59 protein-coding genes (2 of these 59 only partly in view) are annotated in these 55,931 nt (G+C 58.5%); 28 read left to right on the plus strand and 31 right to left on the minus strand.

The genetic code is table 11. From position 1 onward, the window contains the following. From AVI_RS04070 to AVI_RS04085, 4 genes are all read right to left on the minus strand, one after another. Window positions 1–325 carry the 5' portion of a histidine phosphatase family protein gene (locus AVI_RS04070; RefSeq protein WP_015915146.1) on the minus strand. The gene continues 266 nt to the left of window position 1, outside the view, so only the first 325 of its 591 coding nucleotides appear in the window; the start codon lies at window positions 323–325; the stop codon falls past the left edge of the window. Window positions 326–371: 46 nt separating this feature from the next. Next, entirely contained in the window at window positions 372–1,190 is an 819-nt protein-coding gene (fabI, locus tag AVI_RS04075) for an enoyl-ACP reductase FabI (protein ID WP_041696286.1), read from the minus strand. Window positions 1,191–1,380: 190 nt separating this feature from the next. Then, window positions 1,381–2,670, minus strand: coding sequence for a DnaJ C-terminal domain-containing protein (locus AVI_RS04080; protein WP_015915148.1), 1,290 nt, complete (start codon window positions 2,668–2,670; stop codon window positions 1,381–1,383). A gap of 388 nt (window positions 2,671–3,058) precedes the next feature. Then, window positions 3,059–3,511, minus strand: a complete 453-nt coding sequence (locus AVI_RS04085) for an RT0821/Lpp0805 family surface protein (RefSeq protein WP_015915149.1) — start codon at window positions 3,509–3,511, stop codon at window positions 3,059–3,061. Window positions 3,512–3,573: 62 nt separating this feature from the next. On the opposite strand from AVI_RS04085, the gene pdxH reads away from it, so the two are divergent. After that, entirely contained in the window at window positions 3,574–4,194 is a 621-nt protein-coding gene (gene pdxH, locus AVI_RS04090; RefSeq protein WP_015915150.1) for a pyridoxamine 5'-phosphate oxidase, read from the plus strand. A gap of 28 nt (window positions 4,195–4,222) precedes the next feature. On the opposite strand, the gene AVI_RS04095 is transcribed toward pdxH, so the two are convergent. After that, complete coding sequence (locus AVI_RS04095; RefSeq protein ID WP_015915151.1) at window positions 4,223–5,272, minus strand: polysaccharide deacetylase family protein; 1,050 nt, start codon at window positions 5,270–5,272, stop codon at window positions 4,223–4,225. 245 nt (window positions 5,273–5,517) lie between these two features. After that, the gene (locus AVI_RS04100) at window positions 5,518–6,972 is read right to left on the minus strand and encodes an MFS transporter (RefSeq protein ID WP_015915152.1); all 1,455 of its coding nucleotides are present in this window, start codon (window positions 6,970–6,972) and stop codon (window positions 5,518–5,520) included. A gap of 84 nt (window positions 6,973–7,056) precedes the next feature. Here AVI_RS04100 and soxR point away from each other — a divergent pair, with 84 nt between their 5' ends. From soxR to AVI_RS04115, 3 genes are all read left to right on the plus strand, one after another. After that, window positions 7,057–7,542 (plus strand): redox-sensitive transcriptional activator SoxR, encoded by a 486-nt coding sequence (gene soxR, locus AVI_RS04105; protein ID WP_015915153.1) that lies wholly within the window; start codon window positions 7,057–7,059, stop codon window positions 7,540–7,542. A gap of 180 nt (window positions 7,543–7,722) precedes the next feature. Next, window positions 7,723–9,051 (plus strand): D-alanyl-D-alanine carboxypeptidase, encoded by a 1,329-nt coding sequence (locus AVI_RS04110; RefSeq protein WP_015915154.1) that lies wholly within the window; start codon window positions 7,723–7,725, stop codon window positions 9,049–9,051. Between the two features lie 274 nt (window positions 9,052–9,325). Further along, window positions 9,326–9,643, plus strand: coding sequence for a MazG nucleotide pyrophosphohydrolase domain-containing protein (locus AVI_RS04115; RefSeq protein ID WP_041697591.1), 318 nt, complete (start codon window positions 9,326–9,328; stop codon window positions 9,641–9,643). Window positions 9,644–9,719: 76 nt separating this feature from the next. Here AVI_RS04115 and AVI_RS04120 read toward each other — a convergent pair whose 3' ends face one another. The 5 genes from AVI_RS04120 to AVI_RS04140 all read right to left on the minus strand — a co-directional run bounded on the left by AVI_RS04120 (window position 9,720) and on the right by AVI_RS04140 (window position 13,788). Further along, entirely contained in the window at window positions 9,720–10,484 is a 765-nt protein-coding gene (locus AVI_RS04120; protein ID WP_015915156.1) for an HAD family hydrolase, read from the minus strand. Window positions 10,485–10,648: 164 nt separating this feature from the next. Further along, on the minus strand, window positions 10,649–11,302 hold the full coding sequence (locus AVI_RS04125) for an HAD family hydrolase (protein ID WP_015915157.1): 654 nt from the start codon (window positions 11,300–11,302) through the stop codon (window positions 10,649–10,651). Window positions 11,303–11,308: 6 nt separating this feature from the next. After that, window positions 11,309–11,740, minus strand: a complete 432-nt coding sequence (locus AVI_RS04130) for a bleomycin resistance protein (RefSeq protein WP_015915158.1) — start codon at window positions 11,738–11,740, stop codon at window positions 11,309–11,311. Continuing rightward, window positions 11,740–13,155 carry a metalloprotease TldD gene (gene tldD, locus AVI_RS04135; RefSeq protein WP_015915159.1) on the minus strand — a complete coding sequence of 472 codons (1,416 nt, stop codon included), beginning with the start codon at window positions 13,153–13,155 and terminating at the stop codon, window positions 11,740–11,742. Before tldD ends, AVI_RS04130 begins: the two co-directional genes overlap by 1 nt. A 93-nt stretch (window positions 13,156–13,248) precedes the next feature. Further along, the gene (locus AVI_RS04140; RefSeq protein ID WP_087727436.1) at window positions 13,249–13,788 is read right to left on the minus strand and encodes an invasion associated locus B family protein; all 540 of its coding nucleotides are present in this window, start codon (window positions 13,786–13,788) and stop codon (window positions 13,249–13,251) included. Between the two features lie 626 nt (window positions 13,789–14,414). On the opposite strand from AVI_RS04140, the gene coxB reads away from it, so the two are divergent. The 10 genes from coxB to ispH all read left to right on the plus strand — a co-directional run bounded on the left by coxB (window position 14,415) and on the right by ispH (window position 22,917). Then, window positions 14,415–15,308 carry a cytochrome c oxidase subunit II gene (coxB, locus tag AVI_RS04145; RefSeq protein WP_041697594.1) on the plus strand — a complete coding sequence of 298 codons (894 nt, stop codon included), beginning with the start codon at window positions 14,415–14,417 and terminating at the stop codon, window positions 15,306–15,308. Between the two features lie 14 nt (window positions 15,309–15,322). Continuing rightward, window positions 15,323–17,002, plus strand: coding sequence for a cytochrome c oxidase subunit I (ctaD, locus tag AVI_RS04150; protein WP_015915162.1), 1,680 nt, complete (start codon window positions 15,323–15,325; stop codon window positions 17,000–17,002). A 73-nt stretch (window positions 17,003–17,075) separates the two neighbouring features. Continuing rightward, complete coding sequence (locus tag AVI_RS04155) at window positions 17,076–18,032, plus strand: heme o synthase (RefSeq protein WP_041696290.1); 957 nt, start codon at window positions 17,076–17,078, stop codon at window positions 18,030–18,032. Further along, window positions 18,032–18,169 carry a hypothetical protein gene (locus AVI_RS30275; RefSeq protein ID WP_015915164.1) on the plus strand — a complete coding sequence of 46 codons (138 nt, stop codon included), beginning with the start codon at window positions 18,032–18,034 and terminating at the stop codon, window positions 18,167–18,169. Before AVI_RS04155 ends, AVI_RS30275 begins: the two co-directional genes overlap by 1 nt. Window positions 18,170–18,313: 144 nt before the next feature. Beyond that, entirely contained in the window at window positions 18,314–18,931 is a 618-nt protein-coding gene (locus AVI_RS04165) for a cytochrome c oxidase assembly protein (protein ID WP_015915165.1), read from the plus strand. Window positions 18,932–19,121: 190 nt separating this feature from the next. Continuing rightward, window positions 19,122–20,000 (plus strand): cytochrome c oxidase subunit 3, encoded by an 879-nt coding sequence (locus AVI_RS04170; protein ID WP_015915166.1) that lies wholly within the window; start codon window positions 19,122–19,124, stop codon window positions 19,998–20,000. A 238-nt stretch (window positions 20,001–20,238) separates the two neighbouring features. Further along, window positions 20,239–20,619, plus strand: coding sequence for a DUF983 domain-containing protein (locus tag AVI_RS04175; protein WP_015915167.1), 381 nt, complete (start codon window positions 20,239–20,241; stop codon window positions 20,617–20,619). 1 nt (window position 20,620) lies between these two features. Then, window positions 20,621–21,346 (plus strand): SURF1 family protein, encoded by a 726-nt coding sequence (locus AVI_RS04180; protein ID WP_015915168.1) that lies wholly within the window; start codon window positions 20,621–20,623, stop codon window positions 21,344–21,346. A gap of 162 nt (window positions 21,347–21,508) precedes the next feature. Further along, window positions 21,509–21,880: a DUF1304 domain-containing protein gene (locus AVI_RS04185; RefSeq protein ID WP_015915169.1), complete on the plus strand. Its 372-nt coding sequence runs from the start codon at window positions 21,509–21,511 to the stop codon at window positions 21,878–21,880. Between the two features lie 14 nt (window positions 21,881–21,894). Beyond that, a complete protein-coding gene (ispH, locus tag AVI_RS04190; RefSeq protein ID WP_049777272.1) occupies window positions 21,895–22,917 on the plus strand; it encodes a 4-hydroxy-3-methylbut-2-enyl diphosphate reductase in 1,023 nt (340 codons plus the stop codon). Window positions 22,918–22,944: 27 nt separating this feature from the next. On the opposite strand, the gene blaOXA is transcribed toward ispH, so the two are convergent. From blaOXA to AVI_RS04215, 5 genes are all read right to left on the minus strand, one after another. Next, window positions 22,945–23,751 carry a class D beta-lactamase gene (blaOXA, locus tag AVI_RS04195; protein WP_049777135.1) on the minus strand — a complete coding sequence of 269 codons (807 nt, stop codon included), beginning with the start codon at window positions 23,749–23,751 and terminating at the stop codon, window positions 22,945–22,947. Between the two features lie 136 nt (window positions 23,752–23,887). Beyond that, window positions 23,888–25,651: an NAD(P)/FAD-dependent oxidoreductase gene (locus AVI_RS04200; protein ID WP_015915172.1), complete on the minus strand. Its 1,764-nt coding sequence runs from the start codon at window positions 25,649–25,651 to the stop codon at window positions 23,888–23,890. Between the two features lie 31 nt (window positions 25,652–25,682). Next, the gene (locus tag AVI_RS04205) at window positions 25,683–26,285 is read right to left on the minus strand and encodes a LysE family translocator (RefSeq protein ID WP_015915173.1); all 603 of its coding nucleotides are present in this window, start codon (window positions 26,283–26,285) and stop codon (window positions 25,683–25,685) included. A 66-nt stretch (window positions 26,286–26,351) separates the two neighbouring features. Then, window positions 26,352–27,554, minus strand: coding sequence for a pyridoxal phosphate-dependent aminotransferase (locus AVI_RS04210; RefSeq protein WP_015915174.1), 1,203 nt, complete (start codon window positions 27,552–27,554; stop codon window positions 26,352–26,354). A gap of 125 nt (window positions 27,555–27,679) precedes the next feature. Further along, complete coding sequence (locus tag AVI_RS04215) at window positions 27,680–28,150, minus strand: gamma-glutamylcyclotransferase family protein (RefSeq protein ID WP_015915175.1); 471 nt, start codon at window positions 28,148–28,150, stop codon at window positions 27,680–27,682. Window positions 28,151–28,461: 311 nt separating this feature from the next. On the opposite strand from AVI_RS04215, the gene AVI_RS04220 reads away from it, so the two are divergent. The 3 genes from AVI_RS04220 to AVI_RS04230 are packed head-to-tail and all read left to right on the plus strand — an operon-like array spanning window position 28,462 to window position 30,223. After that, entirely contained in the window at window positions 28,462–29,427 is a 966-nt protein-coding gene (locus tag AVI_RS04220) for a homoserine kinase (protein ID WP_015915176.1), read from the plus strand. Next, window positions 29,424–29,888, plus strand: a complete 465-nt coding sequence (rnhA, locus tag AVI_RS04225; protein ID WP_015915177.1) for a ribonuclease HI — start codon at window positions 29,424–29,426, stop codon at window positions 29,886–29,888. The genes AVI_RS04220 and rnhA overlap by 4 nt, the downstream gene beginning before the upstream one ends. A 26-nt stretch (window positions 29,889–29,914) precedes the next feature. Continuing rightward, window positions 29,915–30,223, plus strand: a complete 309-nt coding sequence (locus AVI_RS04230) for a Dabb family protein (RefSeq protein WP_015915178.1) — start codon at window positions 29,915–29,917, stop codon at window positions 30,221–30,223. A gap of 64 nt (window positions 30,224–30,287) precedes the next feature. Here AVI_RS04230 and AVI_RS04235 read toward each other — a convergent pair whose 3' ends face one another. The 6 genes from AVI_RS04235 to AVI_RS04255 form a co-directional block, all read right to left on the minus strand. After that, window positions 30,288–31,184: a metal ABC transporter substrate-binding protein gene (locus AVI_RS04235; protein ID WP_015915179.1), complete on the minus strand. Its 897-nt coding sequence runs from the start codon at window positions 31,182–31,184 to the stop codon at window positions 30,288–30,290. 15 nt (window positions 31,185–31,199) lie between these two features. Further along, window positions 31,200–32,072, minus strand: a complete 873-nt coding sequence (locus AVI_RS04240) for a metal ABC transporter permease (RefSeq protein WP_015915180.1) — start codon at window positions 32,070–32,072, stop codon at window positions 31,200–31,202. After that, entirely contained in the window at window positions 32,069–32,848 is a 780-nt protein-coding gene (locus tag AVI_RS04245; protein ID WP_041696295.1) for a metal ABC transporter ATP-binding protein, read from the minus strand. Before AVI_RS04245 ends, AVI_RS04240 begins: the two co-directional genes overlap by 4 nt. After that, complete coding sequence (locus AVI_RS31700) at window positions 32,845–32,970, minus strand: hypothetical protein (protein ID WP_267889551.1); 126 nt, start codon at window positions 32,968–32,970, stop codon at window positions 32,845–32,847. Before AVI_RS31700 ends, AVI_RS04245 begins: the two co-directional genes overlap by 4 nt. A 215-nt stretch (window positions 32,971–33,185) precedes the next feature. Beyond that, window positions 33,186–33,671: a peroxiredoxin gene (locus tag AVI_RS04250; RefSeq protein WP_015915182.1), complete on the minus strand. Its 486-nt coding sequence runs from the start codon at window positions 33,669–33,671 to the stop codon at window positions 33,186–33,188. Between the two features lie 70 nt (window positions 33,672–33,741). Further along, window positions 33,742–34,623, minus strand: coding sequence for a protein-disulfide reductase DsbD domain-containing protein (locus tag AVI_RS04255; protein ID WP_015915183.1), 882 nt, complete (start codon window positions 34,621–34,623; stop codon window positions 33,742–33,744). 241 nt (window positions 34,624–34,864) lie between these two features. Here AVI_RS04255 and AVI_RS04260 point away from each other — a divergent pair, with 241 nt between their 5' ends. Continuing rightward, window positions 34,865–35,470, plus strand: a complete 606-nt coding sequence (locus AVI_RS04260; protein ID WP_015915184.1) for a YqgE/AlgH family protein — start codon at window positions 34,865–34,867, stop codon at window positions 35,468–35,470. Here the strand turns inward: AVI_RS04260 and AVI_RS04265 are convergent, their stop codons facing one another. After that, window positions 35,471–36,403: a DMT family transporter gene (locus tag AVI_RS04265; RefSeq protein WP_015915185.1), complete on the minus strand. Its 933-nt coding sequence runs from the start codon at window positions 36,401–36,403 to the stop codon at window positions 35,471–35,473. Between the two features lie 149 nt (window positions 36,404–36,552). Here AVI_RS04265 and AVI_RS04270 point away from each other — a divergent pair, with 149 nt between their 5' ends. Further along, the gene (locus tag AVI_RS04270) at window positions 36,553–37,236 is read left to right on the plus strand and encodes an ArsR/SmtB family transcription factor (RefSeq protein WP_015915186.1); all 684 of its coding nucleotides are present in this window, start codon (window positions 36,553–36,555) and stop codon (window positions 37,234–37,236) included. A 40-nt stretch (window positions 37,237–37,276) separates the two neighbouring features. Here the strand turns inward: AVI_RS04270 and AVI_RS04275 are convergent, their stop codons facing one another. The 4 genes from AVI_RS04275 to thrC form a co-directional block, all read right to left on the minus strand. Then, on the minus strand, window positions 37,277–40,234 hold the full coding sequence (locus AVI_RS04275; RefSeq protein ID WP_015915187.1) for an EAL domain-containing protein: 2,958 nt from the start codon (window positions 40,232–40,234) through the stop codon (window positions 37,277–37,279). After that, window positions 40,231–40,845 (minus strand): GNAT family N-acetyltransferase, encoded by a 615-nt coding sequence (locus AVI_RS04280; RefSeq protein ID WP_015915188.1) that lies wholly within the window; start codon window positions 40,843–40,845, stop codon window positions 40,231–40,233. Before AVI_RS04280 ends, AVI_RS04275 begins: the two co-directional genes overlap by 4 nt. Before the next feature lie 126 nt (window positions 40,846–40,971). Further along, window positions 40,972–42,276, minus strand: coding sequence for a M16 family metallopeptidase (locus AVI_RS04285; RefSeq protein WP_015915189.1), 1,305 nt, complete (start codon window positions 42,274–42,276; stop codon window positions 40,972–40,974). Between the two features lie 20 nt (window positions 42,277–42,296). Continuing rightward, a complete protein-coding gene (gene thrC / locus AVI_RS04290; protein ID WP_041696297.1) occupies window positions 42,297–43,694 on the minus strand; it encodes a threonine synthase in 1,398 nt (465 codons plus the stop codon). Window positions 43,695–43,993: 299 nt separating this feature from the next. Here thrC and AVI_RS04295 point away from each other — a divergent pair, with 299 nt between their 5' ends. Together AVI_RS04295 and AVI_RS04300 are read left to right on the plus strand one after the other, a co-directional pair. Continuing rightward, window positions 43,994–44,629, plus strand: a complete 636-nt coding sequence (locus AVI_RS04295; RefSeq protein WP_234626816.1) for a hypothetical protein — start codon at window positions 43,994–43,996, stop codon at window positions 44,627–44,629. Between the two features lie 47 nt (window positions 44,630–44,676). After that, a complete protein-coding gene (locus tag AVI_RS04300; RefSeq protein ID WP_015915192.1) occupies window positions 44,677–45,603 on the plus strand; it encodes a diacylglycerol/lipid kinase family protein in 927 nt (308 codons plus the stop codon). A 37-nt stretch (window positions 45,604–45,640) separates the two neighbouring features. On the opposite strand, the gene AVI_RS04305 is transcribed toward AVI_RS04300, so the two are convergent. Continuing rightward, complete coding sequence (locus AVI_RS04305) at window positions 45,641–46,330, minus strand: HAD family hydrolase (RefSeq protein WP_015915193.1); 690 nt, start codon at window positions 46,328–46,330, stop codon at window positions 45,641–45,643. Between the two features lie 154 nt (window positions 46,331–46,484). Here AVI_RS04305 and AVI_RS04310 point away from each other — a divergent pair, with 154 nt between their 5' ends. The 6 genes from AVI_RS04310 (at window position 46,485) to AVI_RS04335 (ending at window position 53,615) form a co-directional block, all read left to right on the plus strand. After that, complete coding sequence (locus AVI_RS04310; protein ID WP_015915194.1) at window positions 46,485–47,153, plus strand: GntR family transcriptional regulator; 669 nt, start codon at window positions 46,485–46,487, stop codon at window positions 47,151–47,153. Between the two features lie 105 nt (window positions 47,154–47,258). Then, window positions 47,259–47,690: a DUF1284 domain-containing protein gene (locus tag AVI_RS04315; RefSeq protein WP_015915195.1), complete on the plus strand. Its 432-nt coding sequence runs from the start codon at window positions 47,259–47,261 to the stop codon at window positions 47,688–47,690. Window positions 47,691–47,874: 184 nt separating this feature from the next. Further along, on the plus strand, window positions 47,875–49,008 hold the full coding sequence (locus AVI_RS04320; RefSeq protein ID WP_015915196.1) for a site-specific DNA-methyltransferase: 1,134 nt from the start codon (window positions 47,875–47,877) through the stop codon (window positions 49,006–49,008). A 336-nt stretch (window positions 49,009–49,344) separates the two neighbouring features. Then, window positions 49,345–51,201, plus strand: a complete 1,857-nt coding sequence (locus AVI_RS04325) for an O-linked N-acetylglucosamine transferase, SPINDLY family protein (protein ID WP_049777136.1) — start codon at window positions 49,345–49,347, stop codon at window positions 51,199–51,201. 79 nt (window positions 51,202–51,280) lie between these two features. After that, window positions 51,281–51,889, plus strand: a complete 609-nt coding sequence (locus AVI_RS04330) for a pyridoxamine 5'-phosphate oxidase family protein (protein ID WP_015915198.1) — start codon at window positions 51,281–51,283, stop codon at window positions 51,887–51,889. 25 nt (window positions 51,890–51,914) lie between these two features. Beyond that, on the plus strand, window positions 51,915–53,615 hold the full coding sequence (locus AVI_RS04335; RefSeq protein ID WP_015915199.1) for an O-linked N-acetylglucosamine transferase, SPINDLY family protein: 1,701 nt from the start codon (window positions 51,915–51,917) through the stop codon (window positions 53,613–53,615). A gap of 36 nt (window positions 53,616–53,651) precedes the next feature. Here the strand turns inward: AVI_RS04335 and AVI_RS04340 are convergent, their stop codons facing one another. The 3 genes from AVI_RS04340 to mutY are packed head-to-tail and all read right to left on the minus strand — an operon-like array spanning window position 53,652 to window position 55,705. Next, a complete protein-coding gene (locus AVI_RS04340; protein WP_015915200.1) occupies window positions 53,652–53,927 on the minus strand; it encodes a putative quinol monooxygenase in 276 nt (91 codons plus the stop codon). Beyond that, window positions 53,927–54,535 carry an HAD family hydrolase gene (locus tag AVI_RS04345; protein ID WP_015915201.1) on the minus strand — a complete coding sequence of 203 codons (609 nt, stop codon included), beginning with the start codon at window positions 54,533–54,535 and terminating at the stop codon, window positions 53,927–53,929. Before AVI_RS04345 ends, AVI_RS04340 begins: the two co-directional genes overlap by 1 nt. Window positions 54,536–54,538: 3 nt before the next feature. Continuing rightward, a complete protein-coding gene (gene mutY / locus AVI_RS04350; RefSeq protein ID WP_015915203.1) occupies window positions 54,539–55,705 on the minus strand; it encodes an A/G-specific adenine glycosylase in 1,167 nt (388 codons plus the stop codon). 72 nt (window positions 55,706–55,777) lie between these two features. On the opposite strand from mutY, the gene AVI_RS04355 reads away from it, so the two are divergent. Further along, window positions 55,778–55,931 carry the 5' end (the start) of a DUF721 domain-containing protein gene (locus AVI_RS04355; protein ID WP_015915202.1) on the plus strand. The gene runs 395 nt beyond the window's last position, so only the first 154 of its 549 coding nucleotides appear in the window; its start codon is at window positions 55,778–55,780; its stop codon lies beyond the right edge, outside the window.

Raw genomic sequence — 55,931 nt, forward strand, 5'->3', positions numbered from 1 at the left:
CCGGGTACAGCTCTTTCAATTCGCGGGTTGTATGACCTTCCCAGTCGCCAAAACAGATTTCCTTTAGCCGGTCGTCGAGCCGGTAACGCTCGGGGTCGAGCCCCATTTCGGTGCGGACCCGCTGCATGGTCTCGCGGGTGCGGCCAAGAGGGGAGGCGACGAAATCGAATGTATCGACTGTATCGCCCAGCACATGGCGCAGGGTTTCGCCATTGCGCATCGCCTGGCCACGGCCTGTGGCGTTCAGCGGAATATCCGTCTGGCCCTGAAACCGACCTTCGGCGTTCCAGTCCGTCTGTCCGTGGCGAATGACGTAAAGCAGCACGGCAGACGAACCTTCCAAGTCTTGTTCCCGGCCTTGTATCCGGGTCTTAATCCTTGACGACCGACATATCCGGCGCGTCCACGGCCTTCATGCCGACCGTGTGGTAACCGCAGTCGACGTGATGGACTTCGCCGGTCACGCCGCTGGACAGGTCCGACAACAGATAGAGGCCGGATGTGCCGACTTCGTCGGTCGTGACATTGCGCTTCAGCGGCGAATTATATTCGTTCCACTTCAGGATATAGCGGAAATCGCCGATGCCGGAGGCTGCCAAGGTCTTGATCGGACCGGCCGAAATGGCATTGACGCGAATGCCGCGCTTGCCCATGTCGACGGCGAGATAGCGGACGCTGGCTTCCAGCGCTGCCTTGGCCACACCCATCACATTATAATGCGGCATGACTTTTTCCGCACCGTAATAGGTCAGCGTCAGCAATGCGCCGCCATCCTTGAGAATGGCTTCTGCCCGCTTGGCGACAGCGGTAAACGAATAAACAGAAATATCCATGGTGCGGGCGAAGTTTTCGCGGCTGGTATCCAGATAGCGGCCGGTCAACTCGTCCTTGTCGGAAAAGGCGATGGCGTGCACGACGAAGTCGATCTTGCCCCACTTGTCCTCGACATTCTTGAACACAGCATCGACGCTTTCCAGATCGGTCACGTCGCAATCGCCTGCCATGAAGCCCTCAAGCTCCTGGGCCAGCGGCTCGACACGCTTCTTCAACGCATCGCCCTGCCATGTCAGCGCAATCTCCGCGCCGGCATCCCGGCAGGCCTTCGCTATGCCCCATGCGATGGAACGATTATTGGCAACACCCATGATGATGCCACGTTTGCCTGCCATGAGGCCCGAAATTTGAGCCATTATTTGCTCCTTGAGACTTCTATCGAACCTGCCTATCGCATAGGCCGATCCTTGGTTCAAGCTGTGCTACACCTGTCTTCATGGGAGAGAAGCAACAAATACTGTAAGGAGCCGTAACAAAGGGTGTGGCTATCACTGTGTGATTACAGCGAAATTCGGTTTACCCCGTCATTTTTCCGGGGGGCGGAAACTACAGGAAAAGCCCGTGCTTCATCACTTTCATCAGATCTGTGACTTTTTCGTCCGGTTTTTCCCAGAGCACGACCCTGATTTCGACGACCAGAGCGCCTCGTTCGTCCGGGCCGCTGGGCAGGCCTTCGCCGTCGATGCGGATGCTCTGGTCTGAGCCGGTCCAGGCCGGTACGGTAATGTCGAGCGGTCCTTGCGGCCCTTCGATCACCGTCTCGCATCCCAGCACGGCATCCTCAAGCTTGATCGGCACCACGCAGTGAATGTCATAGCCATCGACGCTGAAGGCAGGGCTTTTCAACACCCGCAGCGTGACCAGCACATCGCCTGTTAACATGCTCGGCACTTTCAGCCCCTTGCCGGACAGCCGGGCAATGCTGCCATCGGTATACCCTGCTTCCAGCGGCAGCCTCACCTCGCGTCCATCGCTGAGCTGGACGGAAATGGTGTTGTGTTGCAACAGGTCGTCAATGGCAATGGTGGCCTCGACCATGATGTCGGGGGCCTTTTCGAGAACCGGCGGCGCCGGTTTGCGGATGCGTCGCACCAGCGATGAAATCAGGCCAAGAACCGGAAGTGCAAAGCCGCGTGACCGGTTACCGTCTTCGCTCGCCTCGTCTTCACCTCGCCGCTGATCGGTCTGGCGCTGCTCGGTCTGGGTGGTGCCAAAAATCTTCGAGACGGCATCGTCTGCCGCATCCGGGCTGGCGGGGCGGCTGGAGGCCGCCGTTTCGGCGGTGTCGGGAGCCGCTTTCGCGGTTTCCGGTTTCGCTGCGGCCTGGGGCTGCGCTTGAGCCTGCGTTTGAGCCTGGGCTTTGGCCGAGGCGTTGGCGCTTGCTGTTGCGTCGGCCGACGCATTGGCGGCCTGGGCTTCGGCCGATTGCGCGCGGGCACGGGCGGCCTCAACCTTGACATTCAGCATTTCGGCGGCTTTTTCAGCCTTGGCCTTTTCCGCCTCGATGCGCGCCAGATCGGCCATGACGCGCTCCGCATTGGCCTTGGCCTGACGGGCGCGCTCGGCGGCCGCACGGGCTTCCTCGCGTTGTTGCATGATCGTCTGTTCGCGTTTCATGGCGTCCATTTTCGAGCGTTGCTGGTCGTAGCGGCTTCGTTTTGCGGGGTCCTTGAGCACATCATAGGCCTGCCCGATCTCCGCAAACCGTTGGGTTGCTGTTGGGTCCTCCCGGTTCTGATCGGGATGAGAGGTCTTGGCTTTCGAGCGCCAGGCAGCCTTGATCTCGTCAGTACCAGCATCACGCTGCACGCCGAGAATGGAGTAGGGATCACGCATTTTACCACCAACCAAATACAAGAGCGGTTCAATTGAGATCTGTCCGGGTCACGACATCGCACCCGTAAGGGGAAATATGATGTACCGTAACACTTTCAATCTGTTGCGGAAATTTCAGAACAAAAGATTTTTGCCCAGCAATTTCGCAGAAAGGTGAATCATTCACGCTCATACGCGGCAAGCATTGTCTTTATCTGTCTCGCCACGGGACATGATTATATTAGGAAGCAGATGCTAACCAGTGGTTACGCTTGGGGAATAATTCCTTGAATCAGGGTTTGATGCCAATGGAATTTACGCAATGGGTGCTGCCGTCAGCGGCTATAACCCTTAGTAAGTCATGGAAAGCCGGTGCAATCGGCGTTTTTACAGCACGGAATTGCTGATCTCAGGACTGCTTGTCGAAATTCACCAATTGCCACTGGCCATCGCCGGCCAGGCAGGTGCGGCCATAGAATTTGGCAATGCCGTCATAGGCATGGCGGCTGGTGACGAACACCCGGCAGATCACGCCATTGCTGCGATCCTCGGAAATCGAGTTGATCACACCGGCGCTTCCCGTTGTGGTATTGGCCCAGGGAACCGGGCTCGGACCCAGTTTTTCAAGATCGGCGGAAGAAACCGCATTGCGAACCGTATCCTGATCGGACCGCTTTTCCGGTTCGTTTGGAATGGTGCCGGTGGAAATCGACCGATCGACCTTAGGCGTATCGCCTCCGAAGTCCATGACGCCACCGACACAGCCGCCCAACATGAGGCAAAGCGCCGCCATGGCCATAAAACGACCGCTGGTCGCCCAGCGTCCCTTTCTGCATCGATCCGGCTTTGCTATGTCTCTCAAGACCTGTCCTGTCCTTCATGCGTCGTTGGCGGCGCGGGCATATGCGGAGCATTTAACATAATATGTCGCAAAATGAGTTAACAACCGGTGACTTTACCGATGAACATGAACCTTTTGGCTTGTTCGAAACGTGGCTCACGGAGGCAAAGGCCTCGGAGATCAACGATCCCAACGCTGTCGCATTGGCGACAGTCGATGAAAGCGGCCTGCCAAATGTGCGCATGGTGCTGCTGAAAGATTTCGATCAAAACGGATTCGTCTTCTATACCAACTTCGAGAGCCAGAAGGGTACGGAGATTCTTTCCCAAAAGAAAGCCGCGATGTGCTTTCACTGGAAATCCCTGCGACGCCAGGTGCGGTTGCGCGGCGAAGTGGAGGTCGTGTCCGACGCCGAGGCCGATGCCTATTACCAGACAAGACCGATCGGCAGCCGGATCGGCGCCTGGGCCTCGAAACAGTCGCGGCCGCTGGAGAGCCGGTTTGCGTTGGAAAAAGCGGTTGCCGAATATACGGCGCGTTACGCCCTGGGGTCTATTCCCCGTCCAGCCCATTGGTCGGGTTTCCGGATCAAGCCATTGACCATCGAATTCTGGCGTGACGGTAAATTCCGCCTGCATGACCGGATCGAGTTTCGCCGCGAGGCGCTGGGGCAGCCCTGGAACAAGGTGCGTATGTATCCTTGATCTCGCAAGGGCTGTGTTTCTCCGTGTGTCACGCAGCCGGTTTGCGTGACATCAGGCGAAAGGGAATGCCCGATGCCAGCGTCCGGACCGTGGCTGGCGTCTGGAAATGACCATTGAGTGAAATGCGCGGCAGGGCGTGCAAGCGCTGTCCGTCCTTTGCAAACAGTGTCGCGGGCTGGGTGGTGACTGCCAGACGGAAACCGGCCTCGCGCACCAAATCGATGGTACGCTGATTGACGCTACGGCCATCGCCATAGGGATAGGCGAAACTGACCGGTCGCGTTCCGGTCAGGGTTTCGAGATAATCGGCGCAGAGTTTCAACTCCTGCTGCACCGTTTCATCATCAAGCCCGGTTAAGCCTCGATGGCTGACCGTATGAGCGCCCAGGCTGACCAGCGGATGGGCGGCAAAATCGGCCAGCGCCTCCGAGGGCAGGATGGCTTTGGCAACGATGTCGCGGCTGTCTATGCCGACCTCTGCCGCCATCCCGTTTAGCCTGCCGATCATGTCTGCCTCGTTCATCGCCGTAATCTGGCTGGCGATCTGCCGGAACGCGGCGGCTTTGCGCAATGGCGTGTCGGTGGACAGGATGCGCCTCCTGCCGTCGAAGTCCCATTTCAGCTGCTCAGCCTTGCGGGTCAGGGCAGCAAGGGTTTCCCACCAGAGGCCATGGCTGCGCTCGCTGAGGCCCTGGCAGACAAAAACCGTGAAGGGCGCATCGAACCGCTCGAAGATCGGCAGGGCGAAGTCACGGCTGCTGTAATAGGCATCATCAAGAGTAAAGGCCGCAAACGGCCTTTGACCTGGCCCTGTGGCAAGCCGTGCGGGCACATCTTCCAGGCGGATGAATTCGTAATTTTCCCGCCACAGGGCGCGAAGGGCAGTATCCAGGAATTTGGGGGTGATTTCCAGATGCCGGTTGGGGTCGGGTCTCAGAGGAAGATATGGGCGCACCTGATGCAGGGTGAAGATCGCGCCGAGTCCGCGCGCATCCTTCCACGCACCGAACCTGCGCGCCATCCCCGCCGCGACCAGTCCGCCCGCGATCAGCCCCTGCTTGAAAATAGTCCCATCCATACGTGGTTTTCCGGCAGCCGCGGCTGCGCTGTCTTTGAAAAAAGATGCTCTATAACAGGTGTCCGGAATGGACCGGATCGGTTTAATCGAATGGGCAGTCCCATCCGGCCCAAAGGGTTATCGTCTCAATACATGCCAGATTAATGGTACGGATTTAAGGAATTGTGCATCGGCTCCGGTTTTAAGCCCGACTCCGGCGATTAAACTGTTGTTCTCAGGATAAAATCTATGGAAGAGCCTGGATCTCACCGGGTTTTCCTCAGGCTTCTCACCATCCAGGGCGCCAGCAGGATTGCCGGAGCAAGGCAGGCCAGGCCAAACAGGACGCTATTGCCGACCGCATGGCGCAGCACCTCCGGCGATGCCGTGCCGGAAAAGCCTGAGCGATTGGCAATGAGACCGGCCAGTGCGGCCCCCATGGCATAACCGGCGGTCTGCAATGTGGGCAAAAGTGCTGAGGTCCGGTCGCGGTCGTCAGGTGGGCTCGCCTCCATCATTGTCTGGCTGAGCGCCGCCCACGCCATGCCAAAGGCCATGCCCACGGCGATAAGCGACAGGATCAGTCCCGGTAGGTGACCGGTTGCAATGGCAAGCGTGATGCCGGCAAGGCCGCCAGCCTCGGTGAAGATCCCCAGCAGGATCAGTCTTTCTCTGGCTTTTTGGGTGGAGATATTGGCGGTGATTACAGCCGTTAGGCTCCAGCTGACCGCCATCAGCGCGCTCAACGCACCCGCTGCCATTGGTCCCATCGACCAGAGATGTTGCAGCGTATAGACGAGATAGACGCCAAGAGCCGCTTCGGAAAGTGGCATGAGCAACACGATCCACAGGCCAAGCCCGACCGGTGTTGACGCCACAAAGGCGCCCGCGGGCAGGATCGGCTGAAGACTGTTTCTGTCGAGCGCGACAAACAGCAGACAAGCGGCAAGCGCCATGCCGATCATGGTGTTTCGGGAGATCTCCAGCGCCGTCAGATTTGCGGCCAGCAGGAGCACCAGCCCGACCAGCAGCAGGCTCAGTCGGCCTATCGGCAAGCCACCCGGATTGGCCGGTTTTTTGCCATTTTTCTCCCCTTTTGGAACGGCGATCCTGGCCAAAATCAGAAAGACGATGCCGGCGGGGACGTTGACGAGGAAGGCTGCGCGCCACGAAATCGCCTCAGTCAACAGCCCGGCCAGTACTGGCCCCCCAAAGGCCGACACCGCCCAGACGGCGGCTTCGATACCGAAAATGCGGGCAATCAACCTGCGCGGGAACAGCGTCGAGATCAGCATATAGCACAGAGCCAGGACAGCGCCTTCCCCAAGCCCCTGCAAGACCCGCCCGATGATGATGCCCGCCATCGATCCCGCCAGACCGGCGGTTAGTGTTCCCGCCAGGAATATCAACGTGACGATAGCGAGCGCGCCTCGGGTGCCGACCCGGGCCTTGAGGCTGGCGCAACTTGCGCCTGCCACAATCGATGCGGCCAGATAAAGCGTGCTGGTCCAGGGCAACCACTGCGCGCCACCAAGCTCGGCAATGGCCGAGGGCAGGGCGGTTGAAACAAGGAAGGCGTTGAAAGCATGCAGTCCAACACCAAGGCTGACCATGACGGTTGCTGCTCCGAGGCCCGGGGCGAACAGATCGCGCCAATGCCCATTCTCCGGCATCGTCGCATCAGTCTCTGCGGATTCGGGGTTAATCTCCTGAATTTCCATATTTTTTCAGTCCTTGCCATCTGCTCTGGTCAATTGATGATCGCCACGCTACAACCTCAACCTAAGTTGAGGTAAAGAGGAAAAATGCGGATGCAGGGTTTGAGCGTCGGTGAATTGGCGGAGCGCAGCGGCGTTGCGGTTTCGGCTTTGCATTTTTACGAGCGCAAGGGCCTGATTCGCGCCCGGCGCACCAGCGGCAACCAGCGGCGCTACGACCGGGACGTGCTACGCCGCGTGGCAATTATTCGGGCGGCGCTAGCGCTCGGCATTCCCTTGAAGGAGGTCGCGGCGATCATGGCGGATCTGCCGCAAGGCCAGACGCCGGGCCGGGAGGACTGGCGCCGGATTGCGACACGTTGGGCGGACAGTTTGGACCGGCGCATCGCCATGCTCGGCAAATTGCGCAACGATCTCGACGGCTGTATCGGCTGCGGTTGCCTGTCGATGACGCATTGCAATATCTTCAATCCCCAGGATATGGCGGGCGAGCGCGGCGAGGGGGCTGTATTTCTTCTCGATTCTGATAGGAACGAAGGGGGAAACCCTGCAGATTCCACAGAGTTGCCATAATTGGGCAACTCTTCATTAACAATATTGGGCAAGATGAAGGCGTTGCACAATTTCCTGCCCCATTTTGGGTCTAATGCCAGCACGTCCTCGTGCCGGTTCCGTGAAGTGTTCGAGGTCGTTTTCGTGAATTTGCCGATGAATTTGCCCAAGTATTTGCAGTGTAACCAGTCTGGAGGCCGAATGAGCAGGACCCTGATCGCGCTATCGTTGTTTGTGTCGATCAGCATGATGGCCAGCCCGGTTCTTGCAGGCAGCGCCCAGCTTCTGCTGGATGCGCGCACCGGTCGGGTGATCGCCTCGGAAAATGCGGATATGCCCAACCATCCGGCATCGCTGACCAAGATGATGACCATCTATATGGTTTTCGATGCGATTCGCCGTGGCACGTTGAGCTGGGATAGCCCCGTGCCCTTTTCCAAATACGCCTCATCACGTCCGCCCACCAAGCTTCGCCTCAAGCCGGGTGAAGAAATTACCGTACGCGAGGCGGTGCTGGGCATGGTGACCCTGTCGGCTAATGATGCCGCCGCCGCAATGGCCGAAAAGCTCGGCGGGACGGAAGAGAATTTCGCGGCGATGATGACCGCCAAGGCGCGCCAGCTCGGCATGCCCAATACCACATTCGTCAATGCCTCCGGCCTTCCAGACGATCGGCAGATCACCACCGCCCGCGACATGTCCACCCTCGGCGTAGCACTGCTGCGCGACTTTCCCCGCGATTACGCGCTGTTTTCCACCCGCAGCTTTGCCTTTCGTGGCCGCACCATCAATGGCCATAACAATCTCATGTACCGCTACAAGGGCATGGACGGCATCAAGACCGGTTACACCAACGCATCCGGCTATAATCTGGTCAGCGCCGTGGCCGATGGCAAGCGCCGGGTGATCGGCGTGATCATGGGCGGCCGTAGCGGCGCCAGCCGTGACAATCTGATGGCGCAGCTGATCACCAAGAATATCGGTAAGGCATCCGACGGCAATTCGCTGATCGCCAGCGCTGCTCCGACCGCTCCTATTGTCATTGCCCAGACCACTGGCAGCATTCCCTTGCCGCTCGACCGCAGCGCCCCAATCGACCGCAGAGAGGTTGCTTCTCAGGTCGCCTCCGTCAGCGCGCAGGCCGATGCGCCGGTTCTCGGCTCCCGCTTTGGCAATGCTTATGCCGGTGGTGGCGCCAACAACGCTGCCGCAGCCACGGAAGCCCTGATTGCGGGCGCCCATCCGCGTCCCCTGAAGCCCATTCCGCTGCATCGCGACGGAACCTGGCAAATCCAGATTGCGGCTGCCGCCAGCGCCGAAGAAGCCATGAGCCTGCTGCAAATGGTCCGCGACAAGATCGGTGGGCCGCTGGCCGACCGCGATATCTATACCGAAGCCGTCACCCGCAATGGCGCCACCGTGTACCGCGCCCGCTTCACCGGCTTTCCCAACAAGGACGATGCTCAAAGCGCCTGTGAGCGGCTGGTGAAAAGCAGCTATGATTGCGTGCTGATGCCAGCGCGAGGCTAAGCCTTTCCGGCGAACCTGCTCTGATCTCCTATCCATATCCTTCGTGCCGTCTATCTCATCGATAGGCGGCACTCTCGTTTTCTAGCCAATGGATAGTTTTCGCTTCTTTTTCCATCAGCATTTTCGATGCCTCGCTATAAGACGAAGAGCGCCCAAATTTCCGTTGGATGGCGGTGCACATCCTGGGCTGTTCAATCTTTCTTGCCGCGTTGGTTTTCAGTCTCGACAATCTCGCGGAATCGCGCGATAAAGTCAAGAACAAATGGAGAACGATATGCTGTCTGATCTGATGGAGCGTTTTGAAAAGGCGTCGGCTACCTATGCAGCGGCCAATGGTGTCGAGCGGGACGAGACCTGGTTCCTGCTGAAATTACTGGAGGAAGCGGGGGAGCTGGTTCAAGCGGCAAACCGCGTCAGCGGTCGCGGTCGCCAAAAGGGCATGAGCGAAGACGAAATGCGCCAACTGCTCGCCGATGAAACGGCCGATCTTTTCGGGCATGTTCTGCTTTTTGCCCGTCATCACCGGCTCGATCTGGAAAGCGCGATCCGGCGGAAGTGGCGGTTCGATCCCAAGGTTGCGGCAGCGGAATGAAAATCCGCCCCGCGCCTTACGTTGCCAGTTGCGAAGATCTCAAAGGTTCAATGTATTTGAGACCTTAGCCTTGGTATCAGAGTCTGCGAAGCGTAAAGGGCGCACCGAAGAAATGTAGCCACATGCGCTCCAGGATATAGCCATGCGCCACCACGGGCGCCGTGGCGAAATCATAGAGCCTTGCATAGCTATCGGGTGAAACGGCTGTGACCAGATCGTTGCGAACCGCGAAAATTGCACCATAGGAAAACGTCCCGAGCAAATGCTTTTCGGCTTCGTCGGCAATGTGGTCCATGCGGCAGCGACGCAACATGTGCGCGGCGATATTGATGTAAGCTTCCATACCGCCGTTCAGCAGGCGGTAGACCGTGCCCATGCCCAATGCGCCATTGTCGATAAAGTCGACCGGACCCCAGGTGTAAAGCGAGAAATATTCCTCTCGGACCCGCGGACCACCCCGCAGCTTCGGGCGATACGCATCCAGAAATTTCTGCGGCGGTACATTTTTCTCTTCGACCCATGCCCAGGAGAGCGTCTGGATTTTCTCCCAGTCGGTCCAATTGTTCAGCAATTGCAGGAAGTCAGGACTGTGCGTGAAGGGGTCACCCTGAGCAAAGACCGTAAAATCGTGATTGCGCTGGCGCTGACCCATCATGTGATGGAGGTAGGTCTCAGATTCCCGCCCAACATTGGGACGTGCAATGATATGATTGGCACGCTCAAGCACCTGCGGCGATGTGATCTCCTCGCCCTTGTTATAGATGAAAATCTCGAAATTGCTGGGGACCTGCGCGATCCATTCCAACTCTTCCGCATAACGGGCAATGACGAGTGTGTGCACCTGTGAACTCCTGGCAAGATACGGACGCAGTTTGCACCGCGCGATAACCCGATGGCATGCCGTAGGTCTAAGGCCAGAAGCTTGTCTGTGGCTTGAAGCTTATGCGGAGTATCTGAAGTGCGAAACGCTACCAAACTTATAGTATTTGGCGTTCCGAAAGCGCGTTATGCAAAAAAGCCGCAGCATTGGTGCAGATCATCGATGACCAATGTTGCCAGCGCCCGAATTTCATCGGTCGGTGCCAGGAGATCGGGTACCATCACCGCCATCATACCCGCCGAGGCTGCCGAGCGAATGCCATTGTGGGAATCTTCCAATGCCAGACAATCGCCGGGTGCAATGCCAAGCCGCTCGGCAGCGGTCAGATAAGGGTCCGGCGCAGGCTTGCCCCTGGCGTAGTCGCCTAAAGCAATGACGTGATCGAACCGCTCTCGAATGCCAAAGCCGGCCAGATGGTGTTGCACTTGAGAATGTGCGGAAGATGTGCAGATAGCCCGTGGAATGGCCTTGGCATCCAGCATATCGAGCAGGGCCACGACACCCGCCTTTAGTTTCAGTTCCAGGGCGGTCAACCGATCAAAATGGTCCACCCAGACTGCCCGAAAGGCTTCGGCGTCGAAATCCGGCCCATAATGGTCCTTCAATAAATGCACGATCCCGTCCCAGGGTCGGCCCAGCATGCCTTCATAAACCGATGGCCCGACAAGCAGCCCCGCTTGCACCCCTGCCGAAATCACCGATTTCCGATAGAGAATTTCGCTGTCGAGGATGAGACCATCCATGTCGAAAATAACGGCTTTGGGGGTGCGGGGCAGCATGTGTCGCTATAGGTCCAATGAGAGTTCGCGCTCGCCGAGGTCCTGGCAAAAGCGCAGCAGATAACCGTCTGGATCGGCAACGACGAATTGCCGGTTGCCGACCTCGGTCATATCTTTGCGGTACCATTTGTCTTCAAGCGGCAGATAAAGGGCAATGGCTGCCTTTTCAAGACGATCAAGGATGGCTTGCACATCATCGACGCAGATCTGCACGTTCAGGCCGCGTCCGAACGGTCGCTCCAACGGCGCGTCATCAATCTCGAATGTCCGGCCAAGCCCGATCTGATCGATCATCAACTGCGCGTCACCGAGTTCAAGGAAGCTGAACCCTTCTTCCGGCCGCTCGTAACGCACGGAAAAGCCAAGCAGCCGAGTGTAAAAATCCCGGCTCTTGCGCCAGTCCGTGACTGCAAATTCAGGAACCAGGGCATTCCCCATTACGCCCGCGTACCACCCACCGTGATCTGGTCCATCCGCAGATGCGGCTGGCCAACGCCGACCGGGACCCACTGTCCAGCCTTGCCGCAATTGCCGATGCCGGTATCGAGTTTCATGTCGTTGCCGATCATCGATACCCGCTTCATCGCGTCCGGCCCGTTGCCGATCAGCATGGCGCCCTTGACTGGTGCTCCGATCTTGCCATCCTCGATCATATAGGCTTCGGTGCAGCCGAACACGAATTTGCCCGAGGTGATATCCACCTGGCCACCACCGAAAGACACGGCATAGATGCCCTTCTTGACCGAGGCGATGATTTCTTCCGGGCTCTTATCGCCAGACAGCATGTAGGTATTGGTCATGCGGGGCATCGGCTGGTGGGCATAGCCCTGGCGGCGGCCATTGCCGGTTGGTGTCATGCCCATCAGCCGGGCATTCTGGCGATCCTGCATATAGCCGACCAGCCGACCATTTTCGATCAGCACGTTATAGGCGGAAGGCGTGCCTTCGTCATCGACAGTGATCGAGCCGCGCCGGTTATTGATCGTGCCATCATCAACCACGGTCACGCCAGGTGCGGCAACCATTTCGCCCAGCAATCCGGCAAAGGCCGAGGTTTTCTTGCGATTGAAATCGCCTTCCAGCCCGTGGCCGACGGCTTCGTGCAGCATCACGCCCGGCCAGCCATTGCCCAGCACAACGTCCATGCTGCCAGCCGGGGCCTCAATGGCCTCCAGATTGACCAGCGCCTGACGCAGCGCGTCATCGGCGCCCGCTTTCCAGCTCTCGTCGCTGAGGAAGTCGGCGAAGGACATCCGTCCGCCTGTGCCGAAGGAGCCGGATTCCTGCCGCTCGCCCTGGCCGGTGATGACCGAGATATTCATGCGCGTCATCGGGCGCACATCGCGGACGCGGTGGCCATCGGCGCGCAGGATTTCCACCACCTGCCAGCTGGCGGCAATCGAGGCGGAGACCTGTCGTACCTTCGGGTCTTTGGCGCGCAGATAGGCATCGATTTCCGAAAGAAGCGCTACTTTTTCCTCGAATGTCGGGCTACCGATCGGGTTTTCGTCGCCATAAAGCCGGACATTGGTGCGCTGTGGGGCGCTGGCATAGGAGCCGCTATAGCCATAGGTAACGGCCTTGACCGCATCGGCGGCGCGATTGAGTGCCGATAGCGACAATTCACCGGAATGGGCGTAGCCCACCGCTTCCCCGGCCACTGAGCGCAGACCAAACCCCTGGTCGGTGTTGAAACTGCCGCCTTTCAGGCGGCCATTGTCGAAGGAAAGTGATTCGGCCTGGGCATGTTCAATATACAATTCGCCGTCATCCGATCCCTCCAGCGCCGAGGCGACGGCTTTTGACAGGCTGCGCTCGTCACAATCGAACAGGCTGATGAGGTCGGTGGTCATCGGGATCTCCTTGGCTTGTGGTTCCCATTTCATCGGCCCCATGTAATTGCACCTGACCGATGGGGCAAGGGCCGATGCCAGACCGCTCCGTGCTCAGGGTAGGGCGTCGTAGCCTTCGCCAAAGCCGTTAAGCTCGACGGGAATGCCGACCCGGTCCTGATCAGAGGATTCGCGCACGGCAAACACGGCGCTTTTGCCAGAGCGCAGCACTTTCATCAATTGATCGTCTATTTCCACTTCCACATAGCAGCCCTCGGCAAAGCAGCGGGTGAAGAAAGCCCGCCCGACATTGTTATTATCGACGTAAAGCTCCATGCCGTCCTTCAACAGCACGCCAAGCGGCGCCAGAATGCGCAGGATGCGAGCCTTGCGGTCGGCGGTCTTCAGCACCACCACGGACAGTCCCACTTCGGGGCGGTCCTCGGCAATCACATTCTGCATCAGGGCGCATTGCTCCTGCGAGGTACCGGCGGGCGTATCGCAAATGATCGACCAGGCACCGTGATTGGAGCGCACTGTGCCTGCCTGCGGCTGCTGTGCCAGCGCCGCGCCCGCCTGCAATGCTGTTGCAAACCCTGCCGCAAGGAGCCCCGCCGCGACAAGTCTAGCCCGCAACATTCTCTGGAAACCCATGGATACCTCTGGAATTCTGTTCAATCTTGTCATTCTCGCCTGCGCCGCACAAAGGATCAAGGGCCAAGGCCTTCGACATCCTTGCGCTTTGCGCGCTGTATCTTCCTGTAACCTGCGATGATCGCCGAAACAAATCCAATCTGCGATTATTGGCCCGACCGATAAAAGGCCTGGCCCAAGACTGGACAAGACGAAAATCGGAGATGGGCTGACTATTGACAGTCTCCTTTCCAGCCGAGTGCGGCATAATTGGGGTGTTTGCCTGTGTTGCGATCAGGGGCAGATCCAGTTCAGGTCCATGCGATGGCAAGGTTTCAGGAGAATCTTCTCTGGCATTTCCCGCAAAGCGCGTACTGACATTTGCAGCGCAGGGCCGGGAATTGCGCCCGTTCGGCCTGGATCTTGATGACGATCTCTGTGGGATGAGCAAAAATGCCGCAGCGGCATGGACGTACGGTTGTTGCGAAATTGGCAAAATTGTGATTTTAAATTAGTATCATATCAGGGATTGTGCGTTTGCCATTGATTTGGGTCAAACGCGGGAGGGAGAGGCAACCGTGATAAAAACTCTTTTAAAAGTGATGGCCAGTTTGGCCACGGGTCTGGTCACGGGGACGGCAAGGCTGATGGCAGGTCTGGCGGGAGCGATGGTTCTCTGTCTCATGAGTGCCGTCGGTGCGATGGCGGACCAGCCGGTTGATTGGCAGATCGACCTGCAACCCCATGCCAGCCCGGTGATGGAGCAGATCCGCTGGTTCAACCATTACACCTTGTGGTTCATCGTTCCGGTGACGCTGCTGGTTCTCGCTCTGTTGATCATCGTGGTCGTGCGGTTCAGGGCCAGCGCCAATCCGGTTGCGTCGCGCACCAGCCACAATACCGCGATTGAGATTGTCTGGACGCTCGGGCCGGTTCTTATCCTTTTCTTTCTCGCCATCCCGTCCTTCAATTTGCTCACCTATGAATTGACGATTCCGGAAAAGCCCGACCTGACCATTAAGGCGACGGCCACCCAGTGGCAGTGGAACTATGAATATCAGGGTGAAAAGCAGCTGGCTTTCGACAGCTACCTTCTGAAGGACCAGGATCGCGCCAGTGCTGGCAAGGAAGATCACAAGATTTATCCGCGTCTTCTGGCTGTTGACAATGAAATGGTCTTGCCGGTTGGCAAGACGGTTCGCATGCTGGTGACGGCAGCGCCTTCGGACGTGATCCATTCCTTCGCCATGCCGTCTTTCGGCGTCAAGATCGACGCCGTGCCGGGCCGGTTGAATGAGACCTGGTTCCGCGTCGACCGCGAAGGCCTGTTCTACGGCCAGTGCTCGGAACTTTGCGGCAAGGATCATGCGTTCATGCCGATCGCCATCCGCGTCGTTTCGGCTGACAAATACAATGCGTGGATGACGGCGGCCGCAAGCGATCTTGGCGCGGCCAACAAGGCTTTGATGGCAGCGACGGATGGCCCGAAGGCCGCCAATCAGCTGGCGCAGAACGTTTCCACAATGACCGTTTCGAACTGAGGGGAGTGAGGACAATGGCTGGACATACCGGCGAGGGCGCTCATGCACCCGAACATTCACACGATCATTCACATGATCACAAACCGGGCTTTGCCGCCCGCTGGCTGTTTTCGACCAATCATAAGGACATCGGCACGCTCTACCTGATCTTCGCCATTATCGCGGGCGTGATCGGCGGGGCGCTGTCGGTTGCCATGCGCATGGAATTGCAGGAGCCTGGCATCCAGATCTTCCACGGTCTGGCTGCGATGGTCTACGGCTTTGAGGGCGATGCCGCCATCGATGGCGGCAAGCACATGTATAATGTGTTCACCACCGCACATGCGTTGATCATGATCTTCTTCATGGTCATGCCAGCGTTGATCGGCGGTTTTGCCAACTGGATGATCCCGATCATGATCGGCGCGCCGGATATGGCGTTTCCGCGTCTCAACAACATCTCCTTCTGGCTGATCGTTCCGGCCTTCGTACTGCTCCTTCTGTCGATGTTTGTCGAAGGCCCTGCAGGTGCTTATGGTGTCGGCGGCGGCTGGACGATGTATCCGCCCTTGTCGACCTCCGGCCAGCCTGGCCCGGCGGTGGACCTGGCGATCTTCGCACTGCATGTGTCGGGTGCCTCGTCTATTCTCGGCGCCATCAACTTCATCACCACCATCCTCAACATGCGCGCGCCGGGCATGACCCTGCACAAGATGCCGCTGTTTGCCTGGTCGGTGTTGGTCACGGCTTTCCTGCTGCTTCTGTCCCTGCCGGTTCTGGCCGGTGGCATCACCATGCTGTTGACCGACCGTAATTTCGGTACGACATTCTTTGCCCCCGAAGGCGGTGGTGATCCGATCCTCTACCAGCACCTGTTCTGGTTCTTCGGACATCCGGAAGTCTATATCCTGATCCTGCCCGGTTTCGGCATCGTCAGCCATATCATCTCGACCTTCTCGAAAAAGCCGGTTTTCGGCTATCTCGGCATGGCCTATGCGATGGTGGCCATCGGCGCCGTCGGTTTCGTGGTCTGGGCGCATCACATGTATACGGTCGGCCTGTCGCTGTCGGCCCAACGCTATTTCGTCTTCGCAACCATGGTGATCGCAGTGCCGACCGGCATCAAGATCTTCTCGTGGATTGCCACCATGTGGGGTGGCTCGCTGTCCTTCCGCACTCCCATGGTCTGGGCCATCGGCTTCATCTTCCTGTTCACCGTTGGTGGTGTAACAGGCGTGCAGCTGGCCAATGCCGGTCTCGACCGTTCGCTGCATGACACCTATTACGTGGTGGCCCATTTCCACTATGTTCTGTCGCTGGGTGCCGTGTTTGCAATTTTCGCTGGCTGGTATTATTGGTTCCCGAAAATGTCGGGCTATATGTATAGCGAGTTCATCGGAAAGCTGCATTTCTGGGTGATGTTCATCGGCGTCAACATGGTGTTCTTCCCGCAGCACTTCCTGGGATTGGCTGGTATGCCGCGTCGATATATCGATTACCCGGATGCCTTTGCCGACTGGAACCGGATTTCATCCTACGGCTCCTATCTTTCAGGCGTCGCGGTGCTGATCTTCCTGTTCGGCGTGTTCGAGGCTTTCGCCAGGAAGCGTGTGGCAGGCGACAACCCATGGGGTGAAGGTGCGACCACACTGGAATGGCAGCTGTCTTCGCCGCCGCCATACCACCAGTGGGAACAGTTGCCCCGCATAAAATAGACATAAAAAAAGCCATCAACGCCGTGGATGAAGCCGCTGCGGCGTTGAGAACATGACAGGTCAGGACAGCATAATGGCAGCCATAGACAACAGCAACATCATCGGTCTGGACAGTGAGATCTGTCTGTCCGAAGCGGGCGCGAAGGATTTCTTCGCGCTTTTAAAGCCGCGGGTGATGTCGCTTGTGGTGTTCACGGCCTTCGCAGGTCTGGTGCTGGCACCAGGCACGATCAACCCCATTCTGGGTGTCATTGCCATCCTGTGCATTGCGGTTGGGGCTGGCGCCTCCGGCGCTCTCAATATGTGGTATGATGCCGATATCGATGCGGTGATGACCCGCACGGCGCGCCGCCCCATCCCGGCAGGCCGTATCCGTCCGCAGGAGGCGCTGGCCTTCGGCATCACGCTGTCGGTCTTTTCGGTCTCGATTCTTGGCCTCGCGGTCAATTGGTTCGCCGCCGCCTTTCTGGCCTTCACCATCCTGTTTTACGCTGTCGTCTATACGATGTGGCTGAAGCGCTCGACCCCGCAGAATATCGTCATTGGCGGCGCATCGGGTGCCTTTCCGCCGATGATCGGCTGGGCCTGCGTGACTGGTGGCGTGTCGCTGGATAGCGTCATTCTGTTCATGGTGATCTTCCTGTGGACGCCAGCACATTTCTGGGCCCTGGCGCTCTACAAGATGCGCGATTACGGCTCGGTCGGCGTGCCGATGATGCCGAATGTGGCAGGCGAAACCTCCACCAAGCGGCAGATGTTCGTCTATGCCGTGCTGACCGGGGTCTTTGCCGTGGCACCGGCTTTTACCGGGCTTGCTTCGCTCTGGTACGGGCTGGTGGCTGGTGTGCTGAGTGCCGTCTTTGTTGCCTGCTCCGTTGCCGTTTGGCGGATGCGAGAGGGCGATGAACGCATGGCACCGGCCCGCAAAATGTTTGCCTATTCGATCTTCTATCTGTTCGCGGTGTTTTCAGCCCTGCTGGTCGATCATTATGCGGCGAGTCTTCTCGCCCATGCGTCGGGAGCACTGTGATGGAAACGGTCAAACTTACGGAAGCCCAGAGGAAATCGAGACGCGGTCGCAATGTGGCGCTGGGCCTGGTGCTCGCTGGGCTTGTGGTGTTGTTTTACCTCGTGACGTTGGTGAAGATCAGCGGCATGGGACAATGAGCATGTTCTGATGCGTATGGTTCGTCATTCGACGATGCGCAGGCCGGAAATGCTCGATGTGAGAGAAGCGTTTAGCAGGGTTTTTGAAGCACAGACTGTTGACATACGCATACCATTGAAGCAGCGGCACGGGAGGAACGAGCCATGGCAGAACCGGGAGGCACGCAAGCGGGAGAGCGGCGCGGCAAGGGCAAGGACCTGACCGTGTTTTTCGCTTGCCTGGCGTTTGTCGGCGGCGTTACCGCCATGAGTTTTGCTGCGGCCCCGTTCTATCGGATGTATTGCCAGCTGACCGGCTATAACGGTACGACCCAGAGGGCAGAGCAGCCGTCATCGGTCATTCTTGACCGCAAGATGACGGTCACCTTCGATGCCAATGTCTCGCCCGGTCTGAACTGGGATTTCAAGCCGATGCAGGCATCCGTTGCCCCAAGGATCGGCGAAACCATTCAGGCCAATTATTCTGTCACCAATCGTTCGCCCTATCCAACCAAGGGGCAGGCGGTGTTCAACGTGACACCAATGGAAGCGGCGGTCTATTTCAACAAGATCGAGTGCTTCTGCTTTACCGAGACGGTGCTACAGCCCGGCCAGACGCTGGACATGCCAGTGGTCTTCTATATCGACCCTGACATCATGGCGCAGCCGGAGACCAAAAATATCGGAACGGTAACCTTGTCCTATACATTCTATCCGCATGGCGGCGAAAAGCCGGTGGCGGGGATTGCGCAGGACAAGGCCGCCGTTCAACCTAAGCTTTAACGGGCGGGTCCCGCTGTATCAAAGCGGCGGGCGCGGACCAGGAGCAAGGGTAGGAAATTAACAGTCTGTTCAAGAATTGCCATTTGCAGACGGCCAGCGGCGATTATTGGATAAACTGTAAGGGATGGAGTGATCGGCGGCGAGAGGCGGCTGATCATTTGAGGAGAGTTTTCAAGCGGGGATTGCTGACATGGCCGACGCCCATCAGAAACATCATGACTATCACATCATCGATCCGAGCCCATGGCCGATCCTGGCATCGCTCGGGGCCTTCATCCTGACCTTCGGCGGGGTCGGCTATATGCGCTACCTGCATGGTGGCTCGTTCAAGCTGTTTGGCATGGAGCTAGCGCATCCATGGCTGTTCTACATTGGTCTTGCCATCATCCTGTTCACCATGTTCGGCTGGTGGGCAGATACGATCAAGGAAGCCCATGAGGGTCACCATACGCGGGTCGTGTCGCTGCATTTGCGCTATGGCATGATCATGTTCATCGCGTCTGAAGTGATGTTCTTCGTCGCGTGGTTCTGGGCGTTTTTCGATGCCAGCCTGTTTCCCCATGAAGCCATCCAGGCCTCGCGGGTCGAGTTTACCGGCGGGCAATGGCCGCCAAAGGGTGTCGAAGTGCTCGATCCCTGGCACCTGCCGCTTTATAACACCGTCATCCTGCTGCTATCGGGTACCTGCGTTACCTGGGCGCATCATGCCATGCTGCACAATGACCGTAAGGGCATGATCAGCGGCCTGACGCTGACGGTGGTGCTCGGTGCGCTGTTCTCCTTTGTGCAGTTCTATGAATATATGCATGCGCCCTTCGCGTTCAAAAGCTCGATTTACGGCGCGACCTTCTTCATGGCCACCGGTTTTCATGGTTTCCACGTGCTGGTTGGCACGATCTTCCTGTTGGTCTGCCTGTTTCGGGCGCTGAAAGGCGATTTCACCCCGAAACAGCATTTTGGCTTTGAGGCGGCGGCCTGGTACTGGCACTTCGTCGACGTGGTCTGGCTGTTCCTGTTCTTCTCTATCTATATCTGGGGCGGATGGGGTGCGCCGCTGGCGCATGGCTAGAGCATTCCAGCAAACGTGCGGTGCGGTTTTGCGTCTGGAAATGCTCTAACCGCCAGCGAGCTGGAATTAACAAGGGCGGCGTCAAGAGCGCCGCCTTCTTGTTTGCAACAGGGCTTAGGACTGCGCCGAACGCGGAATCGGGTGTTCCCGAAAAGACAGACGAAACACGAAACGCGAGAGTTTGTGTGGTTTAATCTGAACCTCACAAACTCAGGAGTGAAAAGAGGATCTCGACGCCATGGCCAGCAATAGCGATTTCCCGCCGGTCGAACCGGTCCAGGCCGCCCTTTCGGTTTCCTGCCCGCGTTGCGGACGTGGCAAACTTTTTCAGGGACTGACCAAGCTGAAACCCGCCTGTAGCGCATGCGGCTTCGATTACAGCAGCATCGATCCCGGCGATGGGGCGTCGATTTTCGTTATTCTGATCGCCGATTTTCTGGTGGTTGGCCTGGCGCTTTACACGGAGGTCACGTATTCGCCGGGATTGTGGGTCCATTTTCTGATCTTTGGACCTTTGGCGATCGGATTGTCGCTCTGGCTGTTGCGCACCATCAAGGCGCTGTTGATTGCCTTGCAATACAAGCACAATGCCCATCCGGGCCAGATCGACCGGGAGTAGGATGGGTGCGATGACGCGTGTAAGGCTTGCCGCAAGCGGCTTTCTGGTGCTGGTCGCCCTGGCGCTGCTGGTCTCGCTTGGCACATGGCAAATGCATCGTCTGGCCTGGAAGGAGGGCCTGATTGCCGATATCGAATCGCGCCGCCATCAGCCCCCAGCCAGCGTCGAGGACATCGATGCGCTGGCGCGCGGTGGCGGAGATGTCGATTACCGGGCCATGACCGCCTCCGGCACCTATCTCAACGACAAGGAACGCCGTTTCCTGGCGACCTATGACGGCGATGCCGGTTTTTACATCTACACGCCGTTTCAGCTTGCCGATGGACATATTCTCTTCGTCAATCGCGGTTTTGTGCCGGAGCAGAAGAAGGAGCCTTCGACACGCATGGGTGGACAATTGCTGGGCCTCCAGCGCGTCACCGGCCTGGCGCGGGCGAAACTGGCGGAAAAGCCCTCCCGGTTGGTGCCGGACAATGATATCGCCAAGAATGTGTTTTATTGGAAAGATCTTGATGCCATGGCCGCCAGCACCGGGATCGATACGGCCAAGGTTCTGCCGTTTTTTCTGGATGCAGGGCCGTCGCCGGTGCCCGGCGGCCTGCCGATCGGCGGTGTCACGATGATCGACCTGCCCAATAGTCACCTGCAATATGCCTTGACCTGGTACGGTCTGGCGCTTGCTCTGGCGGTGATCGCAGTTATTTCGGTTTTCAGAAAGAAAACCTGACGTCATTTCCAGAATCAACAATAATGTGGATATTGTCAAAATGCTTGAACCCAATCGGTTCAAGCATAGATGCGCAATCCATCTGCATTTTTACTTTGTTTTCTTCGATATGGATTGCTGGAATTTTACTGCTTTCAACAATCTCGAACGGGGGTGAGAGATATGACGATATTCTTAATTGCGACAGTTTTGGTCGTTCTTGTCATGCTGGAACATATCTACATCATGGTGCTGGAAATGTTTCTCTGGACGACACCGCGCGCCCGGAAAATCTTCCGTAAAAGCCTGCAGGGCGCTGAAACCACTCGGGTGATGGCGGCCAATCAAGGTCTTTATAATGGATTTCTGGCCGCGGGCCTGTTCTGGGCACTTCTGCATCCGCTGCCGGCCATGGGGCTCCAGCTCAAGGTATTTTTTCTTGGCGCTGTGGTGGTTGCTGGCCTATATGGGGGGAGGACCGTGTCGCGGCGGATCTTCTTCGTCCAGGCCGCGCCGGCAGCGATTGCCCTGTTTTTGGTTTTACTGGCTGGATAACAATGACGACTGCAATGGACAAAACGCTTTTGGAAACCGGCTCGGTAACCCGGTCGCCATTGACGATCCGGCTGTGCGGTCCGCGCGGTTTTTGCGCCGGTGTCGACCGGGCGATCCAGATCGTCGTGCTGGCGCTGAAGGGCTATGGCGCGCCGGTCTATGTCCGTCATGAAATCGTCCACAACCGCTATGTGGTTGAGGGGCTGGAGGCCAAGGGGGCTGTCTTCGTCGAGGAACTGGATGAAATCCCGGTCGAGCATCGCCAGCAACCTGTGGTGTTTTCCGCCCATGGCGTGCCGAAATCCGTGCCGGAAGATGCGCAGAAGCGCAATCTCTTCTACCTCGATGCCACCTGTCCGCTGGTCTCGAAAGTCCATAAACAGGCCATGCGCCATCAACGGCTTGGCCGCCATGTCATCCTGATTGGTCACGCAGGCCACCCGGAAGTAATCGGCACCATGGGGCAATTGCCCGAAGGCACCGTTTCCCTGGTGGAAACCGTTGAGGATGCCGCCGTCTATCAGCCAATCGATCCCGAAAACCTCGGCTTCGTCACCCAGACCACGCTGTCGGTGGATGATACCGCAGGCGTGATTGCCAAATTGCAGGAGCGCTTTCCAGAGCTGAAGGCACCTGCTGCCGACAGTATTTGCTATGCCACCACCAACAGGCAGGAAGCGGTGAAACAGGCAGCGCCCGGCTGCGACCTGTTCGTCACCGTCGGCGCTCCCAATTCATCCAATTCCAAGCGGCTGGTGGAAGTGGCGTTGAAAGCTGGCGCCAAGCGCTCCATCCTGGTGCAGCGCGCCAGCGAGTTGGACTGGGACGCCATCGGTGAGATCCGCAGCCTTGGCCTGTCGGCGGGCGCATCGGCACCGGAAGTGGTGGTCAACGAAATCATCGAGGCCTTCAAGGCCCGCTTCGACGCGACAATCGAGCTGGCTGAATTTTCGATTGAGAACGAAAACTTCCTGGTCAACCGCGAATTGCGCTCCATCGAACTGACCCAGGACGACATGGCCTTCGTCAACGGGTGATGCAAGGCCTAGTCGGAAAGGCCCTGTTCACTTGCTGGCCAGCAACTCTGGCAGTTCTTCCAGCAAAGCGTCGCGCGCCCGACCCCCAGGGGTGATCTGGTCTTTTTTCTCATCCTGAATGAGACGGGCAAACACATAGGTCTGTTTGCCTTTGCTGGCCCAGCCGACATACCAGCCCCATCCACGGCTATAATCGAACGCGGTGTCCGAAAGACGAGGGAAGGCCGCGCCGGTTTTACCGTGCACGGTCCAGCCATCGGCGATCTGGCGTTGCTCAACGATGGCCAGTGTCTTGTCCATGGCTTCGGGGCGAACGGGCAGCTGATGCTGGACCAGCTTTCTTAGGAAGGCGACCTGTTCCAGCGGCGAAATCTTCAAGGAGGAGGCAATCCATGCCCGCTCCAGACCATTGTTTTTGCCAGGATCGCCGGAAAAATCGGCATTGCCATAGGCAAATTTCGTCGCATAATCACGAAGCTTGTCTTGCCCAAGCGTCCTGGTGATCTGCTGGGAATACCAGACGACGGAGTATTTCATCCAGCGCACCGGATCGGTCGGCTGTTTCCAATTGTCGCCGCCCCAATCCACATAACCCTGTTTAAACGGCAGGGTCGGATTATGCTCGTCCTTCAGGTAAGTGGCATCATAGCCTATCACGCTGAGGGCGACCTTGAAGGTGGAAGCGGGCGTGACACGCTCCGCACAATTGCCGTCCTGGACCAAGGTCTTCCCGGTTTTGCTATCGGCAATGACCGTGCAAATCGTTCCAGCCTGCGCCGTGGACGCTAAAAAGCTGGCTGCGATCAGTGTCAGCGCGATTTGCCCTAATTTCACAGCCTGTTCCTCTTCTCGATTGCGACGAAAGTCCGCTATTGTCGCGGGATTACCATGGCAATCGGAAAATATCGGCAGCATTATGGTTGGTAATGATCTGCGTTGGTTGCTGCCTGTGATTGCATGGAATAGGTGATCAGGTCATCCACATATCTGTTTGGGTCATCAGAGACAGCCGGTCGGTGTGGTAATCAATGTGCATCTGGTGATGATTGTTGCGCATGGCGGCCAGAATGGCCGAGGCAATGGCTGGGGCTTGTGCAAAGCCGCCCGTATTGTGTCCGCCCACCAGAACCACGCAGCATGCCTTGGATTTGTAGGTCTCGAACAGGCCGAGACCGGAAGGTGTCCAGGGCCGCACGCAGTATTTCAGTGTTTCACGCAGGCTGCCTGCCTCGATCAAGCTCTGATATTGCTCAGGAAAACAGGTGGCAGCGGTATCGATCAGGCCGTCATAGATGGTATTGAGAAGGTCCTCGTCGATATTATTGGGGTTAAAGCCTGTAAAGCCATAGCCTGAGCCGATGATGGCGGCGCGTTCCCCTTGTTCGCCCCAGCCGATGGTGACATTGGCATCTTCCGTAACATGGTTCTTGCGCGCCAGTTTCAAGGAATTGCGCAGCAGGCCTTGCGGGTCGGGCAGCGAGAGCCACGCGCCCAGCACGCCGCAAATCTGGCGGTGCGAGGCGGTCTTTGCAATTGCCGCGCCTGCATAGACCCCCGGTGAGATCACCAGATTGCCGGTCACGCGCTCGCCGGTGGAGAGTACGACATGATCTACCTGACCATCAAAGCGGGTCGGCATGCTGGTCATCTCGGTATTCCACTCAAACACGACCCCGCGACCCTCATACCGATCCAGCAAATTGGCCATGAAGCGATGCAGATTGAGGGTGAAACCCTGAACATAGACGCCCCCCGAAATTTCGCCAGCCTCAATGGCCCGGCGCAGGATGGGCTGCTCGGCGGCAATCTCGTCCAGAGAGGCATTTCTCAAGGTCGCGCCGATGCGGTCCTGGCGGCTTTTGGAGCGTTGAAAATGGGTGGCGTCCGAATAGACCCGCAGGATGTCGCGTTGCAGACCAGATGCGGCAAACAGCTCCGGCTCCCTGGCGATCCAGTCGTCCCAGAGGGGATGGCTCTCCCGATTGAAGCGGAAGATCGAGTCGTTATAGTTTTCGGCCAGCCAGCCCGGAACACTCTCGAAAGAGGCGATCCAATCGCGCTCGGCCTCCTTGAGGCTGCTGGATGGCGCAACGTTCCAGCCGCGCTCGGTCACGGGCCGTGAAAATTGCCAGTTCATGTCACCATGGATGTTACGGCAATTGTAATTGTCCATTTCTGACAGGGTAAACATGCGCGCGTCGCCACCGCCCGCACTGCATCCCAGCGATCGCCAATCGGTCTTGCGGCGCGGATCGGGTCGGGCATCGATGATCCGGACACTATAGCCTGCCTCAATGGCGTAATGGGCGGTGATCAGATTGACAATACCGGCACCGATGAATGTCACCTCTTCGCGCAGATCCGTATGGACGCCCCCGCCGAACTGATCGTTGCAGATGCATTGTTCGGCATCCCTGAAGGCGGCGACCACGCTGGTCGCCGGGCCGAGAACGGTGATCTGGCTGGTTGCCAATTGCCGCTGCCAGGCCTTGTCGGTTCCAGCTTCGCCATAAACCGCGACATAGACGGGTTTGTTGGCGGCGCGCGACCATTCGGCCAGCACATCGGCGTCCACCCTGTCGGCGGTAACAATCACCGAGACGGGATTTTGCCGCAGGAAACGCGACAGGTGCCGAGGCCCCTTGCGGACCAGGTCATGGCGGAAGAGCAAGGTATCCGTGGCCAGATCCTCGAGGATCTCATTGTCCACGCGCGAAAGAAGAAGAACATTCATGCTGGCCTCGGAGGGTTGGTGAGAAAAATGATCAGTTCATGACGACATAGATCGCGGTGCCGATCAGCAGCGCGGCCATGGTGTAATTGAACACGCGCAGATAGGTCGGATTGGACAGAAGCGAGCGGATGCCGACCCCGAAACTGGCCCAGAGCGATGAAGAGACGATGTTCACAGCTGTGCAGACGGTAAAAATCGCCACGCCGGAAGCAAGGATGGAGGTTCCGGTCGGCATGAAGATCGACGCTGTTGTTGTCGCCTTGACCCATGCCTTCGGGTTGATGAATTGAAACGACGCCGCCTCAATAAAGGTCAGGGGCTGTGGCGCGGATTTGGCATTGGCAACCCTGGCGCCGATCAGCTTCAGGGAAAGATAGATCAGATAGGCAGCGCCCGCCCATTTCAGCAGGGTTTGCAGCGCCGGAAAATAGTCAAACAGAATACCAAAGCCGACGCACAGCAAGAATGTCTGTACCGCGCAGCCCATGGCAATGCCCAGAATATGCGGGCCGGTGCGCGTGAAGCCGAAGTTGACGCCCGACATCGTCAGCATGACGTTGTTGGGGCCGGGTGTGACGGACATTGTCCAGTAATAGAGGGCTAATGCCAGGTACGAAATTCCGAGAATAGTCATGATTTTTCCAATCGCGGAGCTTCGCTGAAGCCGCGTTTACAGTGCTCGATAAAAATGGGTGTCGAATTATCGCAGGTTGCCGCAGAATTCCTGAATTCGGTGGCAGGCAGAGGTAATGGCGGCTTCATCCGTGGCATAGGACAGGCGGAAATTTCCAGCCTGCCCGAAGGCGGAGCCGTGAACGGCGGCGACGCCTTTTTCCTCCAGCAATGCGGTGACGAACTCTTCATCCGTCTCGATCAGCCGACCGCCTTCCGTCGTCTTGCCGAAGGTGCTTTCGCAGGAGGGAAACACATAGAAGGCCCCCTCCGGCAGTAGGCAGGTCAAGCCATTGGCCTGATTGAGCATGGAGGTGATCAGGTGACGGCGATTGTCGAAGGCGGTGCGAAATTGCACCAGATGGTCCTGCGGTCCATCCATGGCGGCGACGGCGGCCCATTGGGCAATCGAGCAGGTGCCCGATGTTTGCTGGCCTTGCAGCAGCACCATGGCATCGATCAGCACTTTCGGACCTGCGGCATAGCCCAGCCGCCAGCCGGTCATGGCATAGGCCTTGGAAACGCCATTGACGGTCAGGGTGCGGTCCTTCAGGCCGGGCTCGATCTGCGCGCCGGTGACATATTGAAAATCGCCATAGACCAGATGCTCATACATGTCGTCGGTCAAAAGCCAGACATGCGGATGGCGCATCAGCACATCGGTCAGCGCTTTCAACTCGTCATGGGTATAGGCAGCACCCGATGGATTGGACGGCGAATTCAGCAAGACCCAGCGGGTGCGTGGCGTGATCGCCTGTTCCAGATCCTCGGGCCGCAGCTTGAAGGCCGCCTTCTGCGTGGTGGCAACCCGCACCGGTACGCCGCCGCATAGCGAGACCATTTCCGGGTAGGAGACCCAGTAGGGGGCGGGAATGATCACTTCGTCGCCGGGATTGAGGCTGGCCCGCAGCGCATTGTAGATCACATGCTTGGCACCTGTGCCGACGATGGTTTCATCAACGCGGTAGGAGAGCTGGTTTTCGCGCTGAAACTTGCGCACGATGGCCTCGCGCAATTCAGGAATGCCGGCAACATTGGTATATTTGGTCTCGCCGCGCTGGATCGCAGCAATAGCCGCTGCCTTGATATGGTCAGGCGTGTCGAAATCCGGCTCACCGGTGGACATGGAAATCACATCGACACCGGCCAGCTTCAGCGATCGCGCTTTTTGGCTGATGGTGATGGTTTCCGACGGACGGATTTCAGACACGGAACGGGCAACTATCGTCATGATACAGATCTTCCTCACCCCTGTTGCATCAGAATGCGCAGCGGTTTGCGATAACGGGATAGACTTAAAATACGGGGTGGAGAAATGCGGACGGAAGACCGCTTCACCCTTTTGCGCGACATGCTCTAGTCGGGCATGACAGGCAGGGACTTCAAATAGTCGATATAGGCAGCGGGCAGAACATCGGCACCCGCCAGGATGTGGTTCATATAGCCGGTTCTCGGTTTGAGACCGTCCACATTATGCTTCAGGGAAATATAGGTGATGGCCTTGACCGTCGTATGGGTGCTCATATCGACGACATCGACTTCAAGCTGTTCATATTGTTGGGTTTCAACATTTTCATAGATATCGAGAATGTCGAAACCGGCCTGCGGCATCAGATTCAGTGTACCGAAGATATGGGCCGCAGTATTGGGCTGGATATTGGCGGCACCGGCTCCCGGAAAATAGGCGGATGGCTTATTGAATACCAATTCATATCCATCCAGACGCCCAAGTCCGCGCGAGACGGAATAGATGCCACCTTTATTCAGGCGCTCTTTCTCAAGGCGATCTACATCGAGATTGGACCCATAGGCGAAGTAATATTTCATTGCAATATATCTCTTCTATGGGTAAATTCTGATTCTGAGTATTTATCTCATATATCGATGATGATGATTACATTTATGTAGTATTACAGATTTCAATTTGTTTTTAATGCTTCAAAAATAAAGCAAAAAATACGTTGCAGATTAATTATGATTTCATTTGAAAACTGTCAATGCAATTTATGGGTTATATAAAATATTTTTCACCTTTTATATGTGACCATTTTTTGTGCCTCCATCCATGCCGGGGCTGGCTCTCGCGTTCGTGTCATTGTATCCCTGTGCGCCAATCAACCGGAATGCGGACCCGATCTGTGGCAGTTTATACCGACATCAACGAGGTCGACCTCAAAGACTTCCTCGCACACTATGACACTGGCGAACTCCTGTCCTTCAAGGGCATTGCCGAGGGCGTGGAAAATTCCAATTTCCTGCTGCATACGACCAAAGGTGCGTTGATCCTTACGCTCTATGAAAAGCGCGTGGAGAAAGATGACCTGCCGTTTTTCCTAGGGTTGATGCATCACCTCTCTGCCAAGGGTCTCAATTGCCCGCTGCCGCTGCCGCGCAAGGATGGCGCTTTGCTGGGCGAATTGTCCGGACGCCCTGCGGCGCTGATTTCCTTTCTGGAAGGCATGTGGCTTCGCAAGCCGGAAACCCAGCATTGCCGGGCGGTGGGCGAGGCCTTGGCGACGATGCATCTTGCGGCAGAGGGATTTGCGCTGAGGCGCGACAATGCGCTGGATCTTGCTGGCTGGCAGGCGCTGTGGCCAAAGGCGCGCGCCCGCGCCGATGAGGTCTCTCCCGGCCTTAAGGCGGAAATCGATGCCGAGTTGGTGCATCTGGCCGGGCAATGGCCGAAGGATCTTCCCGCAGGCGTTATCCATGCCGATCTGTTTCCCGACAATGTCTTCTTCCTTGGCGACCAATTGTCAGGACTGATCGACTTCTATTTCGCCTGCAACGACTTTCTGGCCTATGACCTGTCGATCTGCCTGAATGCCTGGTGCTTCGAAAAGGACGGCAGCTATAATATCACCAAGGGCAAAGCGATGATCGACGGTTATCTCGCGGTTCGCTCCCTGTCCCCGGCCGAGGTTGCCGCCATGCCGGTTCTGTGCCGCGGCTCAGCGCTGCGCTTTCTGCTGACCCGGCTTTACGACTGGCTGACCACGCCGGAAGGCGCCATGGTGGTGAAGAAGGAGCCGCTGGAATATCTGCGCAAGCTGCGCTTCCACCAAGCGGTCGAGACCGCTGCCGAATACGGGTGGCCGCAATGAAACATGTCGACATCTTCACCGATGGCGCCTGTTCCGGTAATCCGGGTCCGGGCGGCTGGGGCGCGGTTCTGCGCTACGGCGAGGTAGAAAAAGATCTCTGCGGCGGCGAGGCGGATACCACCAACAACCGTATGGAATTGCTGGCGGCGATCACCGCGCTGAACACGCTGAAGACCCCATGCGAGGTCGATCTGCATACCGACAGCAAATATGTGATGGACGGCATTTCCAAATGGATCTTCGGCTGGAAGAAAAACGGCTGGAAGACCGCTGACAAGAAGCCGGTGAAAAACGGCGAGCTGTGGCAACAGCTCGACGCCGCCAACCAGCGTCACAAGGTCACTTGGCACTGGGTCAAGGGCCATGCCGGTCATCCCGAAAACGAACGGGCCGATGAACTGGCCCGCAAGGGCATGGAACCCTTCAAAAAGGGCGGTGCAGGCTCGAAGCCAATCTTATAATCGCACAATCCCACAAGGAGTTACCGATGATCTATCACTGCGTTTTTCTGCGGTTCAAGTCGGCGGTCTCTGACGCTGAGAAACAGTCGATCTATGATGCCATCAGTGCATTGAAGGAGGTTGTGCCGGGTATGCTGGAGGTCCGCGCCGGTCAGAATGTGTCGCCGGAAGGTTTGAATGGCGGCTTTGTCGATGGGTTCATCGTCCGTTTCGAAGACGCCACGGTGCGCGATTATTATCTGAAACATCCCGATCATATCGCGGTTGGCGACCGTATCGTCGCCGCGACGGATGGCGGGTTGTCTGGCATCCTGGTCTTCGACCTCGAGGCATAAAAAGTGGCCGTCCCGGCAGGTGTAGGGTTGATCGGGGCGGCCCTATCAGGCTGATTGTGAGGGATCAGCTTGATTTGCGCATGGCATCGGCCAGCTTGTCGACATTGTAGCGGAACATTTTCTCATAGCTCGAAGCCGGGCCCTTGGGCTTGGACAGAGCTTCCACATAAAGCTCACCCCCGGATGTCGCGCCGGTTGCCTTGGCGATCTGCTTGACGAGACGCGGATCGTTGGAGTTTTCGAAGAAATAGCTCTTCACATGCTCGGTCTTGATCTGCTCGATCAGTTTGGCGACATCGGCGGCAGAGGCTTCGCTTTCGGTGGAAAGACCGAGTGGCGACAGGAAGCTGATTTTGTATTCGCGGCCCAGATACCCGAAGGCGTCGTGGCTGGTGAGGATCTTGCGCTCCGATTCAGGGATGTTGTCAAACTTGGCATGAGCATAGGCATTCATGTCTTCAAGCTTTTTCGTGTAGGCGCTCGCATTGGCCTTGAAGGCTTCGGCATCGGCGGGATCGGCAGCAGTCAGCGCCTTTTCGATATTGGCGACCCAGACCTTCACATTGACCGGGCTGTTCCACACATGCGGATCGGTCACGGTCTTGCCATCCTCTTCCATGGTGCGGGTGTTGATGCCCTCGGAAGCGACGACCGGCTTGCCCTTGTAGCCGGAGGCGGTGATCAGCCGGTCCATCCAGCCTTCCAGGCCTTCACCGGACACGAATGTCACATCGGCGGCCTTCAGAGCCTTGGCATTGGCTGGCGACGGCTCGAATTCATGGGGGTCGCCATCGGGGCCAACCAGGCTGGAGACGGTGACATGATCGCCGCCAACCTGTTTGACGACATCGGCCAACACAGTGAAGGACGCGACAACCTTCAGTGTGTCGGCAAAGGCTGGTGCGGTAGACAGCACCATCAGCAGTGGCAGGGCTGCGGACAATAACAGTTTACGGTTCATAATGATCTCCTGTGATCAGGCTTTCAGATGGGAACTTGGAAGAAACCGCCGGAACACACCGGAGGGCGCAAACAGAATGGACAGGCCGTAAAACAGCGCCGCGACCAGGATGATCGTCGGCCCGGAGGCCAGTTCCAGATGGTAGGAGGCAATCAGGCCGAGATAGCTGGCGACGATGCCGCTTGCCGCTGCCACCACCATCATGCCGGGCAGGCTGCGGCACCAGAGCTGGGCAATGGCGGCAGGAAGCATCATCAATCCTACGGCCATCAACGTGCCGAGCGCCTGGAAACTGGCGACCAGATTGAGCACGACGAGAAACAGGAACAGGAAATGATAGACCGGTCCACGACCGCCGACGGCCCGCAGGAAGCCGGGGTCGAGGCACTCGGTCACCAGTGGCCGGTAGATGACGGCCAGTGCCAGTAGGGAGAAAGAGGCAATGGCGCCGATCTGCACCAGCGCATCATTGTCGATGGCCAGGATCGTCCCGAACAGCACATGCAAAAGATCGATGTTGGAACCGCGCAGCGACACGATCAGCACGCCCAGTGCCAGGGATGTCAGGTAAAAACTGGCAAAGCTGGCATCCTCCTGCAACACGGTCGATCGGGTGACAAAGCCTGATAGTAGCGCCACGGAGAGACCGGCCACCAGCCCGCCCAGTCCCATGGCGGTTAGCGACAGGGACCCGGCGATCAGGTAGCCGATCGCAGCTCCGGGCAGCACCGCATGGCTCATGGCATCACCAACCAGGCTCATGCGCCGCAGCATCAGAAACACGCCGATCGGGCCGGAGCCGAGACCGAGGCAGAGGGAGGCGACCAGCGCCCGGCGCATGAAGCCGTAATCGGCAAATGGCGCGATCAGCAGATCGTAAGCGGTCATGCGGCAGGCCTTGATGTTTTCTGATCTGCCGGGCGGCAAACCTCGGCATCCTCGTCCCAGCGCTCAGCCATGGCGCGGGCCTTGAGCAGATTGGCAGACGACAGGGCGTCCTGGGTCGGACCCCAGCTGACCAGTTCGCGGGCGAGAAGCAAAGTCTCGGGGAAATGGCTGCGCACCTGGTCGAAATCATGCAGGACCGCAACCACCGTGCGGCCATCGCCGTGCCAGCCGCGGATAATGTCAATCAGGTCGCGGGTGGTGCGGGCATCGATAGCGGTGAAAGGCTCGTCCAGCAGGATCACCTTGGCATCCTGCAATAACAGCCGGGCAAACAGCACCCGCTGGAACTGGCCGGCGGAGAGCGCGCCGATATGGCGCTTCTCAAATCCTTCCAGCCCGACCATCGCCAGGGCTTGGCCAGCTTTGTCCATGTCGGATCGGGCGATGCGGCCAAAAGCGCCACTGTTACGCCAGGCGCCGAGCAGCACGGTGTCCAATACGCTGATTGGAAATCGGCGGTTGATGTCGGCGGCCTGCGGCAGATAGCCGAAATCTGTGCGTTTCAGGGTATGCTCCACCGTGCCTTCGGCGGGGCGCAATTCGCCAATGATCGCCTTCAGCAGGGTGGATTTTCCTGCCCCATTCGGCCCGGCAATCGCCGTCAGGCTGCCGGTCTCGATCACGCCGTTGACGTGATGTACAGCCGGATGCCGGTCATAGGCGACGGTCAGATTGGTGAGCCGGATCACAGGATTGCTCGTTGCAGGATAGGTCATGGCAGGGCCACCGCCCATTGGATGGCAAGCCAGGTCAGGCCAATCAGCGCCAAAGCAAAACCCAGCCGCATAACGGCGGACCGTGCCAGCAAACTGGGAAAGATGGGATCTTCGTCCTGCAAGGCCTGCACTCCGATCGTGGATTATATGTAATAACGTTACGTGTAACGATATAACAATAATGGCAAATCGATGGCAAGTGTTCTCCGCGGATGTGGAAGCCTTGTCCTGAACTATCGGCACTCATAAAAAAACCCGGAAGCATGAGCCTCCGGGGTCTTTGTCTTGATGGAACGCTAAAAGACAGCTTTCCAGAAAACCGGTGAAAAGAGAAAGCTTACAGCCGTTCCAGCATGGCTTCAGCCGAGGAAACCGTGGCCTGGCCGGGATTTTCCTCGATATCGAGGCTTTTCACCACGCCATTTTCCACCAGCATGGAATAGCGCTTGGAACGCACGCCGAGTGCGCCCGCCGACAGGTCCATGTCGAGACCGAGCGCCTTGGAGAAGCTTGCATCCCAATCGGCGAGGAAGTGGATCTTGCCCATGCCGCCACTATGCTGCGCCCAGGCGCCCATGACATGCCAGTCATTGACGGAGAGGACGGCGATCTCATCGACGCCCTTGGCCAGCAGCGCATCGCGGTGCTCCAGATAGCCGGGCAGATGGTTCAGCGTGCAGGTCGGGGTGAAGGCACCGGGTACGGCAAACAGCACGACCTTCTTGTCCTTGAACAGGTCTTCGGTGCTGATCTCGACCGGGCCGTCGGCGGTTTTTTCCTTGAATGTTGCCGCTGGAACCGTATCGCCAATTGCAATCGTCATGAAATCTCTCCTCATTGTGCTTGATGCTCAGTCTGTTCCAAAAGCGCAGCCCGCCAGCGGCCATTGACTGTCAGGGCTGCACTATAGGGCGGGTTGTTGCGAAGGCAAGCGGGGCTTCCATGGTCCGTTTGTTGCCGGCTGCCACCAGAATGTGCCAGGTCTTGCCGCTCACCGAATAATTGCGCGGAAGCTTCGGCAGGGCGATGCGCAGGGTGCGGCTATTGCCTTTGCTTTGCACTGCCTTGTATTCGGTAAACAGATAGCCTTCCGGTCCGGTCACCAGAATGCGCGGCTCTTCCTTGGAGCCATCGGGCAGGACCAGCGACACGTCGAGGCTGGAGAGATCGTGGGCCATCTCGAAGTCCGAGACGTAAAAATCCTCCGCAGCCGCCGCAGGCAGTTTGGATTTGGCCTTGTCGATCAGCTTAACCTCGCCGACATCGGTGGTTTCCTCGTGGCTGAGATCGATACTCAACTCCGCCTGAAACGGAATGCAGATATTGCGGCACATGCCGATGAAGGCCGTTAGCTTGAGGGGGCTCTGCCAATCCTCGCCACTGCTTTTCAAGGTGAAGGGAAACACCACGGCATGGTCATAGCCGACATCGCGCACGCTGCCGATATCCATGCGCTTGGGCACCGGAAAGCTCAGCGGCGAGGGCGTGACCTTCGCCTCCGGCGCTGCGGTCAGCTGCGGAGGGATTCCGCTGTCGCCGGGCTCGCGCCAATAGGTGAACCAGCCGTCATTCGGCTCGATCTGCAGGCCTGCCTGCCGGGTTCCATCCGGAGCCGGTGGCAGCACGATCACCCGCATCCGGCCCCCATCGCTGGTTGCCCAGTCGGAGGTGGCGGCGCAGGCATCGCCAAGAGGTGTCAGCGCCAGGAGCCCCGCAAAGAGCAGGCCGGATAGCGCAGGAAAAACCGGACGGTTGGAAAACAAAGGAAGGATCATGCGGCTATTTAGACCAGCCCTATCACCGCTGCCAATCACGCTTTTTACGGTTTTATCATTTTCGGTTGATTGATGCGCAACTATGCCCCATCTTGAAGACCATGGCTTAAGGATATGACTTGCGCCAGAAGCAGATATGAAATGCCGGGCGGCGCTTGGCAGATGCGAGGGGAATGCCCGGCACGACGGCGTATGATGTTCTTTTCCGATAGATCGGCGTTCCGAACAAACCGGAGGCAGCATGGCTTTTTCCACTTTGAAGTCTGATCGTGAACGTGGGTTTCTCGACGGCCATTTCCTGATCGCCATGCCCGGCATGGCGGACGGCAATTTTACCCGCAGTGTGGTCTATGTCTGCGCCCATACGACGGCTGGCGCCATGGGCTTCATCATCAACCGCACCCAGCCGGTCAAATTCGCCGATATCCTGCTGCATCTCGACCTGATCGACCAGAATGATGCGATCATGCTGCCGGACCATGCCCGCAACTTCCCCATTCAATGCGGCGGCCCGGTGGAAACTGGCCGTGGCTTTGTGCTGCATTCCGACGATTACCTGAGCGACAGCAGCATTCCGGTCAGCGACGATATTTCCCTGACCGCGACGCTCGACATCGTCCGCGCCATTTCCGATGGACGCGGCCCGGCGCGCGCCACGATGCTGCTTGGCTATGCCGGCTGGGGGCCGGGGCAGTTGGAGGCGGAAATCGCCAATAATGGCTGGCTGAACTGCCCGGCCTCCGAAGACCTGATCTTCGATCCGGTCCTCGACAACAAATATGACCGGGCGCTGGCTCTGATCGGCATCAGCCCCGCCACGCTTTCGGCAGAGGCCGGTCACGCTTGATCAGGGTTGCTGAGGTTTTCGGCGTAGCGGGCGAAGGATGCGGGGTAGCTTGAGCGAAGCGGGCAGGGTCATGACGATGACACCGGCCACGACCAGGACGAGACCGGCGAGCACGGTCGGGCTATAGCGTTCCCCAAGAAAAATCGCGCCGATGCCGACCCCGATCGGCACCCGCAGATAGGCCTGGGATGTGGTGGCGACCGAGCCCAGCGTGTGAACAAGCCGGAAATAGATCACAAATGCCAGTGCGGTGGAAAACACCGAGAGCGCCAGCAATGCTGCCAGTGAAGAGGCGGAGACCGCCAGCGTCCAGGGCTTGTCCACGACCAGACTGAGCGGAATGAGCATGGCCGCCCCACACAAAAGCGAGCCGGTAGCGGGCATCATCGGGTCAAGTCCCTTAAAATTCCGTCCGAAAATCGCGGCCATCGCATAGCAGGCCGATGCCAGGATGACGGCGCATTGCGCTAGGAGATCGGTTCCGGCGGAATGAAAGGCGTTGAAGCCGACGATCAGGCAGGTGCCGGAAATCCCCAGCAAGACGCCAAGCAGCTTGCGCAGGCCGACGTGTTCATGCCGGGTGAAGGCGACAGTGATCAGGAAGGTGAAGATCGGCGTCAAGGCATTGAGGATCACGGCAAGCCCTGCTTCGACATGCAGTTCCGCCCAGGCAATCAGGGTGAAGGGCAGGGCGCTGTTGAGGCAGGACTGGATGAAGAACCGCCGCCAGGTGGCGCTGTCGCGGGGCAGTGTCATGCCGCGCATCCACAGAATGGTAAGCAACAACCCGCCGGCCAGCAGGGTACGGGCGGCAATCAGCGTGATCGGTGGAATGGTCTCCACCCCAATGCGGATGAAACTATAGGCAGCGCCCCAAACTGTTGCCAAAGCCAAAAGCAGGGCAAGTTCTTTCAAAAGGACCGGTTTTTCCATGGACTATCACTTTCTGTCGGGATGGTTTGATGCGCCTTGGTAGCCCAGTCGCTGGCGACAATGCTTCGGCCATAACCGAAGTGTTGCATGATGACAGTCCGTCTTCAGCGGCCTATAGTGAGGCCATGTCGAACATCGCGTCTGGAAACATGCTGGCTGAAATTGCCGCCCTGATGGGGGACCCGGCCCGCGCCAATATGCTGATCGCCCTGATGGGCGGGCAGGCGTTGACTGCGGGCGAGTTGGCGCTGCATGGTGGCGTCAGCGCCCAGACCGCCAGTGGCCATCTGGCCAGGATGGTGGAGGGCCGTCTGCTGTCGGTCGAAAAACAGGGCCGTCACCGTTATTACCGTTTGGCGGGACGCGCTGTCGCTGCGACCATGGAGACGCTGATGTCGCTTGCCGCCGATGGGCCACGGCGCCTGCATCCGGTCGGCCCGAAGGACTTGGCGTTACGCTCGGCGCGCAGCTGTTACGATCACATCGCCGGTCGTCTCGGCGTGGCACTGGCCGATGGCTTGCAAACCAAGGCCTATATCGAACTGGGGGAGGAGGCTGTGACGCTGACGCCACCCGGCCAGCAGTTTTTCTGCGATTTCGGCATCGATCTTTCTCCATCCGCACCCCGCGGACGACCGTTCTGCCGCACCTGCCTCGACTGGAGCGAGCGTCGTCCGCATTTGGCCGGACGGCTGGGCGCAGCCATACTGGACAGGATGCTGGAACTGGGCTGGGTGGCGCGCCAGCCGCAGGGCAGGGCGCTGCGGATCACACAGGCCGGACAGCAGGGCTTTCGGGCGCAATTCGGGGTTACGGAAGACTGGATGGCGTGAAGAAAACCAGGGCCTGGAACAGCCCCGCCCACCGGTATGATCAAGCCCGCTTTGCTCGCTGTTGCTGGTCTTTCAAAAGACGCATGACCGCTTCCGGGCCGACCGGAGCGCCGTAGAGGAAGCTCTGGCCATAGTGGCAGCCCATCTGCGCCAGTTCGTCCCCATCGTCCTCGCTGGCAATGCCTTCCGCCACGACATCCATGCCCATGTCCTTGGCCATTCCGATCACCGAGCGCAGCAGGATATTGCGCCGCTCGCTTGTGTCGGTCACCAGTTCCCTGTCGAGTTTCAGCGTATCGAAGGGAAAGCGGGTCAGATAGGACAGCGAGGAATAGCCGGTGCCGAAATCGTCCAGAGCCAAACTGAGCCCGATATCCTTCAGCTTTTCCAGCACCAGCCTTGCCTGTTCGGGATTCTCGACGACGACAGATTCGGTCAGCTCCAGTTTCAGCCGGGCCGGATTGCAATTGACTCGGCTGAGCAGACTGCGGATGTCGGTATAGAGCGTGTTGTTGATCAACTGGGCGCTGGACAGGTTGACGGAGACGAAAATCGGCATTTCGCCTGTCTGTTTTTCCCATTCCACCAGATCCGTTGCCGCCCGCTCCAGCGCGAACATGCCGAGCGGCATGATCAGGTCGCAGCTTTCCGCCAGGGGTATGAATTCGGAGGGGGAGATCGTGCCGCGCTTGGGGTGTTCCCAGCGCATCAGCGCTTCGAAACCGGCCAGCTCCTCGTCATCCAGCCGCACGATCGGCTGATAGACCATGGTCAATTCGCCGCGCTCGACCGCGCGGGCAAGTTCGGTTTCCAACTGCAGCTTTTCCGAGACGGTGCCCCGGAAGGCCGGGCGGAAGGGTTCCACCTTGTTGCCGCCACCGCGCTTGGCGCGGTACATGGCAAGCTCGGCATCCGACAACAGCCCGGCAGCGCTTTCCTGCTGGTCCACCCAGGAGACAAGGCCGATGGAGGCGGTCAGATTGATCTCCCGATTGGCGAAATTGATCGGCACCATGATCGCCTTGTTCATCGCATCGGCGAAATCGGCGACCTTGGCCGGATCGCGTTCGGAAATCAGGATCAGGCCGAACTGGTCTCCCGAAAGCCGGGCCAGCGTATCCTGCGGCTTCAATAGCCGCCGCAGCCGCCGGGTCAGCGCGATCAGGATATTGTCTCCGGCGGAAATACCGAGCATGTCGTTGACCCGACCGAAATTGTCGATGTCAACGATCATGACCGTCGGGCGCACCGTATCGGCGGTGGCGGTCACGGTCAAAAGCGTCTGCAAACGGTCCAGAAACACTTCCCGGTTCGGCAAGCCGGTGAGATTGTCGTTGATCGCATCCTGCAACAGCCGGTCGACGGTGTTTTTCTGTTCGGTGACATCGGCAATCGTACCGATGCAGCGGATGATTTCGCCGTTGGCTCCCAATACGGGCCGGGCACGGATATGCAGCCAGTGGAAATGCCCGTCATCGGCGCGGATGCGGAATTCGTGGTTCAGCCGCCCGCGCTTGTGTTCCAGCAGCACATCCAGTGTGGCGCGAAACCGGTCGCGGTCATCGGGGTGCAGGCTGGGAATCCAGTTGCGGGCAGCCCCGTGCAGCGCGCCGTGGCTGAGGCCGAGCCGGGTGGAAATATCGGGAATGGTCACCACTCGGTCGCGGGCCACATCCCAGTCCCAAACAATGTCGCCAGCCCCAGTCAGTGCCAGGGATTGGCGTTCCAGATCGGAAAACAGGCCCTGGTTATAGCCACCGCCAGCAAAGGCGTGCTGCATGACGGTGAAGCCGATCAGCAGCACGATCAGCACCAGCGCGCCGCCATGAGCAGGCTGGATGATATCGTTCGACAGCCGTCCCGTCACCGTCATCCAGCCGGCAATCAGCCAGACGATGATCAGCGTCCAGGTCGGCACCAGCAGGATGGCGCGGTCATAACGGTTCAAGCCGAGATAGACGATCAGCGCGATCCCCGCCGTGGCCGTCAGCGCAAAGGACAGTCGGGCAATGCCTGCGGCAATCGACGGATCGTAGATTGCCACGCCAAACAGCAGCACCAGGCCCAAGATCCAGGCAAAGGTCGCGTAGCCGAGGTTCACATGCCAGCGATTGAGGTTGAGATAGGTAAAGAGAAAAATCACGAAGCCTGAGGCCAGACCCACCTCGGCCCCGGCTCGCCAGATCTGCTCGCTATGGGTGGTGATGCTGATCAGCTTGCCAAGGAAACCGAAATCGACGCAGATATAGGCGAGCACTGCCCAGGCCAGTGAGGCCGCTGCGGGCAGCATGGATGTGCCGCGCACCACGAACAGAATGGTCAGAAACACCGCCAGCAGGCCGGAAATGCCCAGCACGATGCCGCGATAAAGCGTGAACGAGTTGATCGTATCCTTATAGGCATCCGGCTCCCACAGGTAGATCTGCGGCAGGTTCGGCGTTGCCAGTTCGGCCACGAACGTCACCACCGCGCCCGGATTGAGGGTGATGCGAAACACGTCGGCATCGTCGCTCGGCACCCGATCCAGCGAAAATCCCTCGCTGGGGGTGATGGAAATGATCCGCTGCGAGCCGAGATCCGGCCAGAACACCTTGGAATTGACGAGACGATAATGCGGCGCGACGATGACCCGCTCCAACTGCTCGTCGGACACATTGGCGAGCGCGAACACCGCCCAGTCGCCCTGGTGCTGCGCTGATGAGGCACGCACTTCGATGCGGCGGCGGATGCCATCGGAACCGGCGGCAGTGGAGACCTGGAATGCCTCACCCTGATTGAGATGGATTTCCGTGGTGGCGGTCAGGTCGAGCGCCGTGTCGTCCCGGGAGATCTTCACCGGTTCGGCGGCATGGCTGATGTCCGCGCCAAACCCGGTCAGTGTCAGGACCAGCACCAGAAGGCCAGCGGCAAGCCGCAACAGGCCCGGGCTGGATAGGGTCTGTTTCTGCTCAAAAAATCGCCGGGAATTGGCCTCGGATGAGTATCTGAATATATTCATGAATAGAGTTTTTTGCCGGAAACGGCACCAGGTTCCGCCAGAAGCGAGTAGATCGCATGATCTCTCCACTGCCCGTTGATGTTCAAATATCCGCGCAACAGACCTTCCCGTTCAAAACCGGCCCGCTCCAGCAGGCGGATGCTTTTGTCATTGTCAGGAATACAGGCGGCTTCGATACGATGCAACTCAAGTTCCTTGAAGATATATGGTTTTGCCAATTGAAGTGCGGCAAACATATGGCCTTGGCCGGCGAAACGTTCGCCCATCCAATATCCGATCATACAGGCCTGGGAGACGCCGCGCCGGATCAGGCCGATGGTCAACCCGCCCATCAGCACAGCGTCGCTTTCGCGAAACAGAAAAAACGGCACGGCCAGCCCACAGGCATATTCCTGGGCATTGCGCATGACACGCGATCGAAAGGCGCTTTCGGTCAGCTCGTCCGGACGCCAGAGCGGTTCCCAGGGCTGAAGAAAAGCCCGGCTTTCGGACCGTAGCCTGTACCATTGATTATAATCGCCATTGCGCGGCAGCCGCAGCAGACGTGTTCCGTCACGCAGTTCAGGCCGTTCCGGCTGGCGCGACAGAAACCCGAACACAGACCGCGTCATTTGTCATACCCCCACCCAAACAGTTGCGGTTCCCACTCCACCGAATGCAGGAGGAATTGCGGGAACCTGCTGAAAGATATGGCTCAACCTCAACGGCCAACCCCAAGGCCAGATTGAGCAATCACCTCAGCCGCGTGCTGCCTTGAGCACCGTGTCGCGCGACCCCGAAAGGGCGGAAAGAATGTCTTCCATGGGCGCCAGCTGTTCGAGCGGGCCGATGGCTGACAATGTCGGTGGGCTACCGTCGAAGAACAGCCGTCCGGCAAGGTCCGTCAGCCGGTCGACGGTAATGCTTTCCAGCCGTTCCATCAGTTCCGGATTGGAAATCGGTCGACCATAGAGCATCATCTGCCGGGCGATCTGTCCGGCGCGCGCCGCAGGGCTTTCCTGACCCATCAGCAATTGCGCCCGGATCTGGGTGCGGGACCGGTCGATTTCCTGCTGCTCGATCTGTTCCGCCGATTTGCGCAGTTCGTCGATGATCACAGGCACCAGTTCCGGCAGGTTTTCGCCGCCGGTCGCGGCATGAATGCCGAAAATGCCGGTATCGGAAAAGCCCCAGTGAAAGGCATAGACCGAATAACAGAGACCGCGAAACTCGCGTACTTCCTGAAACAGCCGGGAGGACATGCCGCCGCCGAGGATATTGGCCAGAATCTGCGAGGCATAAAAATCGCGCGCATGATAAGCGCGGCCTTCGAAACCGAGCAAAAGCTGGGTGTCCATCAGGTCACGGCTTTCGCGCACCTCGCCGCCGGTATAGCGGGCAGGGGTGATGATCGGCGAGACGGCGGGCTTGGTTCGCAGCGTGCTGAAGCGGTCTTCCACCTGGCGCACGAAGCTTTCATGGTCGACGGCGCCAGCCGCCACCACGAACATCCGGTCGGTGGTATAGTTGCGGGCAAGATAGGCGCGAATCTGGTCGCTGGTGAAACCATCCACCGTTTGTGGCGTGCCAAGAATGCCGCGTCCGACCGTCTGGTCGCGAAAGGCGGTTTCGGCGAAACGGTCGAAGACAACGTCATCAGGCGTATCGAAGGCAGCGCCGATTTCCTGCAGGATCACATGCTTCTCACGGATCAACTCTTCGTCATCGAAGGCCGAATCAGTGAGGATGTCAGCAAGAATATCGACGGCCAGCGGCACATCGTCCTTCAGAACCCGGGCGTAATAGGAGGTGGTCTCGGTCGATGTCGCGGCATTCAGCTCGCCCCCGACATTCTCGATTTCCTCGGCGATCTGGCGAGCGCTGCGCCGTTTCGTGCCTTTGAAAGCCATGTGTTCGAGAAGATGGGCAATGCCATGTTCCTCGGCGGTTTCATCGCGCGAACCGGATTTAACCCAGACGCCCAGCGCGACGCTTTCCAGATGCGGCATTTTTTCGGTAACGACCGTCAGCCCCGAAGGCAGGCGGGTGCACTCAACATTCATGGTCTATCTTTCCGCGTTTCTTAAGCACCGGCGCGCGAGTGAGCGGAGATGAATGCCTCCACTACGTCGAGCTCGCCAGCAAGGACGTCGAAACGCTCCTCCCTATCCATGAGATCAGCAAGCCACGTCGGAAGCGCGGGGTCAATACCCGATGCCGATTTTACCGCCGCCGGAAATTTGGCGGGATGAGCTGTGGCCAGCGTCACCATCGGGCTTTGCGGCTTTTCGAATTTCGATGCGACCACCACGCCGCAAGCCGTATGGGGATCAAGCAGATAGCCGGTTTCAGCCAAAGTGGTGGCGATGGTTTTGGCCACGTCCTGTTGGGTGGCGCGCCCGGCCCGGAAGAGTTTGCGGATGGTTTTGAGCGCATCCGGCTTGATCTCGAAAGCGCCGGATTGCTTGAGGGACGCCATCTGCGAACGGATCTCACCGGCATTGCGGCCGCTGGCTTCAAACAGCAGGCGCTCGAAATTCGAGGAGATCTGGATATCCATCGATGGTGAGGTGGTGGCCATCACACCGCGCATCTCGTAGCGTCCGGTTTTCAGCGTGCGGGCCAGAATGTCGTTATCATTGGTGGCTATCACCAGCTTATCGATGGGCAGGCCCATTTCGCGCGCCACATAGCCCGCGAAAATATCGCCGAAATTGCCGGTCGGCACGGTGAAGGAAATTTTGCGGTCCGGTCCCCCCAGCGAAAGGGCAGCGGTAAAGTAATAGACCACCTGGGCCATGATTCGCGCCCAGTTGATCGAATTGACGCCGGATAGCTGTACTTTGTCGCGAAAAGCGACATGGTTGAACATGGCTTTGACCAGATCCTGGCAATCGTCGAAATTGCCCTCGATGGCCACCGCCCGGACATTCCCGGCCTTGGATGTGGTCATCTGCCGCTGCTGCACGGGTGAGACCTTGCCCTTGGGAAACAGAATGAACATGTCGATATTATCAAGACCGGCAAAGGCATCGATGGCCGCCCCGCCTGTATCGCCCGAGGTGGCGCCGACAATGGTGGCGCGCTGTCCGCGCTCGCGCAGAACGTGATCCATCAGCCGGCCAAGCAATTGCATGGCAACATCCTTGAAGGCCAGCGTCGTGCCGTGGAACAGTTCGAGAATATAGGAATTCGGCCCGGTCTGCACTAAAGGCGCGACAGCAGGATGGCGGAAGGTGGCATAGGCGTCATGGATCATCGCCTGAAGGGCATCATCCTTGATTTCGCCGTCCACGAAGGGTTTCAGCACCGCAAACGCGACCTCCTGATAGGTCTTGCCGCGCAGCGCCCGAATGTCGCGCTTGCGCATTTTCGGCCATTCGCGGGGCAGGTAAAGGCCACCGTCACGGGCGAGGCCTGCCAGAAGCGCGTCGCAAAAATTGAGAGCGGGCGCCTCGCCGCGAGTGGAAATAAAGTCCATGCCAGTATCCTCGGTCTAAAGGTCACGCCCGGTCTAAAGTTTCATGGCCGCCACAATGATTCAGAGTCTTGCCGATGCCTTGCTGAAAATTGCAACAAAGCACGTGCTAGCTGATCGATTTTTTGCCACGCCGCTGGTATAGACCATCGCCAACCGATAAGGAAAGGCTGATTGCGGGAGATTTTCCTGTTTCCAGACCGCATTTTCCACGCGGTGAGACGAAGTCATGATGCAGAAGGTGTGACCCGGTGTTTCAATCTATAATGCGCGGCTCGTCCGCCTCATCTCAGGTTAATAATTTGGCTCAGGTTAATAAGTCGGCTCTGGTCATTGTTCCGGTCCTGGCGGTTTTTCTGGCCGGTTGCAATACCAGCGGCTCCGGGGCCGGCTCCAGTTCTGGCGCCAGTGGAGGCAGCCTGTTCAGCTCCAATGCCACGACATCGGTCTCTGGTGCAGCCACGGCTGGCGCCCCGGCGGCGTCTTCCGGCGCTGTGGTCCAGGCCGTCTGCCCTAAGATCTCCCTGCGTGATGGCACGTCCTTCTACCGCACCTATGCCAAGTCGGGTTCCAAGGACCCGCAGGATGTGGTGTTCCAGGCCTCGCTTGCCGAAACCACCCGCGCCTGCACCCAGTCCGACACCACGCTGACCGTCAAGGTCCAGGTGGCCGGACGGCTGGTCGCCGGGCCGCAAGGTCATGCCGGATCGATCAACATGCCGATCCGGGTTGCCGTCGTCGATGGCGATACGGTGGTGTCCTCGGAACTGGTGCCGTTTACCGCCAACCTCGCCAGCGCCGATCAGCCGGCTCAGTTCCTGTTTAGCCGCGATATCACCATGGCTGCCAATGCCACGGCGGCGACGCAGATCTTTGTCGGCTTCGATGAAGGTCCGGCCAAGACCACAGGCAAGCCTTCCGGCAAAAAGCGTAAATAAGCCTGTCGTGACGCGGCAATAATGGGTCTTGCATCAATGAGTCCGGCATGAGGGTGACGGTCATTCGCAATCCTGTGGCGGGCGGTGCTCACGCATGGCCTGCCACGGCCCGTGCCCTTGCGGAGATTTTTCCCGGCTATTCGCTGGTCGAAACCGTCAAGGGCATGACGGGTCCCCAGGTGCGTGCCGCCGTCACGCCGGAAACCGATCTGGTGCTGGTGGTGGGTGGCGATGGCACGGTTGGCCAGGCCGTGGATGGGCTGCTGACGTCGCTTTATCCGAAAACCGCCTTTGCCTTCTTGCCGGGTGGCACGGGCGCGGATTTTTCCCGTAATTTCGATTGGCCCGCAACCATTGAGCGCCAATTGCAGGCGATTGCTACGGCCGCCCCGCGCCGTATCGATGTCGGAGTTCTGCAAAGCCATGTGGGCGGTGGCGAGGTGAAGACCACGCACTTCGTCAATGTCTCCAGTACCGGCGTCTCGGGTGAGATCGTCGCGGCGATCGAGGCAAACCGTGGACCCTCGCGTCTGCCGGCTTTCCTGCGCTACCGGCTGATGTCATTGGGGCGCATCGCCCGCTACAAGGGAGCGGCCCTGCGCATTTCGGTGGATGGAAGATGCGTTTATGACGGCGCGGTTCTTGTGGCCGCCGTTACCAATGGCAGTTGGTTTGGCGCCGGAGTGCGCGCCGCGCCGCAGGCTTTGCTGGACGATGGCCAGCTCGATCTGGTCTTTGCACGCCATTGCGGCGCCATTGGCAATCTGAAGATCTTTGCGGCTTTCGCCAATGGCAGTCCGGCGAATTCGTCCGCGATCAAGACCCATCGCGGCCAGGTGATCGACATCGAGCCGCACGGCAAGATCCCCATGGCCGAGGCCGATGGCGAAGTGATCAGGCCTGGCGCATTGCGCTTCAGCATTCTGCCGCAAGCGCTCACCGTTCGCCTCCCGCCAGCAGTGGCGCCTGGGTGAATGAGCGCAGGCGCTTTCAAAATGCTGGAAGCGAGCTTTAGATCACATGGTCCCATTCGGCCATGGCGTCTATGACCGCTGGCAGGTCCATCATTCGGGCGATCACGGTTTCGGCCCCGGCTTCGGTCAGGCGGTCGGCATGGGAGGGGTAGGTGTGGGAGGCGCCGGTAAAGCCGACAACCCGCATTCCAGCGGCGCGGGCGGCATGGATGCCATGCACGCTGTCTTCCACCACCACGCAATTTTGCGGCTTGACGTTGAACTGGGCGGCGCCATGCAGATAGATATCCGGCTTCGGCTTGACCCGATCCGCGCCGAGATCCTTGGCGGAATAGACATGCGGCGCGAAAAACTCCTTGAGGCCGACCTTGGTCAGCATCATGTCCAGCCGCTGTGACGAGGAATTGGAGCAAATGCAGCGCGGCCCCTGCAGACGTGACAGGGCGTAGGTGACTCCTTCCACCAGCTTGACCTCGCGGGCCAGCCGCTGGTCCAGCAGGGCTTCCGATTTGTCGATCAGGCTGGCCGAGAGCGGAATATCCACTTCCTTCTCGATGGTCATCAGGATGTTTTTCCAGGTCATGCCGGAAAAACGCTCACCCATTTCCTCGACTGAAATCGGATAGCCTGCCTCGGTCAGCAGCTTGGATTCCACCTTTGCGGCAATGATTTCGGAATCGACGAGCACGCCGTCACAATCGAAAAGGGTGAGGTCGAAGCCAGCCATGCACATCATATCCTGTTGTCGGGGGAAATGCCTGACTACACGATATGGCGGTAAAGAACAATTGCGCAGATCTGCCGAATGTTCTTGGCCCAGATGTTCAGGGCAGATCTGCGTATCTCTCGACAAATTTGCCCCTTAAGCCTAATCAGGAGACATGAGCAAAGCCAAGGACGACACTATAGCCGCGAGGATTGCCCGCGTGTTGGCGCAACGCATCGTGCATGGAGACTTGCAGCCCGGCATTCGGCTGGCACAGGACCATATTGCCGAGGAGTTTTCGGTAAGCCAGGTGCCGGTGCGGGAGGCCTTCCGGCGTCTGGAGGCGCAGGGCCTCGTCATCAGTCTGCCGCGCCGCGGGGTCCGGGTGGCGAGTTTCGATCTGAAACAGGTGCGTGAAGTGGCGGAAATGCGCGCTGCACTTGAAGTGCTGGCGCTGAAGCATGCCGCTCCGCATCTGACGCCCGCGCTGCTAGACGAAGCGGAGGCCGCGACCTCCGCCTGCGATCGCGCCGACAATGTCGAGGATTGGGAGGCGGCCAATCGACGCTTTCACCGGCTGATCGTTTCCACCTGCGATATGCCGCGCCTGTTGACCGCCATCGACGACCTGCATGCGGTCAGCGCTCATTTCCTGCTGGCAGGCTGGCAAAGTGGCTGGGAGCGCCGCACCGATCATGACCATCGCGCCATCCTGGATGCCTTGCGCCGCAATGCCGTTGGTGAGGCGACAGCCATCCTGGAGCGGCATGTGCAGTGGATTGGCCGGGCGCCCGCGCCGCGCCGCGGTGAGCCGCAGCCGGAGCGTTTTGCGATTGTCGGATGATGAGGCGTGAGCGCGCAAAAACGGTCGGTAAAAACGACAAACGTGTTGATCAGGCGGAAAAGCCCAGCCCAACCTATAAAGCCCAACGAATGAAGGATTAATGCCATGACGGTGCGGTTGCGCGGTCATCATCTGCTCTGCATGCTGACCTTTGTCGGTGAAGGCTATACTGCCGATTTCGTCGCCAATTATCGCCGCGTCGCAGCGCGGTTGACCGAGGGCGAAACCATTGAGATCGTCGATGGCCCCGACGATCTCTGTCAGCCCTTGACCCATTCGGAAACGGCTCATTGTTTCCGCGACAGTGTGCTGGAGCGCGACCGGAAAGCCAAGGATGCCGTGGCCCAGTTGCTGTCTCGCCCGGTGGCGACCGGCACGGTCATCACCCCGGATGCCACCCTGCTGGCGCGGCTGCGGGCCGCCTTTGCCACGGGCTCGGTGCGGTCTGCCTGTCATGATTGCGAATGGTCGTCGCTCTGCGATGGCATAGCGGCTGAGGGCTACGGCGGAGCGTTGGTGAATCCGCCCGCGGCTTGATCGCCCATCTCGGGATCATCCGTCCTCGAATTCCCTGGCCGTTGAGACCCGACAAGAGGCAATCTGGCTGCCGACCTGAAATTGCATGGAAATTTAAGCTCACCGTTCAGCATTTGGTAACCAAGTTCGGTAACCATAGGCACTGTTAAATATGTGCTGCGTCAGCGTAACCAGTGAGTATTCCATGGCCTCTGTTTTCCCGCTCGCCGACCTTCGTCGCTCCAACGATCCCTTCGCCTGGATGAACAGTATCATCAAGGGCGACTGTGTTGCGGCTTTGGAGGCTCTGCCGGATCAATCGGTGGATGCGATCTTTGCGGATCCACCGTATAATCTGCAGTTGGGGGGCATGCTCCACCGGCCGGACCAGTCTGTTGTCGACGCCGTGGACGATGCATGGGACCAGTTCGCCTCTTTCGAGGCTTACGATGCCTTCACACGCGCCTGGCTGCTTGCCTGCCGGCGCGTGTTGAAGCCGCATGGCACCATCTGGGTCATCGGCTCCTATCACAATATTTTCCGGGTCGGCGCGACGCTTCAGGATCTGAATTTCTGGATCCTTAACGATATCGTCTGGCGCAAGACCAACCCGATGCCGAATTTCAAGGGTCGCCGGTTCCAGAACGCCCATGAAACGATGATCTGGGCCTCGCGCGATGCCAAGGCCAAGAGCTATACCTTCAATTACGATGCGCTGAAGGCGTCCAACGACGATGTGCAGATGCGCTCCGACTGGCTGTTTCCGATCTGCTCCGGCGGCGAGCGTCTGAAGGGCGAGGACGGCAAGAAGATCCATCCGACCCAGAAGCCGGAAGCCCTGCTGGCCCGCGTCATCCTGGCCTCGACCAAGCCCGGCGACGTGGTGCTCGACCCATTCTTCGGCTCCGGCACGACCGGCGCCGTTGCCAAGCGTCTGGGCCGCAATTTCGTCGGTATCGAGCGGGAACAGGACTATATCGACGCCGCTTCCGCCCGCATCGATGCCGTCGAGGCATTGGGCAAGGTGGAACTGACGGTCTTGACCGGCAAGAAATCCGAGCCGCGCGTCGCCTTCAATACGCTTCTCGATAGCGGTCTTTTGCAGCCCGGCCAGGTGCTGAGCTGCGAAAAACGTCGCCATAGCGCCATCATCCGCGCCGATGGCACGCTGGTGTCCGGCACGCAAGCCGGCTCCATCCACCGGGTTGGCGCGAAGGTTCGCGGCCTGGATGCCTGCAATGGCTGGACCTTCTGGCACTACGAGGACGCAGGCAAGTTGAAGCCGATCGATGACTTGCGCAGCCTGGTGCGCGCCAGCATGGGCAAGTTGGCGGGATGAGTTTATCGTGTCGGGTCGGCGCATTGTCTGCCGCCGTTACGATTTCTTAATCATCGGCGCCGATGCTGACTATCTTCGTCGGTTTTTGTATTCAGTCCCGATGAAAGTGACAATGCCCGGCACGGTTTCCGCGCCGGGCATTTTGGCCTTGCCTCAAGTACGCAGGTTGTAATTTTTATGATAGGTCTAGGTTGTGATATCTTCAAGTTGCAGATGTGCGGATAATATAAATTAGATATCTAGTTATAAACACTTAGCGGTTATTTTCGAAGCACTAAACAGGTTCGGACAAGTCTGCCGCTTTATTTCCCATCTTCAACAGATGGGAGACGGGTTTTGGCGGCTTTATACAGGCAGGCACTGGAGCAATACGGGGAGGGCGCCTATGAGGCGGCCTTGACCACCGTTTCGCGCCTGTTGCAAGCCGAACGAAGCAATGCCGACGCCCATATTCTCGCCGCCACCGTGCATGAGCGTCTCGGCAATCGTCTTGAGGCGGCCGGACTGTTTGAGCGTGTGATTGCGCTTACACCCACGCGCAAACGTGATGTCGCTTTTCGCGCCTGCTCTCATTATCTTGAATCCGGTCACGACGATCTGGCTCTACGTGCCTTGCTGGCGCTGCACCGCTATATGCCTGACGATGTCGATGCGAATCATTCGATTTGCAGCCTTTACCGCGAAGCGGGCCGCTATCCGGAGGCGCTACCCTATGCGCTTAAGCTGGTAACGATTGGCCGCGATTTCGACAATTGGTTGAATGCAGGCATGGTGCTGCTGGGGGCAGGGCAAGCGGAACAAGCATTTGTCGTGCTGAAAGCGGCCTACAACGCCCGTCCGACGGAACGGCTGGCGCTGACAGAGTTGTTCTGGTGCGCCATGAACCTTTGCGATTTCGAGCTGGCCACGCGGCTACAGGGGGAGCTTGAGGCTGCCTATGCTGCGGATGGCGCGGTTCTGGACATTCGCGAAAACGTCTTCCGGGCGCTGCAATGGTCTGGCGATGAGGCCTATCATGTCCTGAGTGCGATCCGGACGGGGGAGAAGCATCGAGGCACGGTTGCTCTACGGCGGCCTTATAAGGCCCGGTCCGGGCAAAGGCTGAGGGTCGGCTATGTCTCAGCGGATTTATACCAGCATGCGACGCTCTCGCTTTTAACCGGCGTGATCGAAAACCATGATCGCGACCGTTTTGAGATTTTCGGCATTTGCCATACCGCAGCCAAGAACCGCAAGGGCATGCTGCGCCAACGTTTCCTTGAGGCCATCGATCACTATGTCGACATTCTTGACTTGGATGACGATCAGGCCGCTGCCGCCATACGGCAGCTTGATCTCGATATTCTGATCGACCTCAAGGGATTTACTTTCGAGAACCGGCTGGGGATTTTCTGCCGCCGCCCGGCCCCTGTGCAGGTGGCCTATCTCGGCTTTCCAGGCAGTGTCGTCGGGGTTGGCATTGATTATGCCATTGCCGATTCCATTGTTGCCCCGCCATCGTCGGACCCGTTCTATGCCGAGAAAATCTTTCGGCTGCCCAATAGCTACCAGTGCAATGACAATAGCCGTGAAAAGGTGATGCGCGACGGCCCGCGCAGCCTTCACGGCTTGCCGGAACAGGGTGTGGTGTTCTGTTCTTTCAATCAAGCGGTGAAAATTCGATATCAGGTGTTCAAAACCTGGATGGAAATCCTGAAATCGGTTGATGGGTCGGTGCTTTGGCTGATTGATATGCTACCAGTGACGCGAGACAATCTTCGCGCCGCAGCTGTCCGGCTGGGAGTGGCGCCGGAGAGATTGATTTTTGCGCCGAAAAAACCGCTCTCGGAGCATTTGCGCCGGTTGCCTTATGCTGATATCGCCCTTGATACCGGGCCTTGTAACGGCCATACGACCACGGCGGATGCCCTTTGGGCCGGGGTGCCGGTTCTGACCTGGAAAGGCACGAATTTTGCCGGACGCGTCAGCGAAAGTCTTTTGAGTGCCGTTGGCTTGACCGAGCTGGTCGCCGACGATCTTACCGAATTCGGCCGCCTGGCGGTCGAACTGGCGCAGGATGAGGTCCGCCAATCTCACCTGCGCCAGAACCTCCTTCAAGCCCGTGATACCGCGCCGCTGTTTGATACCCCCCGCTTCACCCGCGATTTCGAAGCGGCATTGGTGGCGATTTGCGTGGATGCCGCCAAGGGTTGATCCGGGTGAATCATCACGGTAAACGATGATTATGGCGCGCAATCTGGCATGGTATAAAGCGCGATAACGCGGGAGGCGGATGATGACCATTACCACGCTGCAACAGCTGGAAGCCCTCTATGGCACAGTGAAGGAGACGTCACTTGCCAAGGAAATCGATTATCTGAACGATGATTACGCCGCCTTCGTTAGCGCTTCGCCTTTCATCCTGCTCGCTACAGTCGGCGCTGATGGCACCGATTGCTCGCCCAAGGGCGATGCGCCTGGCTTCGTGGCAATTCTTGACCGCAAGACACTGGCCATCCCCGACCGCCCTGGCAACAATCGCATCGATAACCTGAAGAACATCATCGAAGACGGTCGGACATCTGTGCTGTTTCTCATCCCCGGCGTCGGCGAAACGCTGAGGGTCAATGGCCGGGCTACGATCAGCGCCGACCCGGACCTGCTGGCCCGCTTTGCCGTCGATGGAAAGCTGCCGAAAAGCGTGATTTTGCTTGCCATCGACAGCGTCTATTTCCACTGCGCCAAGGCCATTCTCCGCTCAAATCTCTGGGACACCTCCCGCTATGTCGAGCGGTCCACCCTGCCATCACCCGGCCAGATCCTGAAAAACATCGTCAACGGCTTCGATGGCGAAGCCTATGACCAGGAATTGCCCGAGCGGTCGAGGAAGAGCCTGTATTGATCCTCGGTAGAGTTTTCAGAAAGCCATGACCTTGGATGCTGCCGATAAAGTCACTTCATCCTATGCCCAGGGTCTGTTTCAACATGCCCTCGATGAATTTGCCGCACTCTTGCCGCCTGCCAGGCAAGATCCGCGAATGATCATCATGGCTGCCCAATGCCATTATCGGCTTGGGCATTTCGAGACGGCGGCGGATCATTATACTCTTGCAGCGGACCTCGTTGCCACTGATGGCATAAGGCTGAACAAAGTTGCATTCGAACTCTATAAAAAGGCCGGGCATACTGAAAAAGCCTTTGCCTCAGCCGAACGCATATTGCAGGTTGAGCCGAGAGACCATGCTGCCGCTATTTTTCGCCGGCATCATTTGTTCGATTTCCTAAGGTTGGATGAGCTGAAAGCTGCCAATGATGCGGCATTACCGGCAATACAGGCGGGTGATGAATTTGCCATGTCCTGCGAACTGCCGTTCAACATTCTCCACTGGTGCAGCGATGAGAGCATTCAAGCCCGTATCCTGGGCGAGGGCCGGCCAGATATATCGCCGCAGATCCGCGCAATGCGCCGGCAAAAACCACATGTCTTTGGTGACAAGATCAGGATTGGCTATCTTTCCAACGATTTTTTCAGTTCTCATGCGACGATGATCCTGTTGCAGGGCGTGCTTGAGCGCCATGACAGAAGCCGTTTCGAGATTATCCTCTATTGCTATTCAAACAAGGCATTGGTCGAAAGCGACAACGGATCGCGCGCCCGCATGGGGATGATCAAGCAAATCGGCGACCTGTCTGATGCGGCGGCCAGCACGATGATCCAGAATGACGACCTGGACATTCTTGTTGATCTGAAAGGCCATACCAAGGATGCCAGAATAGGTCTGGTCAATTCCGGCCTTGCGCCGATACAGGTGGCCTGGCTTGGTTTTCCGGGCAGCGGCATCGGCATAGACTGTGACTATATCATCGGCGATCCGATTGTGACGCCTCAGTCCAGCAAGCCGTTTTACCAGGAAAAGTTTTGCCGTTTGCCGGAAACCTATCAACCCAATGACAATATCAACCGGCCCTTGCCGCCAGCAGTGCCGCGAGCAGCTTTGGGCTTGCCGCAGGACAGGTTCGTTCTGGCATCCTTCAACAGCATCAAGAAACTTAGCCCGCAAACTGTTGAGGCATGGCTGAAGATCATGGCGGATCTGCCGGACAGCATCCTGTGGATCCTGTGCAGAAGCGACATTGCCAAGGACAATCTCCGGACACTGTTCGCGCGTCATGGCCTGTCAGCGGAACGACTGATTTTCACGCCGCCACTTGCCTACCCGTATCACCTCGCCAGGCTGTCCGCAGCAGATCTTGTCCTCGACAGTTTTCCCTATTGTGGCCATACGACCACATCCGATTGCCTTTGGGCCGGAGTGCCCGTTCTGGCGCTGAAGGGCCAGAATTTCGCCTCCCGCGTTTCTGAAAGCCTGCTGACCGCCCTTGGCGTACCGGAACTGGTGGCTGCGACCGTTGATGATTACATTGCCCAGGCGCAAGACCTTGCGCACAACAGAAACCGTCTTCAAGAATTGCGCGACAGGATCGCCGCCAACCGGCACACCACGCCGCTGTTTGACACCGACCGCTTTACCCGCCATCTCGAAGACGCCTACTGGATGATGGTTGAGCGCGCCAAGGCCGGATTGGAGCCTGATCACATGGATGTTCCGGCAAGGCCGTTCCCATGACAAGGTTTTGAGGAAATAGGCTGGAGATCAGGGCTATCAAGCCCTGATCGTATAATCCCTGGTAATACCCTGCGTCACCGTGAACCAGTTCGATGCCTTCGTGCGCTGCTGATGCGCGTCGAAAGAGGCCTTATCAACAAAGACTTCCGAAACAAGAAAACGCCCGGCGACAGTCGGGCAGGCTTCGACGTTGAAAGATAGGCACCCCGGCTCTGCCCGCGTCAGGGCGATATGCTCAGGCAGGGCCGCCTTCACGGCTTCCAGCCGATCCTCTGTGACATCGATATAGCCGTCGAGAAACACTTTGGCCATCAGAGCACGCCGACGTTAGTGAGATCCGCCTTGAGCTTTTCCGGGCTGACAAAATGCACCGCCTGCCAACCAGCAGCCTTGGCACCGACCACATTGGGCAGGCTGTCATCAATGAAAATCGAATGGGCCGGATCGAGACCAAAGTCCGTGGCATGGCGGTGATAAATCGCCACATCCGGCTTGATCAGGCCGACTTCGCCCGACACTGTGACGCCGCGCGGGCGGTTGAGGAAGGGAAACATCTCCCGAGCTTCAGTGAACGTGTCGGCGGCGAAATTGGTCAGCATGGTCACATCGCGGCCCTCATTAATCAGGCCATTGAAGATCTCGACCGTGCCATCATAGGCATGCGGTACCATTTCGCGCCAATGTTGGCGAAAGGCGCGGATATGCGCTTCGCGGTCGGGATATTGGGCAATCAGCAGGGCTTCGGCATCGGCCCACGTGCGGCCCCGGTCCTGTTCGATGTTCCAGTCATGGGTGCAGACATTGTCGAAAAACCATTGCCGCTCCTTGGCATCCGGGATGATCCGGCTGAACGGTAGATTGGGGTCGTAATGGATCAGTACCTTGCCGATGTCGAAAACGATATGCCGGATCTCTGCCATGCTCTATTCCATTTTTCTGGCTGCGAAGGCCTCGGGTATAGCCTGGGTGATCGCCTTTTTCATCACTGTCGGCAAGGCCTGGGCTTCAAGATTGATGAGCGGCTCCCACCATCCGTGATCGGCCCAATGGTAATCGTCGGGCCGTCCCTTGACCGCATCGGCCCGGAAGATCGTCAGACGCAGCTCGAAATGGGTAAACACATGAGTGACGACCCCGCAGGCGCGCCAATTGGCGTCCATCGGCGCGCTGGCCTCGCTGTCGTCGCCGTCGATGCGGGCCGTCCATTCGGTAGTCGGCACTTCCGTCATGCCACCCAGAAGCCCCTTGTCGGCGCGCTTGCGCAACAGGATGCGGTTGCGGTCATCAAGAGCGATGAAGGCGGCACCAAGCCGCACCGGCTTGGTCTTCTTCGCTGCCTTGACCGGAAAATGCTCGGGATCATGGGCTTTCAGCGCCAGACAGTGGGCGTTGAACGGACAGAGCGAACAGGCAGGCCGTTTTGGCGTGCAGATCGTCGCGCCCAGATCCATCATCGCTTGCGCGAAATCGCCGGGCCGCTCAATGGGCGTCAGTGCTGCTACCCGCGCTTTGATCGCCGGTTTGGCCCCTGGCAGCGGATCGGAGATCGCGTATAGCCTTGATATCACCCGCTCGACATTGCCGTCCATCACCGCCGCTTGCCGGTTAAACGCAATGGCGGCAATGGCAGCGGAGGTATAATCGCCAATGCCGGGCAGGGATTGCAGGCCGTCCTGGGTGTCGGGAAAGACACCGCCATGCAGATCGGCGACGGCCTCGGCGCATTTCTTCAGGTTGCGGGCGCGGGCGTAATAGCCAAGGCCTGCCCAGGCCGCCATTACGTCCTCGGTGGGGGCGGCAGCCAGATCGGTGACTTTCGGCCAGCGGGCCAGAAATTTCAGGAAATAGGGTTTGACCGCCTGCACCGTCGTTTGTTGCAGCATCACTTCCGACAGCCAGATGTGATAGGGATCGGGCCTGATACCGCGCGCCGCCATTGGCGGCGAGATCCGCCAGGGCAGGTCACGGTGATGGCGGTCATACCAGGCGAGAAGCTCGTCAGCGCTTAGTCCCTCTTGGTGAGGCCCATCTTGGTGAAGCCCGTCTTCGTGAAGGGTTTGTTCGGCAGGTTTTCGGGTTTTCATGCTCATACTATATATATGGTGACGAATCACGGCGCATATCAAGCGTTCCGGATTGCAATGACGAGGCACCATCCAGCCATGGCCTTCAAAAAACGCGGCGCTGCCCAGATTTCCGAATTGGCCAACGGTATCATCGATCCGGTGATTGCGCGGCGTGCCGGGATTTCGACGGCGCTGCTGTCGTCCTGGGACGAGATTGCCGGGGCCGATTTTGCCGATTGCACACGGCCTG

Origin of the sequence: Allorhizobium ampelinum S4, from assembly GCF_000016285.1 — a bacterium.
GTDB classification, from domain to species: Bacteria; Pseudomonadota; Alphaproteobacteria; order Rhizobiales; family Rhizobiaceae; genus Allorhizobium; species Allorhizobium ampelinum.

Coding starts and splice junctions, on each gene's coding strand:
- fabI (WP_041696286.1), bottom strand. CDS start 1,190: ATGGCTCAAATTTCGGGCCTCATGGCAGGCAAACGTGGCATCATCATG.
- AVI_RS04080 (WP_015915148.1), bottom strand. CDS start 2,670: ATGCGTGATCCCTACTCCATTCTCGGCGTGCAGCGTGATGCTGGTACT.
- pdxH (WP_015915150.1), top strand. CDS start 3,574: ATGTCGCAAAATGAGTTAACAACCGGTGACTTTACCGATGAACATGAA.
- AVI_RS04095 (WP_015915151.1), bottom strand. CDS start 5,272: ATGGATGGGACTATTTTCAAGCAGGGGCTGATCGCGGGCGGACTGGTC.
- AVI_RS04100 (WP_015915152.1), bottom strand. CDS start 6,972: ATGGAAATTCAGGAGATTAACCCCGAATCCGCAGAGACTGATGCGACG.
- soxR (WP_015915153.1), top strand. CDS start 7,057: ATGCGGATGCAGGGTTTGAGCGTCGGTGAATTGGCGGAGCGCAGCGGC.
- AVI_RS04110 (WP_015915154.1), top strand. CDS start 7,723: ATGAGCAGGACCCTGATCGCGCTATCGTTGTTTGTGTCGATCAGCATG.
- AVI_RS04115 (WP_041697591.1), top strand. CDS start 9,326: ATGCTGTCTGATCTGATGGAGCGTTTTGAAAAGGCGTCGGCTACCTAT.
- AVI_RS04125 (WP_015915157.1), bottom strand. CDS start 11,302: ATGCTGCCCCGCACCCCCAAAGCCGTTATTTTCGACATGGATGGTCTC.
- AVI_RS04130 (WP_015915158.1), bottom strand. CDS start 11,740: ATGGGGAATGCCCTGGTTCCTGAATTTGCAGTCACGGACTGGCGCAAG.
- tldD (WP_015915159.1), bottom strand. CDS start 13,155: ATGACCACCGACCTCATCAGCCTGTTCGATTGTGACGAGCGCAGCCTG.
- AVI_RS04140 (WP_087727436.1), bottom strand. CDS start 13,788: ATGGGTTTCCAGAGAATGTTGCGGGCTAGACTTGTCGCGGCGGGGCTC.
- coxB (WP_041697594.1), top strand. CDS start 14,415: ATGGCAGGTCTGGCGGGAGCGATGGTTCTCTGTCTCATGAGTGCCGTC.
- ctaD (WP_015915162.1), top strand. CDS start 15,323: ATGGCTGGACATACCGGCGAGGGCGCTCATGCACCCGAACATTCACAC.
- AVI_RS04155 (WP_041696290.1), top strand. CDS start 17,076: ATGGCAGCCATAGACAACAGCAACATCATCGGTCTGGACAGTGAGATC.
- AVI_RS30275 (WP_015915164.1), top strand. CDS start 18,032: ATGGAAACGGTCAAACTTACGGAAGCCCAGAGGAAATCGAGACGCGGT.
- AVI_RS04165 (WP_015915165.1), top strand. CDS start 18,314: ATGGCAGAACCGGGAGGCACGCAAGCGGGAGAGCGGCGCGGCAAGGGC.
- AVI_RS04170 (WP_015915166.1), top strand. CDS start 19,122: ATGGCCGACGCCCATCAGAAACATCATGACTATCACATCATCGATCCG.
- AVI_RS04175 (WP_015915167.1), top strand. CDS start 20,239: ATGGCCAGCAATAGCGATTTCCCGCCGGTCGAACCGGTCCAGGCCGCC.
- AVI_RS04180 (WP_015915168.1), top strand. CDS start 20,621: ATGGGTGCGATGACGCGTGTAAGGCTTGCCGCAAGCGGCTTTCTGGTG.
- AVI_RS04185 (WP_015915169.1), top strand. CDS start 21,509: ATGACGATATTCTTAATTGCGACAGTTTTGGTCGTTCTTGTCATGCTG.
- ispH (WP_049777272.1), top strand. CDS start 21,895: ATGGACAAAACGCTTTTGGAAACCGGCTCGGTAACCCGGTCGCCATTG.
- AVI_RS04200 (WP_015915172.1), bottom strand. CDS start 25,651: ATGAATGTTCTTCTTCTTTCGCGCGTGGACAATGAGATCCTCGAGGAT.
- AVI_RS04205 (WP_015915173.1), bottom strand. CDS start 26,285: ATGACTATTCTCGGAATTTCGTACCTGGCATTAGCCCTCTATTACTGG.
- AVI_RS04210 (WP_015915174.1), bottom strand. CDS start 27,554: ATGACGATAGTTGCCCGTTCCGTGTCTGAAATCCGTCCGTCGGAAACC.
- AVI_RS04215 (WP_015915175.1), bottom strand. CDS start 28,150: ATGAAATATTACTTCGCCTATGGGTCCAATCTCGATGTAGATCGCCTT.
- rnhA (WP_015915177.1), top strand. CDS start 29,424: ATGAAACATGTCGACATCTTCACCGATGGCGCCTGTTCCGGTAATCCG.
- AVI_RS04230 (WP_015915178.1), top strand. CDS start 29,915: ATGATCTATCACTGCGTTTTTCTGCGGTTCAAGTCGGCGGTCTCTGAC.
- AVI_RS04235 (WP_015915179.1), bottom strand. CDS start 31,184: ATGAACCGTAAACTGTTATTGTCCGCAGCCCTGCCACTGCTGATGGTG.
- AVI_RS04240 (WP_015915180.1), bottom strand. CDS start 32,072: ATGACCGCTTACGATCTGCTGATCGCGCCATTTGCCGATTACGGCTTC.
- AVI_RS04245 (WP_041696295.1), bottom strand. CDS start 32,848: ATGACCTATCCTGCAACGAGCAATCCTGTGATCCGGCTCACCAATCTG.
- AVI_RS04250 (WP_015915182.1), bottom strand. CDS start 33,671: ATGACGATTGCAATTGGCGATACGGTTCCAGCGGCAACATTCAAGGAA.
- AVI_RS04255 (WP_015915183.1), bottom strand. CDS start 34,623: ATGATCCTTCCTTTGTTTTCCAACCGTCCGGTTTTTCCTGCGCTATCC.
- AVI_RS04260 (WP_015915184.1), top strand. CDS start 34,865: ATGGCTTTTTCCACTTTGAAGTCTGATCGTGAACGTGGGTTTCTCGAC.
- AVI_RS04265 (WP_015915185.1), bottom strand. CDS start 36,403: ATGGAAAAACCGGTCCTTTTGAAAGAACTTGCCCTGCTTTTGGCTTTG.
- AVI_RS04270 (WP_015915186.1), top strand. CDS start 36,553: ATGCTGGCTGAAATTGCCGCCCTGATGGGGGACCCGGCCCGCGCCAAT.
- AVI_RS04275 (WP_015915187.1), bottom strand. CDS start 40,234: ATGAATATATTCAGATACTCATCCGAGGCCAATTCCCGGCGATTTTTT.
- AVI_RS04280 (WP_015915188.1), bottom strand. CDS start 40,845: ATGACGCGGTCTGTGTTCGGGTTTCTGTCGCGCCAGCCGGAACGGCCT.
- AVI_RS04285 (WP_015915189.1), bottom strand. CDS start 42,276: ATGAATGTTGAGTGCACCCGCCTGCCTTCGGGGCTGACGGTCGTTACC.
- thrC (WP_041696297.1), bottom strand. CDS start 43,694: ATGGACTTTATTTCCACTCGCGGCGAGGCGCCCGCTCTCAATTTTTGC.
- AVI_RS04300 (WP_015915192.1), top strand. CDS start 44,677: ATGAGGGTGACGGTCATTCGCAATCCTGTGGCGGGCGGTGCTCACGCA.
- AVI_RS04305 (WP_015915193.1), bottom strand. CDS start 46,330: ATGGCTGGCTTCGACCTCACCCTTTTCGATTGTGACGGCGTGCTCGTC.
- AVI_RS04310 (WP_015915194.1), top strand. CDS start 46,485: ATGAGCAAAGCCAAGGACGACACTATAGCCGCGAGGATTGCCCGCGTG.
- AVI_RS04315 (WP_015915195.1), top strand. CDS start 47,259: ATGACGGTGCGGTTGCGCGGTCATCATCTGCTCTGCATGCTGACCTTT.
- AVI_RS04320 (WP_015915196.1), top strand. CDS start 47,875: ATGGCCTCTGTTTTCCCGCTCGCCGACCTTCGTCGCTCCAACGATCCC.
- AVI_RS04330 (WP_015915198.1), top strand. CDS start 51,281: ATGATGACCATTACCACGCTGCAACAGCTGGAAGCCCTCTATGGCACA.
- AVI_RS04335 (WP_015915199.1), top strand. CDS start 51,915: ATGACCTTGGATGCTGCCGATAAAGTCACTTCATCCTATGCCCAGGGT.
- AVI_RS04340 (WP_015915200.1), bottom strand. CDS start 53,927: ATGGCCAAAGTGTTTCTCGACGGCTATATCGATGTCACAGAGGATCGG.
- AVI_RS04345 (WP_015915201.1), bottom strand. CDS start 54,535: ATGGCAGAGATCCGGCATATCGTTTTCGACATCGGCAAGGTACTGATC.
- mutY (WP_015915203.1), bottom strand. CDS start 55,705: ATGAGCATGAAAACCCGAAAACCTGCCGAACAAACCCTTCACGAAGAC.